Annotated in this window: 38 protein-coding genes and 1 riboswitch; of the genes, 14 read left to right on the top strand and 24 right to left on the bottom strand. The window is 41.8% G+C overall.

Features of this window, described 5'->3' with window-relative positions; translation table 11 throughout:
• The first annotated feature begins 552 nt into the window (after positions 1-552).
• The 7 genes from FBQ94_RS07145 to FBQ94_RS07115 all read left to right on the top strand — a co-directional run bounded on the left by FBQ94_RS07145 (position 553) and on the right by FBQ94_RS07115 (position 8,994).
• Complete coding sequence (locus tag FBQ94_RS07145; protein ID WP_007221080.1) at positions 553-1,281, top strand: Fe-Mn family superoxide dismutase; 729 nt, start codon at positions 553-555, stop codon at positions 1,279-1,281.
• A gap of 336 nt (positions 1,282-1,617) precedes the next feature.
• A complete protein-coding gene (locus FBQ94_RS07140) occupies positions 1,618-3,360 on the top strand; it encodes a hypothetical protein (protein WP_007221079.1) in 1,743 nt (580 codons plus the stop codon).
• A gap of 148 nt (positions 3,361-3,508) precedes the next feature.
• On the top strand, positions 3,509-5,044 hold the full coding sequence (locus tag FBQ94_RS07135; protein WP_007221078.1) for a hypothetical protein: 1,536 nt from the start codon (positions 3,509-3,511) through the stop codon (positions 5,042-5,044).
• 173 nt (positions 5,045-5,217) lie between these two features.
• Complete coding sequence (locus FBQ94_RS07130) at positions 5,218-5,685, top strand: protein tyrosine phosphatase family protein (protein ID WP_007221077.1); 468 nt, start codon at positions 5,218-5,220, stop codon at positions 5,683-5,685.
• A 441-nt stretch (positions 5,686-6,126) separates the two neighbouring features.
• Positions 6,127-7,500 (top strand): MBL fold metallo-hydrolase, encoded by a 1,374-nt coding sequence (locus tag FBQ94_RS07125; protein ID WP_007221076.1) that lies wholly within the window; start codon positions 6,127-6,129, stop codon positions 7,498-7,500.
• Between the two features lie 186 nt (positions 7,501-7,686).
• Positions 7,687-7,854: a hypothetical protein gene (locus FBQ94_RS07120; protein ID WP_007221075.1), complete on the top strand. Its 168-nt coding sequence runs from the start codon at positions 7,687-7,689 to the stop codon at positions 7,852-7,854.
• A 324-nt stretch (positions 7,855-8,178) separates the two neighbouring features.
• The gene (locus tag FBQ94_RS07115; RefSeq protein ID WP_007221074.1) at positions 8,179-8,994 is read left to right on the top strand and encodes a protein kinase domain-containing protein; all 816 of its coding nucleotides are present in this window, start codon (positions 8,179-8,181) and stop codon (positions 8,992-8,994) included.
• Between the two features lie 3 nt (positions 8,995-8,997).
• On the opposite strand, the gene FBQ94_RS07110 is transcribed toward FBQ94_RS07115, so the two are convergent.
• On the bottom strand, positions 8,998-9,186 hold the full coding sequence (locus tag FBQ94_RS07110) for a hypothetical protein (protein ID WP_040543590.1): 189 nt from the start codon (positions 9,184-9,186) through the stop codon (positions 8,998-9,000).
• Positions 9,187-9,718: 532 nt separating this feature from the next.
• On the opposite strand from FBQ94_RS07110, the gene FBQ94_RS07105 reads away from it, so the two are divergent.
• Complete coding sequence (locus tag FBQ94_RS07105; RefSeq protein WP_007221072.1) at positions 9,719-10,939, top strand: ferritin family protein; 1,221 nt, start codon at positions 9,719-9,721, stop codon at positions 10,937-10,939.
• Positions 10,940-11,185: 246 nt separating this feature from the next.
• Positions 11,186-11,515 (top strand): PepSY domain-containing protein, encoded by a 330-nt coding sequence (locus FBQ94_RS07100; RefSeq protein WP_051006161.1) that lies wholly within the window; start codon positions 11,186-11,188, stop codon positions 11,513-11,515.
• Positions 11,516-11,670: 155 nt separating this feature from the next.
• Here FBQ94_RS07100 and malQ read toward each other — a convergent pair whose 3' ends face one another.
• The 5 genes from malQ to FBQ94_RS07075 form a co-directional block, all read right to left on the bottom strand.
• Positions 11,671-13,170 (bottom strand): 4-alpha-glucanotransferase, encoded by a 1,500-nt coding sequence (malQ, locus tag FBQ94_RS07095; RefSeq protein ID WP_007221070.1) that lies wholly within the window; start codon positions 13,168-13,170, stop codon positions 11,671-11,673.
• 142 nt (positions 13,171-13,312) lie between these two features.
• A complete protein-coding gene (locus FBQ94_RS07090) occupies positions 13,313-14,941 on the bottom strand; it encodes a phosphohexomutase domain-containing protein (RefSeq protein ID WP_007221069.1) in 1,629 nt (542 codons plus the stop codon).
• A gap of 484 nt (positions 14,942-15,425) precedes the next feature.
• Positions 15,426-16,769 (bottom strand): DNA recombination protein RmuC, encoded by a 1,344-nt coding sequence (locus FBQ94_RS07085; RefSeq protein WP_007221068.1) that lies wholly within the window; start codon positions 16,767-16,769, stop codon positions 15,426-15,428.
• 378 nt (positions 16,770-17,147) lie between these two features.
• On the bottom strand, positions 17,148-18,335 hold the full coding sequence (locus tag FBQ94_RS07080) for a pyridoxal phosphate-dependent aminotransferase (protein WP_007221067.1): 1,188 nt from the start codon (positions 18,333-18,335) through the stop codon (positions 17,148-17,150).
• A gap of 106 nt (positions 18,336-18,441) precedes the next feature.
• Complete coding sequence (locus tag FBQ94_RS07075) at positions 18,442-19,839, bottom strand: FAD-binding oxidoreductase (protein WP_007221066.1); 1,398 nt, start codon at positions 19,837-19,839, stop codon at positions 18,442-18,444.
• 514 nt (positions 19,840-20,353) lie between these two features.
• Here FBQ94_RS07075 and FBQ94_RS07070 point away from each other — a divergent pair.
• Genes FBQ94_RS07070 through sat form a run of 3 tightly spaced genes read left to right on the top strand, consistent with a single transcriptional unit; the run spans position 20,354 to position 23,532 of the window.
• Positions 20,354-22,030, top strand: coding sequence for an adenylyl-sulfate reductase subunit alpha (locus FBQ94_RS07070; protein WP_007221065.1), 1,677 nt, complete (start codon positions 20,354-20,356; stop codon positions 22,028-22,030).
• Positions 22,027-22,359, top strand: coding sequence for a hypothetical protein (locus tag FBQ94_RS07065; protein ID WP_007221064.1), 333 nt, complete (start codon positions 22,027-22,029; stop codon positions 22,357-22,359). Before FBQ94_RS07070 ends, FBQ94_RS07065 begins: the two co-directional genes overlap by 4 nt.
• Positions 22,360-22,362: 3 nt before the next feature.
• The gene (gene sat / locus FBQ94_RS07060) at positions 22,363-23,532 is read left to right on the top strand and encodes a sulfate adenylyltransferase (RefSeq protein ID WP_007221063.1); all 1,170 of its coding nucleotides are present in this window, start codon (positions 22,363-22,365) and stop codon (positions 23,530-23,532) included.
• Between the two features lie 132 nt (positions 23,533-23,664).
• Here sat and FBQ94_RS07055 read toward each other — a convergent pair whose 3' ends face one another.
• The 3 genes from FBQ94_RS07055 to FBQ94_RS07045 form a co-directional block, all read right to left on the bottom strand.
• The gene (locus tag FBQ94_RS07055; protein WP_007221062.1) at positions 23,665-26,688 is read right to left on the bottom strand and encodes an MXAN_5808 family serine peptidase; all 3,024 of its coding nucleotides are present in this window, start codon (positions 26,686-26,688) and stop codon (positions 23,665-23,667) included.
• Between the two features lie 682 nt (positions 26,689-27,370).
• Entirely contained in the window at positions 27,371-28,672 is a 1,302-nt protein-coding gene (locus FBQ94_RS07050) for an anhydro-N-acetylmuramic acid kinase (RefSeq protein WP_007221061.1), read from the bottom strand.
• Between the two features lie 202 nt (positions 28,673-28,874).
• Positions 28,875-29,810 (bottom strand): tetratricopeptide repeat protein, encoded by a 936-nt coding sequence (locus tag FBQ94_RS07045; RefSeq protein ID WP_007221060.1) that lies wholly within the window; start codon positions 29,808-29,810, stop codon positions 28,875-28,877.
• Between the two features lie 94 nt (positions 29,811-29,904).
• Here FBQ94_RS07045 and FBQ94_RS07040 point away from each other — a divergent pair, with 94 nt between their 5' ends.
• The gene (locus FBQ94_RS07040; protein ID WP_007221059.1) at positions 29,905-31,239 is read left to right on the top strand and encodes an APC family permease; all 1,335 of its coding nucleotides are present in this window, start codon (positions 29,905-29,907) and stop codon (positions 31,237-31,239) included.
• Between the two features lie 741 nt (positions 31,240-31,980).
• Complete coding sequence (locus tag FBQ94_RS07035; RefSeq protein ID WP_285442068.1) at positions 31,981-32,457, top strand: hypothetical protein; 477 nt, start codon at positions 31,981-31,983, stop codon at positions 32,455-32,457.
• A gap of 329 nt (positions 32,458-32,786) precedes the next feature.
• Here the strand turns inward: FBQ94_RS07035 and FBQ94_RS07030 are convergent, their stop codons facing one another.
• The 15 genes from FBQ94_RS07030 to FBQ94_RS06960 all read right to left on the bottom strand — a co-directional run bounded on the left by FBQ94_RS07030 (position 32,787) and on the right by FBQ94_RS06960 (position 56,793).
• The gene (locus tag FBQ94_RS07030) at positions 32,787-35,777 is read right to left on the bottom strand and encodes a DUF7948 domain-containing protein (protein ID WP_007221056.1); all 2,991 of its coding nucleotides are present in this window, start codon (positions 35,775-35,777) and stop codon (positions 32,787-32,789) included.
• A gap of 54 nt (positions 35,778-35,831) precedes the next feature.
• Entirely contained in the window at positions 35,832-36,134 is a 303-nt protein-coding gene (locus tag FBQ94_RS07025) for a hypothetical protein (protein ID WP_285442067.1), read from the bottom strand.
• 583 nt (positions 36,135-36,717) lie between these two features.
• Positions 36,718-36,853, bottom strand: a riboswitch (cyclic di-GMP riboswitch).
• Positions 36,854-37,102: 249 nt separating this feature from the next.
• Complete coding sequence (locus FBQ94_RS07020; RefSeq protein WP_007221053.1) at positions 37,103-37,846, bottom strand: response regulator; 744 nt, start codon at positions 37,844-37,846, stop codon at positions 37,103-37,105.
• 7 nt (positions 37,847-37,853) lie between these two features.
• On the bottom strand, positions 37,854-38,228 hold the full coding sequence (locus tag FBQ94_RS07015; RefSeq protein ID WP_007221052.1) for a response regulator: 375 nt from the start codon (positions 38,226-38,228) through the stop codon (positions 37,854-37,856).
• Positions 38,229-38,254: 26 nt separating this feature from the next.
• The gene (locus FBQ94_RS07010) at positions 38,255-40,681 is read right to left on the bottom strand and encodes a response regulator (protein ID WP_007221051.1); all 2,427 of its coding nucleotides are present in this window, start codon (positions 40,679-40,681) and stop codon (positions 38,255-38,257) included.
• Positions 40,678-43,008 (bottom strand): glycoside hydrolase family 15 protein, encoded by a 2,331-nt coding sequence (locus FBQ94_RS07005; RefSeq protein WP_007221050.1) that lies wholly within the window; start codon positions 43,006-43,008, stop codon positions 40,678-40,680. The genes FBQ94_RS07010 and FBQ94_RS07005 overlap by 4 nt, the downstream gene beginning before the upstream one ends.
• A 265-nt stretch (positions 43,009-43,273) precedes the next feature.
• The gene (locus FBQ94_RS07000) at positions 43,274-44,725 is read right to left on the bottom strand and encodes an RtcB family protein (protein ID WP_007221049.1); all 1,452 of its coding nucleotides are present in this window, start codon (positions 44,723-44,725) and stop codon (positions 43,274-43,276) included.
• Between the two features lie 29 nt (positions 44,726-44,754).
• Positions 44,755-45,171 (bottom strand): archease, encoded by a 417-nt coding sequence (locus tag FBQ94_RS06995; RefSeq protein WP_007221048.1) that lies wholly within the window; start codon positions 45,169-45,171, stop codon positions 44,755-44,757.
• 9 nt (positions 45,172-45,180) lie between these two features.
• Positions 45,181-45,642 carry a universal stress protein gene (locus tag FBQ94_RS06990; RefSeq protein WP_007221047.1) on the bottom strand — a complete coding sequence of 154 codons (462 nt, stop codon included), beginning with the start codon at positions 45,640-45,642 and terminating at the stop codon, positions 45,181-45,183.
• A gap of 18 nt (positions 45,643-45,660) precedes the next feature.
• A complete protein-coding gene (gene lon / locus FBQ94_RS06985) occupies positions 45,661-48,009 on the bottom strand; it encodes an endopeptidase La (RefSeq protein WP_007221046.1) in 2,349 nt (782 codons plus the stop codon).
• Positions 48,010-48,181: 172 nt separating this feature from the next.
• Positions 48,182-49,303 (bottom strand): sensor domain-containing diguanylate cyclase, encoded by a 1,122-nt coding sequence (locus FBQ94_RS06980; RefSeq protein WP_007221045.1) that lies wholly within the window; start codon positions 49,301-49,303, stop codon positions 48,182-48,184.
• The gene (gene ftsH / locus FBQ94_RS06975) at positions 49,293-51,140 is read right to left on the bottom strand and encodes an ATP-dependent zinc metalloprotease FtsH (protein ID WP_007221044.1); all 1,848 of its coding nucleotides are present in this window, start codon (positions 51,138-51,140) and stop codon (positions 49,293-49,295) included. The genes FBQ94_RS06980 and ftsH overlap by 11 nt, the downstream gene beginning before the upstream one ends.
• Before the next feature lie 95 nt (positions 51,141-51,235).
• On the bottom strand, positions 51,236-52,306 hold the full coding sequence (locus FBQ94_RS06970) for a phosphotransacetylase family protein (RefSeq protein ID WP_007221043.1): 1,071 nt from the start codon (positions 52,304-52,306) through the stop codon (positions 51,236-51,238).
• Between the two features lie 60 nt (positions 52,307-52,366).
• The gene (gene acs, locus FBQ94_RS06965; protein ID WP_007221042.1) at positions 52,367-54,457 is read right to left on the bottom strand and encodes an acetate--CoA ligase alpha subunit; all 2,091 of its coding nucleotides are present in this window, start codon (positions 54,455-54,457) and stop codon (positions 52,367-52,369) included.
• 11 nt (positions 54,458-54,468) lie between these two features.
• Positions 54,469-56,793 carry an AsmA family protein gene (locus tag FBQ94_RS06960; protein WP_007221041.1) on the bottom strand — a complete coding sequence of 775 codons (2,325 nt, stop codon included), beginning with the start codon at positions 56,791-56,793 and terminating at the stop codon, positions 54,469-54,471.
• Between the last annotated feature and the right edge of the window lie 450 nt (positions 56,794-57,243).

The raw sequence follows: 57,243 nt of genomic DNA, 5'->3' as shown, positions 1-57,243 counted from the left end.
CATACTGATATACTTATCCTACAAAATAATTTATGGTACTCTTTCCCTTATTCTCTTAGTATATCAGATATTTATCCGGCTTTGTGCAACAAAGCCCAATTTTCCTATTGAATTCAGAAAAAAAATGCATGCAATTCCATAACTTCCGTATGTTTTTTCAAACAGATACAATAAAACCTAGATATTTACCTTATAACTATTTAAAACTACTGCTTACAAATGAGTATGTATGTACATACATAAAGCTAAGATAATGTATTGATAAAAATGAATAAATAATTTTGAATATTTAAATTATAATCATAAACTAATTATTAGTAAAGATTTATGACTTAAGTATATTTTTATGATAAATCTCTTCCTAAGGAACTGTTATGGCAAGCGTATTGCCATAACAGTTACCACATGATTGAGGCATGATCCCTCATTTTTATTATTATTAATAAATATGGTTTACAACACAGATGTCTGTAAAGCATATCTTTGTTTTTCATGCCCATATAAATAAATTATCTGTCTTCTATGATATTTTAGGAATAGAAGGAGGCTCAAATGTTTAATAGACGCGAATTTCTCACAGCATCAGGTGTAGGTGGAGCGGCTTTATTCCTTGGCAATACTTCATATCTCAATGCAAAAACATTGGAGAAGGAAACAAAGAGCATGCCAGAGAATTATAACGCAAAGGACTACTCAAGTTTGATAGGAATAGATGGATTTAGTGAAAATGCTTTAAAAACCCATTTTACTCTTTACCAGGGGTATGTGAAAAATACGAATAAGCTCGTAAACGCTCTATCACAGATATTAGAAGATGGAAACATAAGCAGTCCGGAGTTTGCCGGGCTAAAGAGAAGACTTGGATGGGAATACAATGGGATGAGGCTTCATGAATATTATTTTGAAAATCTGACGAAAAACCGTACTGATATAGGAAAAACCCTTAATAAAAGGCTAAACGATGATTTTGGAAGCTATAGTGCATGGGAAAAAGATTTCAGGGCAGTAGGAGGAATGAGGGGTATAGGTTGGGCCGCTTTATATCAGGATACTACAAATGGAAAACTTGTTAATTTTTGGATAGATGAACATAATACCAACCATCTTGCAGGCGGTAACCTTATTTTAATAATGGATGTGTTTGAGCATGCCTTTATGCCTGATTACGGTATAAAGAAGACTGATTATATTGAGGCTTTCTTTAAGAATATTAATTGGTCTGCTGCGGAATCGAGATTAGCTAACCGTCCCATCCCCGCAGAGGCAAGTATGATAAAATAGGAGTAATAAGAAATCATAAAAGAATGGTGGTGGAGGCCTGAAACAATCAATTGCCAATATACGGCATCCAAAAATTGATTCCCCTCCTTTCCGGCCTCCACCCGATTTTCCATGATAGTTCCATTCATACGTTTCGTAAGTAAGAATGAAATTGAGAATGCTAAAAAATCCTTCGGCTAGTAATTTTGAAATTTATGCTAAGAAATAGAGAAGCAGATAGAAATAAATTTACTAAATAATACCCGACAGAAAATTCATGAGTCGGGTATTGTCTTTGTTGAGAAGTTTGCAGGTATATAATTCAGGGTAAAAATAGTCTTAAGCAAGGAGAAGGATATGAAAAAAATGAAATTTGTAACAGGAAATTTATTAGGAGCGCTCACTATAGGATGCGTTCTCACAGGAGCTACCTTTGCTTATGAATCTGAAAAGGATAAAGAGCCGGGACAGGGAATGATTTTTGATATAGAGATGACTTCCGATGTGGTAGAGACTTTTAAAAAGGAAATGAAAGATATTAAAGAAGGGATAATGGGAAAGGAAACAGCCCCAGGCCAAAAAGAGGAGCCTGGGAAGAAGATAATGGAAGGCCAGGATGTAGAATCTGAGAAGATGATGATGGACGGGAAACAGGTGTCTAAAAAAGAGATTATGTTTGGCAAAAGAGAGATATCCGAAGCAGAAAAGCAGTTGATGACCGGGCTAAAAGAAGGTAATGAAGGAAAGTCCAGGATAACACCTGTGCAGAGGATGGAAATAGAGAAAAGGATGGGTACCAGTTTTCTCCCTATTGCCATAAAAGAACCTTTTGACATGATGATGGAAAAGATGAAAGCTGCAAAACCCGAAGCGGCAAAACTGCATAATGCCTTACTTGAAGAACGCTATGACCTCAGTAACAAACCGGCTCAGGGTATAAAAATGTCCCGGGGTAAACCGGTACAGGAGGGCGTACGGGTAAAACTGGCAGCAGGAGGTATGACATGGGATAAATTAGGAATGATGAGTTCTGAAGATATCGAAAGAAAAGGACTCTTCCCTCAAGGGTTTCTGCCCTTACCTCATCCTAACCATGCAATTGGAGGCATGGTCTTTATTAAATCCGAGATTGATGAGATCAAGAGATTGGAGGATAGAGACTTGAATCGGTTTGATGTGGATTTTGACCTGCCGGATCATTTTTTACCTGAATTCCCACCACCGTTATTTCTTACTACCCGGCCAGATCTCGGTGATGTTACCCAGGGCAAATTGGTAAATATTAAAAATTTTTCTGATATATTCAAGGGTATATTGAATCCTAAGCAACTTGAAGGTTTGAGGTTATTAGTAACTCCTTTTCCCCAGCAGGAATTCAACCAAACGGATGATCGCCGTACTGAACATGCAACGCTTGGAGTTGCCTGCCTGGATTGTCATGTAAACGGACATACCAATGGAAGTACAGAGCTTCTCCAGGATCTGCGTCCTCAACCATTTCGTAAACGTCTCGATACTCCAACCATGCGAGGTGTATATGCACAACAGTTCTTTGGTTTGCAGCGGTCTATTCAAACAATAGAGGATTTCAGCGAGTTTGAGCAACGGACTGCCTATTTCGATGGCGATCATGTAACGGCAGCAAAGAAGGGAGTTTTTCAGCCTGACCGGCTCCAGGTAGAAGCTATGGCTGAATTTCAGAGGATGTTGGATTTTCCTCCTGCTCCTATGCTTGATGCGTATGGCATGCTGGATCCTAAACAGAATCCAAAAGAATCAGAGACGCGTGGCCAGGCATTATTCTTCGGGAAAGCTAAATGTGGCGTTTGCCACCCAGCACCTGCCTACACAGATAACAAAAGGCACGATCTGAAACTCGAACGATTTTACGAGCCATGTTTGACCAATGGTGTAATGGCTGCCCCCGATGGTCCTGTCAAGACATTTCCCTTACGCGGTATAAAGGACTCTCCACCATATTTCCATGATGGAAGATTATTAACCCTGGATGATGCAGTAGAGTTTTTCAATCTGATTTTTGAGCTCAAACTTACCCAGGAAGAGAAGAAGGATCTTGTAGCATTCATGCTACGGCTATAAAAAATACTAGAGTGGTGGAGGTCTGAAATAATCAATCGCCAATATACGGCATCCAAAAATTGATTCCCCTCCTTTCCGGCCTCCACCTGATGTTCTCCCGGTTTTCCGTTCAGGTGATATCAAATAGATAAGATATAAGGAGAAATATATGAGAAAAAAAGCGCAGGGGTTTCGAACAATACAGTTGCTCATACTGCTTACCGCAGGATGTGTTTTATTAAGTACTGCCTGTGCACAAGAACCTGTACGCAAAAAAGATACGAAGCGAGAGCCAGCAAACAATAAGACTATAAAGAAGGAAAGCCATTCCCGATCATTGAAAAGCGCTCAATCGCATGAGGAAAAAGTACCTGGCCCAAAATTACCCGAAAACAGGGGACCGACTTTTTATTTTCCTATTATTATCAAAGAGGACTTTCCAACAGTTATGTCCAGGATGAAGGAAGAAAAACCTAAGGTAATGGAAAATCAGAGGAGTTTACTGAATGATCGCTATGACTTAAACGACCATCCGGCTACGGGCGTGACAATGTCCCGTGGTAAACCTATTCAGGAAGGCGTAAGGGTTAAACTACCTGAGCAAATGACCTGGGAAAAGCTATCCGAAATGTCACCCGAAGAAATTCGGAACAATGATTTATTTCCAAAAGGTTTCTTACCTCTTCCCCATGTGAAACATGCAGTTGGAGGTCAGGTTTTTCCGAAGTTCCATAGTGATGAAATACTGAAGCTGGAAAAGCGATCTCTTGAACGGTTTGATGTCGATTTTGATATTCCAGACCATTTTCTGCCAGAATTTCCACCTCCTATTTTCTTAACAACACGGCCATATTTAGGAGATGTATCGCAAGGAAAGCTCCTTTCCCTCAAAAATTACTACGAGATTATGACCGGCATCCTGACACCTGTTCAAATGGAGGGCCTGAGATTACTCCTCACCCCATTCCCACAACAACAATTCAATCAGACCGAGGATAGACTGGTTGAGGAGGCGAGTTTTGGTGTTTCGTGCCTGGACTGCCATGCTAATGGTCACACGAACGGCGCTTTTCATCTTAATCCCGACACCCGTCCTAATGCTGCTCGTCTTAGACTCGATAGCCCAAGTCTGAGAGGGATGTTTAACCAACAGATCCACGGTTCTAAAAGGTCATTAAGGTCTATTGAGGATTTTACAGAATTCGAGCAACGTACAGCATACTTTGACGGTGATACGGTGACTGCGGCCAAAAAAGGAACCAATCTTCCAGATCGCACCAGTCAGGTATCCTTTATGGCACAGATGCAGAATATACTTGATTTTCCACCAGCGCCAAAATTGGACGAATTCGGTATGCTTGATCCGGAAAAGGCATCAAAAGAAGAGCTTCTCGGTCAAACGGTATTCTTTGGAAAGGGACGCTGCGGAAAATGCCATCCTGCGCCATTTTACCTTGATGATAAGATGCATAACCTGAGGGTTGAGCGTTTTTATAATCCACGTATAATTCATGATCAATGGATTACTGCTGAAGGCCCTATTAAAACCTTCACCCTTCGCGGAATTAAAGATTCGCCACCTTATATGCATGATGGCCGGCTTCTGACACTCGAGGATACTGTAGAATTCTTCAATCTTATTCTGAATTTAAAGCTTACTCAGGAAGAAAAGAATGGCCTGGTAGCATTTATGCGCCAGCTATAAAAAATAGCGCGGTGGAGGTCTGAAATAATCAATTACCATCAGGGTCATGCCCACCGGAAAATTGATTCCCCTCCTTTCCGGCCTCCACCCGGTTTTCTTAGTATAATTAAAATTTACTGATGCGTATTTTTGTGAATTAAGAACGCATCGATAACAAAAAAGGAGATTTTTTTATGAAAGATCAGATGAAAATCAGCGAGGATATCACATCCTCAAGTCAGCCATCACAAGAGGAGATTAAAAAATTACCTCAGCAGGGATTTAAATCGGTAGTTAACCTCCGTACCTCAGGAGGAGAAGAAGATATGTCTTTTTCACCTCAGGAAGAGGGGGAACTTGTTCGGGAATCAGGTATGGAATATCTGAATATTCCCGTATCTTCAATAGAAGGGCCTAAGTCAGAACAAGTTGATCAATTTCGCACTGAAATTGAACATATGCCGAAACCGATATTTATTCACTGTCACACAGGAAAACGTTCCGGAGCGCTGGCCATGATATATTTAGCTTTAAAAGAGGGACTGACAGGTGAGGAGGCGCTTCAGAAAGCCGAATCAATGGGTTTTGAGTGCAATGTGCCTGGTTTAAAGGAATTTTTTATAAACTACATCAACCAAAATACCATGGCAGGCAAGAGGTAATGGGATAATTTTATACAAGATACAATTGCTTTTTTCATACAACAGCCAACAATTCCTGAAAAAACAGAGCCAACCTAAGGCAGGGCTTTAACTTCATATGCATCAAGCTAAGGATTTTTGTATCCAGGGAGCCTTCATCCTTAGCCTATAGACCTTCCAGCCCTTCGAGCCTATAATGGTTCTTATGGCTTGTAGTAGCTTGTTCCCAAACTCTGTTTGGGAACACAATTGCCTGGAAACTCTGTTTCGAGATTCCATAGTTCTGAGAGATCATACGATCAGCACCTTCTTGATTCGAGAAACAGAGTTTCTCGGACATGCATGTTCCCAAACAGAGTTTGGGAACAAGTCGGGTAGCGTTTAGCTTGATGCGTATGGGCTTTAACCTTGCCCTACAGATTCCCCAAGAGGTTTATTTTTCAATAAGGAAAGGACATAACAATGTTCCTTGAAACAATTCGTTCTGAAGGACTTGCACACCTATCGTATATTATCGGTGATAAAGGTAAGGCAGCGGTAATTGACCCCCGCCGTGATTGTGATATCTACAGAGATATTGCTTATCAGCACGATACGCAAATTACCCACATTTTCGAAACACATCGTAATGAAGATTACCTTATCGGCTCAAAAGAATTAGCGCACCAGACCGGGGCGGAGATTTATCATAGTAAACATCTTCCTTTTCAATACGGAAACCCTGTATCTGAGGGCGACTGTTTTCTATTGGGAAATTGCATCCTTCGAATACTTGAAACGCCGGGTCATACCTACGATAGTATCTCAATCATTTTAGCTGACAAAAAATTCAGCACGAGAGACCCGATAGCGGTATTTACCGGAGACGCTCTTTTTATCGGTGATGTTGGGCGCACTGATTTTTTCCCGGACAAACCTGAAGAGGTTGCAGATCTCCTGTACAATAGCATTTTTAAAAAGCTCCTTCCGATGGGCGACCAGGTAATTATTCATCCGGCACACGGCGCCGGATCTGTATGTGGCGCCGGTATTGCATCGAGAGATTTTTCAACCCTCGGTTATGAACGCAAGTACAATCCCATCCTTCAGAAGAATCGTGATGAGTTTATCAGGCATAAAGTTAACGAACATCATTATAAACCGCCCTATTTTAAGAGAATGCATAGACTAAACCAGGAAGGCGCACCTTTACTGAAAAACTTACCAAAGCCTGCACCCGGTAACGTTGAAGAATTTGATAAGACGGCTATGAACGAAGAAATGATCATACTTGATGTGCGCAGTCCAGAGGCATTTGCAGGGGCGTATATTCCCGGTAGTATTGCAATTCCTTTAGAAATGGTTCCTTCTTTTGCCGGTTGGTTTCTGCCGTACGATAAGCCAATTGGATTAATTGTTGACGGGTACGATCAGGTAGAGACTGCTGTCCGGTATTTAATACGAATCGGATATGATACTATTTTTGGTTATCTTGAAAAGGGAGTGCATAAATGGGAAATCAGCGGCCGTAAGTATGAAAGCATTCCTACTGTTTATGCAGGAGAAATTATACGGCGTATAAATACTAAAGAAGATTTCACTCTTCTGGATGTCCGGAGTAAAGAAGAATTTGAAAGAGGCCACTTGCCGAATGCTGTCAATGTTTATGTAGGTGAACTGCCTGACAATTTAGATAAAATTCCCGGAGACCATCACCCATTAACCGTATTTTGCAGCACCGGAAAAAGAGCTACCATTGCTGCTTCGCTCTTAAAAAAGAATGGATTCGAAGAAGTAGAAAATTGGCTGGGCTCAATGACTGCGTGCTCTGCGATCGGTTGCCCTATCGTAACCTAGAGATAACTGAAAGAAAAACACCCCTGATCATGGTTCTCTCATTCGGTATTTATATAAATCATACAGGAGGCTATCTTTGATAGGAGAGAGATGGAGGGCGAGACTTTAGCCTTGCCCTACAGAACGGAATAGAAAAAATTTTTTTGACAGAATTTATAGAATTTCAAGAGAAAGGTGGTGATACCTATGTGTATGAGTTGTGGTTGTGGTGAGGCAAATGCTGATCATGGGAACAAGGATCATATTACCATGGAGGACATTGAAAAAGCAGCAAAAGCAGCCGGAACGACGCCAGAGGAAGTTGTGCAAAACATACAACATACCGTACAAGAGCAAAAGAAAAGTAAACAATAACCCGTTTGATTCATTCTGACGGCGGGACACCTCATGCTGAATGGGATAAGGTATCGAATACTCCATGAGATGGTATTCATTGTGCGGTAATAAAAACACACTGTTGGCCAACCCAGGCCATGAAGCGCCCAATAACCCTAGCGCTTCACTCCACGGCCGGGCGAAGATATACCGCCCGGCCTCTCCTTATGTAAGATTTGCAATGAAATAATTCACTTAAAATCTCTCAACAATTTCTCGTTTACTTTACACGAAGTTACCGGTATACTAGCAATGAAACATCTGAATTAACCCCTGAAATTTAATTCAAGTATAGGGTTAAACGTGTATTCTATCAGCCAGTATCACTTTCATGAATTTAAGATCACACCAGGACATCGGGCAAATTATGCCACCCTCTGTAATTCTGAATTTAAAACAAACCAATGGGGCATGAAATACTCTCCTGCCAACAACTATTCGAGAGAGTATAAGATCCTCTCACTCTTCTCACATCCTCAAATCCCCGGGAGATACAAGGAGGGAAATGATATCATGTATAAGGATGGTAAATCGGTGATAGCCCAAAACTATCTTATTATGACGCACTTCGGGGGGGAAGACATTGTTGAATATTACCGGAAAAAGGATTTGCCGGACCAACGTGAAATCGGACACGTGATTCAATATTTTTCTCACGCTACGTTACCCTTACAGCACATCCATTCCAAAGGATATATTCATTCGGATATCAAACCGGGCCATCTCATTCTGAATCCTTGTACTGGTACGGTAGCGCTGATAGATCTTGAATGTACTATAAAAACAGGGGAAATTATTTGTGGTATGAGCAAGGAATATGCCTCACCGGAACAAAAACAGATGATCCGATTATTACGGAATCTCACTGATGGCGAAAACGAAAAATCTGTGCTGCAAAAAGTCCAACTGAATCCAACTTCTGACCTTTATTCTATCGGCCTGATTCTTTATCAGGTTTTAACACAAAAATTATGGCAAGAGGCAAATATCCCCCCAAAAGAAATCAACAAAACCGTTCCGGATAAATTAGACAGAATTATTTTAGGACTATTGGAGGAAGACCCTAATAATCGCATCTATTCCGCAGAAACATTAAAAGCCGAATTAGAAGCAGTATAGCTTTTATAAAGCAAGTATCTTTTTGGCGAATTCATTCCGTTTCATCTTTTCAGACAATCTTTTAGGTTTATTTCCTTCATGAAGAATAACGTATTTTTCCTGTATCATGTCACAGTGTGGTATGTCACATTCCTGTGTCATGCCACACGGATTCATTAGTATTTTACCAGCATCATTTTTATTAAATTTCATATCGTACGATAAAGCTTATAATCTTTTTTTTATTCTAAATTATTATAGCAGTACGTAAATACCATAGATTTCTCAGCCTTTGTAGCTCACTATGTTATTCTATTATTGACTTATTACGTAATAAAATTCAGTGATTCTATTAATTTGAGAAAGAAGGTTTTTAGGAATTTTCCTGACAAGATGCAATATTTTATAATTTTTTTATAGTTTGGTATGCCATTTTCTCCATATTCCCTGATCAAAAAATAGTATTTGTCCGTTAATTTATGAGATCTTTATAATTTTTGTTTGTTGGATGTTGTTTGTAAACTTTTATAATCACCTCTCATTCTTCTCCCTCACCTTATTGGAACTATCCAAAAAATCTGAATAAGAAATACTAGTCTGAGTGGTAGTAAAAAATTTAAGATTTACGCATTCACTAACAAATACCATAGTAACAGCACACCGAATAAGAGAAATTTTCTCATACCATGAGATTTATTTTCTGAATTATTTAATTCCTTAACATTTTACACAAAGGAGACATCGTATGGCTTTTAATCCCTTAAAAGAAAAAGGAATGCCTATTGAAAAACAGTTTAAAAACTGGAATGAATTGAATACCAAACCGTATGATAAGAATACCATTCATCCTTATGCAAGGACAGCCGGAATATTAATGAACGGGGTTGAGGTAGAAGGCGCCTTGTTTTCCCATCAGTTTGCCAGACATACCGATGATATGGAACTCAAGAAGAAGTTAGCATTGGTAAGAAGAATAGAGCAGTGCCAACAGAAAGAGATAAACTGGATGATACCCGCAAATGAGTCAAATCTAGAGGTAACCATAGGTTACGAGCAGGTTGCCGTTGACCTGACTGCATACCTGGCTGAAAATGAAAAAGACCCCTATGTGAAACAGGCATTTGATTTTGGACTCCTGGAGGATTTTGATCATCTCTACCGCTATGCAAATCTTATGAAACTTACCATGGGAAAGGAAGCATCATCGGTTACGAAACAATATACAGAAATAACCGTAGGGAGACCAACGGCGCTGGAACACCGTTATCCTTTTGACGACGTAAGAAGATATGCCGACAAGAATACGGCAGACCCGATGACCATCCTCCATATTCTAACGCTTCTTTCGGGTGAACAGCAGACAATGAACTTTTATATGAATATAGGCAATAGGATAGAGGATCGCACAGGAAGAGGTCTTTACCTTGAAATTGCCCAAATTGAGGAACAACACGTAACCCACTATGAGTCTTTGCTTGATCCAAAAATGAGCTGGTTTGAGCAGGCGTTTTTTCATGAATTAACCGAATGCTGGCTGTACTACTCATTGATGCAAAATGATTATGACGACAGATCGAAGAGGGTTTGGGAAAAGAATCTTGCCATGGAAATTGAACATCTCAAGCTGGCTGCGGATATGATAAAAAAATACGAAAACCGTGATCCGCAAGAGCTTATCCCTTTCGGATTCTCTCATCTCTTGTTATTTAAGTCTAATATAGCCTACGTAGGACATATACTGAGAACTCAGTATAATTACAATGCCATGGATACGGAATTTGTCCCCGGAGAACGTGTTCCCAAAGATCACAGATACTATAAGCACCAGGAAATACTGAATGCAGGAGGCGTTCCAAGCCAGGAGGTTATTGAAAGGATCATCGATAAGGAAGGACACGATTACAGGCAAGAACTGGCAGGACCGCATCCTGTTGAAGAGTACAGAGAGAAAATGGCCGTAACATAAATTTATATCCGGCTCGTTCAGGATGTAATATCCTATTGGCCGTAGCAATGTTGTTTATAGGGGCGAAGCATTTGCAAGATACAGGGCACATGAAGATGTGCCTGTTCCACAACCAGCAAATGCTTCGCCCTTATGTATTATATATATAAGCAATGAGGGTCTTCTCTGGCGTGAAAACAACCAAAAATATTTTGTCTCCCCTCTTTCACTGCCAAAACGTCGCTTAGGGAAATAAAGGAAATAATTATGAAAACAGGAATTGGGAATCATCACGAGTGCCGGTTTCGACGATTCGTTGTGGGAGATCAAGGTTTGCAAAAGTTCCGATTGCCTCGAACTTTACATAGCCCAAAGTCCGGTAAGGAGAAGCGTCGAAAGACAGATGATTCCGATGATGAATTGCCACCGGCAAACACCAAACCGCTCTCAGCGATCGTACAGTCGCTTGAAGACCGCAATCAGGGCGTCATCACGAATGTCGAATTTGATGAGGGGCTTTGGGAAGTCGAACTTCGCGAAGACGGCAGGAAGATCAAGTTATATATCGATCCCAAGACTGGAGAGACAAGACGTTGAGTAGAGAGAACAGACAAAGCTATTTAGCACCCCAGGGAAATCGCATAAAATTATCACAATAGCATCTTAAGACCTTAAGACTGTGCTTATACCCATTTAATTCTTCTTTAATAAAAAAATATTTAGCAACCGATGAAATGAGAATTTCCTCTACCCTATGCTCTTCCGTAAATTTCAGTCATCCTGAGGAGTTTTTGTGTTATGTGCGGGTCCAATTGTGTAGGTAAAAGTCTCCATAGCCAATTCTTTTGCGTGGTAGCAGGGTAATTCATGCGAGTTTCCTCGCCAAGGCCAAGAATATCCTGCATAGGAAAGATTACTAAATTTGCAACAGACGCCATTGCAAGTCTGATAAATTCCCAATGGACATCTTGCACAGATACTTCCCGTCCAATGTATCGAAACAACCTTTCTTTATCCTCCTGCGTAGCCTCTTTCTCAAACCATCCTTTTACTGTGTTGTTGTCGTGAGTTCCGGTATACACCAGACAATTCTTTATATGATTGTGTGGCGCATAGGGATTTGTAGGGAGATCCCAGCCAAAGGCAAAGAGAAGCACCCGCATGCCGGGAAAGTCAAAATGGCGAATAATTTCTCTTACGTCAGGAGTAATGGTACCAAGGTCTTCGGCAATAATGGGAAGATAAGGGAAATGTTTCAGGAGCGTGGTAAACAGATTTTCCGCCGGCGCCTCAACCCAACGCCCGTGAATAGCTGTTTTTTCTGTTGAGGGGACTTCCCAATATGCAATAAAGCCACGGAAATGATCTATTCGTATCATGTCAAAGAGATGTAAATTCTGCTGTATTCTTTGAGTCCACCAGGTATACCCTGTCTCTTTTAATCTATCCCATCGATATACAGGATTACCCCAGAGCTGCCCTGTCTTGCTAAAGTAATCGGGAGGTACACCCGCAACACAGTATGGTTGTTTTTTTTCATTAAGTTTAAATAAATCAGGATTAGCCCAAACATCTGCGCTATCATGGCACACGTAAATAGGCATGTCGCCGAATATCTGGATGCCGCGATTATTACAATAGCTTTTGAGTGAAGACCATTGTTGAAAGAACAAAAACTGAAGAAACTTTTCCATGGTAATTCTATCGTGATGCTGTTCTTTAAACATTTGTAAAGATTCTGGTTGTCTATCCCGTATTTCCCACGGCCATTCACTCCAAGCCTGTCCGTGAAAATAATCTTTCAGTGCGATAAAAAGCACAAAATCTTCAAGCCAGTATGCGTTTTCAAAACAAAATTTTTCATATTCATAGGTATTACTGCTATCTTCCTTGAAACGTTCATACGCCTGGTAAAAGAGCTTTTTTTTATATACCATGGCCTTATGGTAGTCAGCCTGATTATCCGGGAAATCCGGAGTATCTTCAACATCGCTTTTTTCGAGGAGACCGTTCCGGATCATAAGATCCGGGCTGATAAGCAAAGTATTACTTGCAAAAGCAGATACGCTATTATAAGGAGAATTACCATGGATTAAATCGGTAGGATTTAACGGAAGTATCTGCCAAAAACTTTGTTTGGTTTCTGCAAGGAAATCTGCAAACTTATAGGCCCATGTACCAAGATCACCAATTCCATACCGTGATGGGAGTGAAGTAATGTGAAGCAGAATACCGCTACCCCTTCTTTTCATATTTCTCCTCGTTTATAAATCTTACAAAATCCGGTTATATCCGTTTAAATGTATAGGAAATTCAACCTCTTCGCTTTTCGTGAAAAAGATTTTTATCTGGCAGATTCATTGCCTGTTTCATGGATCTGAGAAATGAAAATTATCACGCAATGGCCTCTTTTGTCAGCCTCTCGGCTGTTTTAATTATATCCTCAAGATCCTCCGGAGATCTTGTTTCTACATAAAATCTAACCTTTGGCTCAGTACCGGATGGTCTTATTAAGAGCCATGAACCATCCTCGAATACAATCTTTAATCCATCAGTAGTTATCACATCCTTAATCTTTTTGTTATTTTTTCCAACAGCTATTTTGTTTCCCGGGAAAAGTTTATTATTAAGACTTAACAGTTTTTCAAGAAGCGCTGTGCCTGTCAGATGACGCTCAACCATTATCGATGCCTTTTCAGGATAATAAGCTCCAAATTTCTCTTCAAGTTCGCTCAGATACTCGCTGACATTTTTCCGGATGACTGCCATCATCTCGATTGCCAGTAAAAGACCAAACATAGCATCTTTTTCGAGCGTATGGTTATAACCCGATATCCCATCGCTCTCTTCGTATGAGACAATAGCGCGCTCTTTTGCATTCGGGCGCATGTATGGCCTGAAGTTTTTGAAACCAACGACTGTCTCCCTTACCGGAATACCGAGCTTATCGGCAATAGCATTTCCAAAGTTGCTGGTAGCTACAGACTTTACCAGAACACCGGAAATATTCTTGTACGTATGCAAAAAATGCAGAGCCATAGCTCCAAAGTGGTTCATAGAAATATCCGCTTTCCCATCGGTAAATCTTATCCGGTCGCCGTCAGGATCCATTATTACACCTAATTTAAACCTGCTTTCACTCTTTTCCAGGGAATTGAGCACCAATCGCATATTCCTTGGCGAGGGTTCCGGGGGTATACCTCCGAACAGGTAGTCATCTTCAGTCCTTAAATATTTTATCTTGGGACTTTCTCCCAGCAGCATGTTTGGTCTTCCCCTTGTAGCGCCGTGAACATGGTCAATACAGATAAAACAATCTTCCTCTTTTATAAAACGCCTTATCTTCTCAATGTCCAAAGTGCCACGTTCCCTGAGAAAATCCTCATAAAGCTGTATCGTATTTATTTCCTGGAAACCTTCGGGCTTTACCTCTTCTATCATTGCATTCTCTGTCATCAGTATATTTGCATTTTTCTCTATAATGTCTGTTATTTCGGCGCCCGCAGGACCACCATCAGACGGGTTAAATTTAAACCCCGAATAATTAGCCGGATTGTGTGAAGGAGTAAGGTTTATGGAGCATGCTGTATTCAACATCGTGATGGCAGCAGAAAATTCAGGCGTAGTAGCTTCGTCTGCATAATAGACTTTTATCCCTTCTCTTGTAAGTAACCCCATTACTGACGAGGCAAATTCAGGCCCTAAGAACCTGTTATCATGACCTACAATCACCCCGCGTTCCCTCATATCATCAAAACCCTTTACCCCCAATGCCTCCATCAATCTCGCTCCACCGGTCTTGAACATCTCAATAATTGCACTCGTTACCACACGCACATTGTGAAAGGTGAAATCCGTACCTATCTCACCCCTCCAGCCTGAAGTTCCGAAAACGATCTTTGCTGGTGCAGTATTTTCTCCTGCAAACCTTTCTATCTCTTTCAAAAGATCTGCGTTCTCTTTTACATTCGAAAGGATAACCTTCCAGCATCCCGCTGCATCATGAAAATCGTTTCTTTTCATATTACTCCTCCCTGGTAGTATCATGCATTGATTTGATATAAATCAATACGATAAAAAGCTTTTTCTCTTAATTCTCTTATATCTTTTCTTAACATCTTTTTACCCAATATTCCATCTTATTTTGTCTATTTTACGGTAAAGTAATGTGATTGTGTTGAATTTGATTTGATAGGAAGTCAGGACAGAGAAAATTAGCTTTAGCTTATTTTAGGGTGTTTTGGTGAATTGTGTTCACAATTAGTTCACAGTTTCTGCGCAAAACCTTTATCCTGGGAATTTCAGGTTGCCTGGCAAGGCTAAAGCCTCGCCCTACATCGACTCCGTGAGTGTTTCCCTGGTAAATGTTGATCACGATACCGGAGAGCATGTGGTTTACAAAACTTCGTCTCTGCTATATGCTATCTGGTTTCAATCGTCGATCACTATAGATAGCTATACTTATTATTAACAAACGATATCAGTACCAAAATCCTTTATTAAGAGGCTAGTCACCCTTTATATCTGTAGGGATTCTGGTATTTTTATCGAGCTGTGAAATTTCTTCTATCTCCTTTTTACTTCCAGCCCCCAGAGTCTTAAACTTTCGCGCAGAAGGGAGTATGCGTCCCTCAAAAGAAGCTATGGCTGCATTATATGCTTCTACAGCCTTTCCAAGAGATCCGCCAAGTTTCGACAGATGCTCAACCATAGTTGCAATACGCTCATGAAGCTCCTGGCCAAGCTCACTGATCCTCTGGGCATTTTCTGCTACCTGCTCTTGCCGCCAGCCATAATGTACAGCCCGTAATAACGCAATCAGTGTTGTTGGCGTTGCCAGGATAACCCGCTGTTTGACCCCTTCTTCGATCAGGGCCGGGTCATGTTCCAGCGCCGCGCTGAAAAACGTTTCTCCCGGAAGAAAGAGGATTACGAATTCAGGTGTAGGCTGAAACTGGTCCCAGTAAGATTTTGCGCTTAATTTTACTATGTGAGACCGGAGCTGTTGTGCATGGTCTTTCAGTTTCGATAAACGATGGTCGTCACTTACGCCTTCCAGCGCATCAAGGTAAGCTTGAAGAGGGGCCTTGGCATCAACAATAATATTTTTACCCCCAGGCAATCGCACGAGAATATCCGGCCGCAATCTTCCTTCTTCCGTTGTCACCGATTGTTGTTGGTAAAAGTCACAATACTGGAGCATACCAGCTATTTCAACTACCCGCTTCAGTTGAATTTCTCCCCAGTGACCTCGTACTGTTGGTGTTCTGAGCGCCTTAACGAGATTACCGGTCTCAGATTGCAATTTCTCCTGGGTATATATCAGCGATTTGACCTGCTCCGTCAGGCTTCCATATGCTTGCTGACGGGAGTTCTCCAGATCACGGATTTGGATATCTACCTTTTCCAGCGACTGTTTAATGGGTGTAACGAGATTTTCTACAGCCTTTTGTCTCTGTTCGAGATCGCTTTTAGCTTCGGTTTGATACTTCTCCAGAGTAATCTTTGCCAACTCCAGGAATGATTGGTTGTTGCTCTTCAGCGCTTCAGCCGAAAGCGCTTTAAAGGCGTCACTCAGCTTTTTCGTGGCGTCATTCAGGATTGCTACTTTTTCATCGGCTGCTTTCCGTTCGTGTTCAAGCGTGGTTTCCAACCGTGTTACTGTTTGATTAAGCTCAAATACCGTTTCGTTCTTTTGGTCAAGATCGGTACAGGCGCTTAGCAGATCCTGTTGGACTAGAGCAAGCCGTTCGTGTAGCATTGCCTTATGTGATCTGCCAATCAACCAAACAATCACGCCGCCTGTCAAAATTCCAGCAATTGGAGCGGCAATCAGCCAGAGAATTTCCATAATTCTATACCTAAGAATTTTCTCTATGAAGGTGTACTCAGGTCATTGCGAGGGGTTTTTCCGAAGCAATCTCTCCTGAAACATGCAAAGGATTGCTTCGGACAATACCCTCGCAATGACCGGTGGGATAGCCTTTCCTCTATTGAGGATATGTTCGATTTCATCCTTGAAATACTATAGCTAGAAATACTACAGTAGTTATTCTTTTGCTGCTTATGTTAATTTGATAGTTAAGCTGAGGCATACCGTACTTCTAGTAAATTTATCTATATATACCTTCAGATTATATACCAAAAAGAGTCTCATTACTAAAAATTATCTGATAATCTGGAAAAAATCGAGTGTAAAATATTGTTATAGATTTGGTTTTTATGAACGCTAGCTTTTCAAAAACTTCTCAAACCGGTCTATCCCCTTCTCGATACATTCCATAGAGGTCGCATAAGAAATCCTTATGTAGTCATCTAATCCGAAAGGAGCGCCAGGGACAAAAGCAACATGTGCTTTTTCAAGTAATACGTTAACTAAATCGAATGAATTTGTTACGAATTGTCCACCAATTTTCTTATGGTACAGTTCAGATACCTTCGGAAATACATAAAATGCGCCCTGAGGAAGTAAACAAGATACTCCTGGTATACTGTTAAGACGCGATACAATATATTTTCTGCGTTTATCAAATTCACGCACCATAGTATCTACAGAATCCTGATTACCCCTGAGCGCTTCCAATCCTGCCATTTGAGTAATGGAATTAGCGCCAGATGTAGTATGGTCCTGAATATTTATTGCCGCTTTGATGACCTCTTCCGGCCCAGCGGCGTAACCTAAACGCCAGCCGGTCATAGAATATACCTTCGAAAAACCGTTTATCGTAACAACCCTTTTATAGCATTCATCACTAAAGGTTGCCGGGCTAACATGGAGCGCCCCGTCATACAGAATTTTTTCATAAATTTCATCTGAAATGACGTAAAGTCCTTTTTCTACAGCAAAACCAACAATTTCCCGAAATTCTTTTTCTGTATAGACCATGCCGGTGGGATTGCTGGGGCTGTTCATGAAGAGTAATTTAGACTTGGGTGTAATAACCTTTGCCAGAGATTCCCGGGTAATTTTGAAATGTTCTTTATCTGTAGTTTTCAGAAATACGGGGGTAGCGCCTGCCATGGTTACCATTTCCGGGTAGCTTACCCAATAGGGTGAGGGAATAATAGCCTCATCCCCCGTATCACATACTACGAGAACGATATTGAGAATGGATTGTTTTGCCCCTGCAGATACGATAACTTGTGAAGGATTGTATTTCAGACGGTTATCTTTGAGAAGCTTCTCGCAGATAGCTTCCTTTAATGCGGGCGCTCCTGCAGTCGGTGTGTATTTGGTATAACCATCTTTAATAGCCTTAATGGCTGCATTCTTAACATTTTCCGGGGTATCGAAGTCTGGTTCTCCCGCGCCAAAATTAGTTACATCGATACCTTTTGCCACCAGTTGTTTTGCCTTGGCTGTAATGGCAAGTGTTGCGGACGTATGTACTTCCCTGGCAATTCTTGATAACGCCATATATAAATATCTCCCTTTCTCATGATAAGTTTATTTCTGTAGCTTGATTTGAATACCATCTTATGCCCGTATGAATCTTTCTGTATCTTATTGGTTTACCTGTTTTTTATAATGGAAACATCTTACCCGGATTTAATATACCGTTGGGGTCCAATAACTGTTTAATATCTTTCATAATACGTAACTCATGAGGGGGTATCTCAAGAGGCATAAAATCCGATTTTACATTTCCAATGCCATGCTCCCCGGAAATTGTTCCGCCGAGTTCGATCGTATTGAGGAGTATCTCCTCAATCATCCTTTTTGCTGTTACTTGTTGATCTTTTTCCTTATAGAGAACGTTAACATGAATGTTACCATCCCCAATATGCCCGAAGTTCGCAACTTTTAGCGAAGGATATCGTTTATGGATTTCATCTATCCGTTGCAATATTTCTAATATCTGGCTACGCGGCACGCATATGTCCTCATTAATCTTAAAGGCAGCAATAGTATAGAGTGCGGGAGAGATAGCACGCCTTACTTCCCAGAGAATATCGCGTTCTTTGGCATTCTTTGCAGAAACAACCTTGAGTGCCTGATTTTCAGTGATAATTCTTTCTATAAGGGATGTCTCTATGTTAACGCTTGTCTCTTTCCCGTCGATATCGATAAGCAGAATCGCATGTACATCTTTTGGTATTTGAAATTCCTGTTTATATCCCTGAATACAGTCGATGCTTGATTTATCGATAAACTCAAGCGCCCTGGGGAGTAGATTATTCAAGATAATTTGATTTGCAGTTCTCACTGCCTGCTCGGGGGTTGTAAAAAAGGCTAAGAGCGTTTCAATCTTTTCCGGAAGAGGGAGTAATTTTACGGTAATCTGGGTGAAAACTCCCAGGGTACCTTCGGAGCCGACAAACAAACGGGTAAGATCATAGCCGGTGACACTTTTTAAGGTCTTACGGCCCGTGTGGATAATGCTTCCGTCAGCAAGGACTACCTCCAGCGATAAAATATAATCTCTGGTAACACCATATTTTAAACCGGTAATTCCACCGGAGCATTCTGCTACATTGCCGCCCAGGGTAGAAAATGCAGCACTGGCAGGATCGGGTGGGTAAAAGAGCTTATGTTTTGCTACCTCGCTTTGTAAGGTATGGGTAACAACTCCGGGTTCAACCGTGGCAGTAAGGTTCTCTGGAATAATTTCCAGTATTTGGTTCATACGGCTGAAATCCAATACCATTCCACTTTGAATAGGAACTGATCCACCGGTTAGTCCGGAACCTGCGCCGCGAGGATAAACCGGTATTTTATACTCATTTGCGAGGCACAAAATGCCGGATACCTGTTGAGTGTCTTGCGGCCGTAGAACAACATCTGGAATGCATTTTTGTTTGGAACCATCATATGCATAACATATCCGTTCCTCAAGGGAATAAAGGACATTCTCTTTTCCTATAAGCCGATTCAGCTCATCGGTAAGCCTGTGAAGCTTTGTTTGCGTGGCGTTTGACACTAAAAACTCCGTAGTATGACCTCATAAAAAACCATGTTAGCAAGCATTACACCATTTACTTTATTCTTGTATCCAAATGAAGATATCCATGGGAAATTACGTAAGGCTTGCAGTGCTTAGTGAAATTATTAAGGCGGCATGAAATTTTATTTTTCAATAATTAAATTAGTATTTCTCTGTAACATATCTTTTCTGTAACATATCTTTATAGAGAAATGGTGGATTCCATATCAATAAATGTATTAATTTAGTAAATTTAGGAAAATAAGTCAAATCCTTTTCCAGTTGAAAATAATGCATCGAATTGCTATAACCCTTTTTTACAAGAAAAGGTTTTCAGTAAGACCTGTTAAATAGAGTTGTTTTAGAATTGACACGATAATAAAATATAAGTATTATTTAATGATTTAAAAATTCAAAAATACGATACTATTAAGGGGAAATATTATGGATTCCCTACTTAACTAGAAGAATACTGAATACATGAGAGATTCGTGATACTTTACGAGAAAATATGGGCATTATACCTGTAGATACAGATATACTTATTATTGGTGGAGGGGCAGCAGGCTGTTTTGCTGCCGTGGAGATATATAAACGATCTCCAAATTGCCGGGTGGTAATTATGGAAAAGGCGCATATTGAGCGCAGCGGTTGCCTGGCTATGGGATTGAATGCTATTAATGCGTATTTAAACCCCGGTCAAACACCAGAATCATATGTCTCATTTGTAGAACGACAGTTTGAGGGAGTTATAAGAAAGGATCTTGTGTATAGTATTGCACAAGGATTAAATGAGGTCGTTAAGGATGTAGAAGAGATGGGCCTTCCTATTGAGAAGAATGAAGATGGTACGTACCGGAGAAAAGGAAAGCGCAGTATCCGTATTTTTGGCGAGCGGTTAAAACCCATCCTTGCAGAGGCCGTTAAAAAGACCCCTGCTCAGGTGCTCAATCGTGTTGTTGCAACAAATTTCATATATAACGGCAAACGTGTTTGCGGGGCATTTGGATACGGGGTGAGGGATAGTATGCTTTATGTAATTCGGGCAAATGCCGTTATTGTAGCTACCGGAGGGGCGTCTGGTATATACCGGCCCAATAATACCGGCGAAGCACGCAACCTGATGTGGTACTGTCCCTGGAATGCAGGAACGGGATATGCCATGGGGATACGTATCGGGGCAGAAATGACCAGCTTTGAGAATCGGTTTATTGCCTTACGGGTAAAAGACGTACATGCGCCAACAGGTACGATTGCCGTCGGAGCGGGTTCGCGGCAAATCAATGCGCGCGGAGAGGATTATCTGGAGCTCTATTACAAGCATTTGGGCGGGAATAAATGTCTCACCCAGCACAGGCTCCTTGCTACGGTGGAAGAAACAAAAGCGGGTCGGGGACCGTGCTTTTTAGATACGACAACTTTAAGTGAAGCAGAGGAGAGGAGATTAAAAGAGGATTTTTTAAGTATGAATCCTCAAATTATTCTTTTATGGGCAAGCGAAGGTATGAATCCAAAAAAAAGACCTGTAGAAGTACAGGGGACAGAGCCCTTTATTGTTGGTGGTCACTGCCAATCGGGATATTGGATAGATAAAGAAAGAAGGACAACCATACCAGGCCTTTATGCAGTCGGAGAGGTAGCAGGCGGGGCGCCAAAGAAATACGTAAGTGGAAGTTGGGTTGAAGCACGTATTGCCGCAGCAACTGCTTTAGATGATATACAGGGAAGAAATCTGGAAGATGTAGACGATGAAATAATCCAAAAAGAGAAAGCCAGAGTCCTTGCCCCTCTCATGAAAAAGTCTGGTATATCACCGCAGCAGGTAAGGGAACGCCTTCAAAAGATTATGGATGAGTTTGCAGGTGGTGTCTCTATGAGTTACGCGCTCCATGAAGAGCGGTTGATCGAGGCAAGGCGATTACTAAAACCTTTAAAAGAACACAGAAAAGATATCGTAGCAGTAAATAATTATCATCTGATTGAGGCTTTGGAATGTATTGATAGGATTGATGTCGCAAGGGTATTGGTAGAGCATCTGATCTACCGCAAGGAGACGCGATGGGCATGCTATCAGACACGGTTAGATTATCCCGGAAAAGACGATAACCGATGGCTTGTTTTTGTTAATTCAGTATATAATCCGGATACAGATGAGATAAAAATGATAGAAAGGCCGTTGTGCTCATGAGTATCTTTATCGATGAAAATATTTGTAATGGATGTAAAGGATTGCCTGAGGCGCGATGCGAACGCATTTGCCCGGGAGATCTATGCTACCGTAAGGAAAATATGAAAGCGGCAATTCGTGATCAGTCGGCTTGCTGGACATGCGCCTGTTGTGTGAAGGAGTGTCCTGTTCAGGCAATTGAGCTAAAATTGCCTTTCCAGGTCTGTAGTAGCGGCGCTTCCCTGAAAGCACGGTTGAAGCGTGATAAAACGATTTGGACGATCCGTGATGCCGATGGGCATCAAGAGGAATTTATTATTCAGGCAAAGTGTTTGAAAGGAGATACATAAAAGATGGTTAAGAACATTGCTCCGCATGGGGGGAAACTCATTAATAGGATTGTATCCATGGAGGAGCGTGAGATACTGTTGGATAAGGCTATGCATTATGATATGAAAAAAATCCAGCTTAGCTCTCGTGAGATGTCAGATCTTGATATGATTGCCGTTGGAGCAATGAGCCCCCTGCAAGGATTTATGGGCAAAGCGGATTATGATAACGTGGTAGATAATATGCGTTTATCGAATGGTCTGCCGTGGTCAATTCCGATTACTCTCTCAGCAACGAAGGATGAGGTTGAAGGCCTTAAGCCAGGCAAGGATATTGCCCTTGTTGACCAGGCCAATGAGGTTATTGCCGTTCTCCATCTGGAAGAAATTTTTCATCATGATAAGCCAAAAGAATCTTTAGAGGTCTACGGTGTGGATGACAGAAAGCACCCCGGTGTAGATTGCGTGTACAAAATGGGTGATTATCTTTTGGGCGGCAAGGTTAGTGTCGTTACCAGGGCAAAGCCTGGTGATTTTTCAGCTTACAGGTTAGATCCGGCAGAGACAAGAGCCCTTTTTGTAAAAAGAGGCTGGAAACGGGTTGTTGGATTCCAGACACGGAATCCGGTGCATCGCGCCCATGAATATATCCAAAAATGCGCCCTCGAAGTTGTAGACGCTATTCTTTTGCATCCTTTGGTAGGGGAAACAAAAAGCGATGATGTTCCTGCGGATGTAAGGATTAAGAGTTACGAGGTTCTTTTAGAAAAATATTATCCCAAAGACAGGGCAATGTTAGCCGTTTTTCCTGCTGCAATGCGGTATGCAGGACCGCGGGAAGCAATCTTCCATGCGCTCGTAAGGAAAAATTACGGTTGTACACATTTTATTGTAGGTAGGGATCACGCTGGTGTGGGTAATTATTATGGGACGTTTGATGCCCATTATATCTTTGATGAATTTGATATTCATGAGATAGGAATTACACCATTATTTTTTGACCACACGTTTTACTGTAAGTCTTGTAATGGTATGGCTTCTTACAAAACATGCCCTCACGATTCAGCCAATCACGTTATTTTAAGCGGAACAGAAGTTCGCAGGATGTTAAGCTCCGGAGAGGCTCCTCCTCCCACCTTTACCAGAGCAGAGGTAGCAAAAGTATTGAGCGAATATTATCAAAAGTTAAAATAGAGAGAAAAGCTTATTACCGCAGAAAAAGCTAAGGTCGCAAAGATTACAAAAGAGTAAAAACCAAGGTTTTTACTCTTTTGTTTTCTCCGCATTCTCTCTGCGATTTACGATCGAACCTTCCCTGCAAATATGCTATAACCCTTTTGCAACGGTTATACTTCTTGTTGCGACAAAAGATTTGGTGGTAATCAGGTCTTGATTATCACGTGCAACTATTGTTATTACATTAGGACCTTCCTTTAGCGGGACATCCTTAGCAATCTCAAGCCGGATTTGTTCTTTTGGGGTGGCATTTCTATTAGATTTGAAAAAGACCTTATCATTATTGACTAAGATGTAGGCATGCTTCACCTGTATATCATCTTCTATGGCCACGGATATTGGCAATTGATCGTTCCCGAATAATAAATTTGATAAGGATTTATTTAAGGTGATTATTGGGGGCGTCCGCTGTATGAAGGGATCTAAATTACCTGGTTTATTTTCTTTGCCATTTAATTCGGCGGCATCTTTTACCGAGAGCCATCCGTATCGGCCGTCGGGTAATTTTATACGGAGCCATTCATTATTTTTCGCATCAGATACCAGAACGGTACCCTCTTTTATTACAGATAAGACCGGAGAATCAAACGACATGCCTCCATACAAAGGCGTATGATTTTTCTTTATTTTCAGGTTCGTAGTAACCGGTGTTATCTTCGATTTGCTTCCAATAATAGGAAGATTAAGCTTATTGGATAGAAACGTTCCAAAAATCATATCAGAAATAATTAAATCCACACTGAAATTACCCGAAGGTATTGTCTCTTTAACAAAGAGCGATAATTTTACCTCTTTTTTTTCTCCCGGGTTTAATGCCCCGATTTCCACTCGTCCATTTTTTATTAAGACTTCTTTGTTGCTTAAATCTCTTAAAGTAACCACATTTTTCTCAGACGGGCCTTCCCCTATATTTTTTACCCACACGAACAAATCAATATCCTCCCCTGTCTGAATTAACCCGTCTCCATTATTTACAGATGCATCCTTTTCATGATCCAGGATCTGATAGGAATAGGCAAACAGAGGTCTGGGCAATGCTTCCGTAACAATATTTAACTTAATATCCTGAGGGTTGTGTTGGTTTAATTCTTCAAACTTAATAACGATCTCATCTTTCCGGTCCAGCGAATTTTTGGGAACATCTATTGTTGTTGTATACGATTTCGTTATTCCTTTATCTATTTTCCCAAAAATAAACTCAAGCTTATCGAAAAGCCCGTTCTTACTCGATGAAATACCATGCAGTTGATAGAGTGGCGCCTCACCGGTATTGGTCACATTTACGGTGAGAGTTATCTTATCACCGGCTTTAACCTGTCCATTTGATGGTGCGGTAGAAAAAGTAACGTTCGATTTAGCTACTCCTGAACTTGTGCCTTTTGACCAGTCAATATCTAACTTTTGAAGCGCCTGTGCTATTTTCTCTTCTTCCAGTCTGGCTGTTTCTTCCACAATAGGCAGAGAGTTTTTTAAGAACGTTTCCCGTTCCCATTCAGAGGCTCTCGCGAGTAATTTCCTGGCAAAGAGAACATGAAAGTCTTTATTAAAATCAGGGAGTTTATAAGGATCATCAAGCTCTTCTGGCTCTTCTGGTTCTATCTCGTGGATTTTCTTCTTCTCAGTAGTTTCCAGGAAATATTTGAGTGTAGCATACGAGGTTTCACCTTTGGGGTGTTCTTCAAGATGTTGTTTAAGATCTTCTTCGCGAAGGACGGTAAGGCCCCGGAATAAATTAACATTATCTTTTGAAACAGTTGCCGGAATAAGTTGGATATCCGGTGTAATACCAACGGATTGAATATCGGTGAGTAAAGGAGTAAGGTATTTGGCAATGGTCAATTTTAATGCCGAACCATCCATAAGCTCAATAAGTTGCTGAACGGAGCCTTTGCCAAAGCTTCTATCTCCTACAATCACAGCACGATTATTCTCCTTGAGCGCTCCTGCAACGATCTCTGCGCCGGAAGCGCTTCCTGCGTCGACAAGCACTACAATAGGATAGAAGGCCTCATCTGTCTCGGTTTTTCTTGCATCTTGCGCCTCTCGTGGATGACCGCTGGGACCAACCGTTACGACGATAGCGCCACTGTCGAGAAATTTATCCGCCACCTCTATTGCCTGATCTAAAAGTCCGCCTGAATTGTTCCGCAAATCGATGATTAATCCCTTCATCTTGTTGTTATGCGATGTTTTTAAGCGTTTCAGATGCTCACTGAGAGATTGGGAGGTATCATCCTGAAAATTTCTTATTTTTATATAACCGATTTCATTATCTACAGGCGCAGACTCAACGGTAGGAATAGCGATGATTTCACGCTCTAGTGTATACAGCTTTGGTTGCGCTGCCTTTTCAGTTAAAACGGAAAGTGTTACCTCAGTTTCGGGATCTCCCCGTAATTTTCCGACAGACTCCGTAAGGTTCATGTTAATGGTGGATTCTCCGTCAATTTCAATAATCTTGTCGCCAGCCTTAATACCCGACCTTGCGGCGGGAGTACCTTCGATGGGAGATATAACGGTTAGTTGGCCTTCCCGTAAGCCAACCACCATTCCGAGTCCGCCAAATTTTCCCGTAGTGCCAATTTTAAACTCATTAAATTCTTTCGGCGGAAGGATAACAGAGTGCGGATCTAATTGGGTAAGCATCCCATTGATCGCTGTGTACTCAATATCGCTGGCGGTTAGGTTCCCATCGGTTTGACGGTATTTGTTGATAAAACTCAGGGCATCCCGCAGGATTTCTACCATATCCTTAGAGCGACGAATTTTGGACAAATCATATGTTTTTGAGATATCATCTACCGTAATCGTTTCGGTGACAGTGTTTTCTTCAAAATTGGTTAAGACTTCAGGAATTACTTTCTCTTCCCATGCGAGGGCCTCTTTTAGCATTTCTAAAGACTTGATGCGTTCGGGATCTACATAGAGCCTGTTAATATAGGACATAACAATCCCTGAAAGGCGGAACTTGTAGTTTGAATCTTCTTTCTCTTTCTGTTTTTCAAAATAGGGTTCTAAACCAAATGTTTTACTAAAGGTGAAGAAAAAACACGTTATTGAGAATAAGAAGAGGAGTGTTGCCAGTAAATATTTAGATGAAAATTTTAATCTCATGCGGTGTCCTTTTGTTCAAAAATACTATTTCAAATTAACCACAATTGTTCATGTTGTGATAAAGGTATCAGACGCTGTGAAAGTTTTACTCCTTAGATAAAACTCATATTATAATAAAACATATAAGTCATAAAAATTTTTATTTATTTCAGTAAAAACACAGGGGATTTTTTATTTCAATAACCGGTGTGGTTTATTTTTCTAACGTATTAAGTATAAGGGGATATGGGATATTTATCAAGGAAATACTAAGGAGCGGAATTACGTAACAACCACGCATAAATCTTAATAGACAAAAAGACGGAAGCCGATAAAAGAAGGTGATATTATATCCGCACAGTAGAGCGTGTTTTCCGCCATTCCCCTGTTTCACATTTGTCATTCCTGATAAACTTGTCCTCGTAAAAACAGGGAAGCTTTCGGGAATGACAGGCGGAACCACCGTAGATCATGCAAATCCAAAACGGATGTGTTTTTCCATAACCAGAAAGGCTACAAGGCATACGCATCAAGTTAAAGACGGCAACACGGACAAATGATCCCTGCTTAAGACATACAGGGACAGGGTTTGTCCGTGCTGCCCTGAAAACTGCTTACATACAATGAAAATTCCTATACAATTAAATTAATAAAAAAAATCCGTTACCTTATTTTACCTAATCGCGAGAGATGGATTGTCACCCTATCTTTTTCTTCCCGGTATGATCTTTCCCATAATAACCGCCTCCTTTGCACCGGTAGCACTGGGAATATTGTTAGCATTCCCGGAGATCGTCTCATTGGCCAGAATGGCAAAAGCGAGGGCCTCCCTGGCGCTGGGTGCAATACCGAACTTGTCGATGGTATGTATCTCAATCGATGGGCCAAGATAATGGGCCAGAATTTCTATCAAAGTAGCATTATAGCTTCCACCTCCCGAAAGGATTACTTCAGATAGATTATGGCGGGTTACAATCCATCGTTTGTAGCTATCCGCAATGGTACGCGCGGTAAAGGCTGTGACTGTTGTCAGGATGTCGCTCTCTTTTACACCAGAACAGAGGGCGTTTTTATAGAGTTCGTCTGCAAACTGTTTTCCAAACTCCTCCCGGCCTGTAGTTTTTGGCGGCGGTTTCAGGAAATAAGGATGAGCAAGGAGTGTAGTCAGAAGTGTATCATGAGTCCTGCCCTTTGCTGCAAGTATACCTCCTTCATCAAAATGAGATGTATTGTTCGTGATAAGCTCCACGATGCGATCCATAATCATATTGCCCGGACCCGTGTCAAAGGCAATAATATCCTCCGGAGTGCAATTGCGGGGGAGAAAGGTAACGTTGGCAATTCCTCCAATATTTTGCAAGGCACGTCCCCGTGTTTTATCCCCGAAGAGGACGAAATCTGCGTATGGCACGAGAGGCGCTCCTTGCCCATCAGCGGCCATATCTCTTGGGCGGAAGTCGGCTACGGTAGTAACACCTGTCTCCTGCGCGATAACAGAAGGCTCTCCGATTTGAAGTGTTGAACGAAGATATTGGGTAGTATACGGTATGGTATTGCACCCTGAAAACAGCTTTGTTGAAAAGTATTCACACCCCGCTCCATCGTTTCGCTTTCCCGGAGATATGGGCAAGTCTTGCTGTGTAACGGGATTTGGCAGGTGATAGATAGTTTGACCATGGGAACCGATGAGATCGACATCTGTGATAGAGATTTGCGCTTTGTTTGCAACAGATATTGCTGCTTCTGAGAAGAGTTTACCCAGGTAAAAATTGAGCTGGCAGATTTTATCAACCGTGCCGGTTTTAGGGTTGCAAACATCGAAGATGGCGGCACGCGTAGACTCGTGGTAAGGATAGGTCCCGAAGGCCAGGATATGTGTTTTTGTCTGTATGCCGTTTCCTGAGATTTCAACCAGACAGGCATCTATGCCATCTACTGATGTTCCGGACATAAGCCCAATAACCCTTTTAGGGTTTTTGTCTTTTAGCTGTAAAAGTTCCTGCATTGTTTGAACGTAGGTTGGGCTTCGTTTTTAACGAGACTCAGTACCTTAGTCTCAGGGGAAATGAATACATAGCACAAAGGATAGGCAGAATGAATAAGATATGATGGAGTGTGTATCCTGTTTTCACCCTGTCTATCCTGTCAAAAATAAAAATCTCTCTAAAATTTATACAGGCCTATGGTATAGAGTTTCATACCCCGGTTTAGTGATGCGGACTAGACTGACTTTTGTAGAGTTCCGCTTCACGGTCTGCATCTCCCAGCATTCCTTTTGAACGATATAATTCTTCAAGGACTTTATGTACCTCTACAAAGTTAGGCTCTACTTCGAGTGTCTTTTTGAGAGATGCCTCTGCTTTCTCAAAGTCACCCTTTTCTTTATATACCAGTCCTATCGTATAGTGGAGATTTGCCATATCAGGGCGTATTGTCAAAGCCTTTTGCCACACAGAGATCGCCTCATCCATTTTCCCCAATTTTGTATAGCCGACGCCAAGATTGTAATAGACCTCTATTTTTTGCGGATTAATCTCGATGGCTTTTGTCCATTCTGCAATAGCCTCATTGAATTGTGCCTTTTTTGCATAAAGAATACCCAGGTTATACCGCGCGTTTACAAGACCAGGATTTATGTCGATAGCCCTGAGAAAAGCCTTAACTGCATCTTCAGCTTGTCCTTTATGAACATACACAAGCCCTAACCCCTCGTATGCTTCTGCGTGATGCGGGCTCATGTCGACGGCCTTTTTAAAGACTGAAATGGCCTCATCGGATTTCCCTTTTTTATTCAAAATATTGCCCTGGCCGATAAGAGCCTCTATCATCGAAGGATTTGTTTCTAACGCCTTCTTGTATGAAGCAAGAGATTCATCGAGCATACCATTTTCCTCATACAGTAGACCCAGATTATAATGGCCCGTTGCGTCATTTGGATTGATTTCCAGCAGCTTTTTGTTTTTTTCAATCTCTTCATCCAGCCTCGCTTTTTTATGAACAGAAGGCGCTTCCCCTTCGAACTTGCCTGATGAAGCCTGTTCTGTGCCGGATTCTTGCTTACTGCAACCGAAATTACCGCAGGAGAGAAATAAAAACAGGAGGGCGGAAACTAAGAAAAAAACATTTCTTGTAACGTGTGCCATAAAAATCCTTTTCTTTAATAAAGATAATGTATAAGGTATACTAAACAGTAAAGATTTATTATATAGACAATTCGATATTCGTCAATCCGAAACTATGAATTATCAGACAAAACAATCTCAGATGCACAATCCTCATTTGATAAGGACTATGGGTTTTTTTGATGTAATTTGTCTTGGCATTAACGGTGTAGTAGGGGCTGGTATTTTTTTATTACCGGGACAACTCTTCAGCCTGGCAGGGACCGGCGCTCTATGGGTATTCCCCTTATGCGGGGCGCTTTGCTTCGTTATTGCCCTTTGTTTTGCAGAAATGGGAGGGATGTATACTGCAACCGGCGGGGCGTACCTTTATGCGAAGGATGCCTTTGGCCCATTTGTGGGGTTTTTGGTCGGCTCGGTAATGTGGTTCTCATCGATTATCGGATGGGCATCAGTTGCCAGCGGGTTTGGGCTTTATCTGAAATATTTTCTACCATCAGAGGTCAGGTGGTTGAGTAATGCAATTGTCATCATATTCCTGGCGGGATTGAGTATTATTAACTATTTTGGAGTGAAACCGGGGGCAAGGACAATTAATTTTTTCACCCTGGGGAAACTTCTCTCTTTATGTATCTTTATCAGCGTGGGTTTGTTTTTTATCAATGGACAAAATTTAGCTCCGCCTCATAATAGTGGACAATTTAGTGTAGCAGCCATTCTAGCCCTGTATGCCTATACTGGGTTTGAATTTGTAGTTGTGCCCGCTGGCGAGATGCAGCATCCGCAGAAACACATCCCCCGCGTTTTATTTCTTGTACTGACGATAGTCACTGTTTTATATGTTGTTATTCAGATCGTGGCCGCCGGCGCATTCCCCAGCCTTGCCACGTCTGACAAGCCATTGGCAGATGCTGCAAGATATTTTATGGGGGCAACAGGCGGGGTAATTATCGGGGCAGGAGCATTACTCTCTATTGGAGGCGTCAATGCCGGCATTGCCCTGACCAGCCCCCGCAGCCTTTATGCACTTTCAGCCGATGGATTTTTTCCGGAAATGTTTTCCAAAATACATCCCAGGTATCACACCCCTTATGTGGCTATTATTGTTACTACTGTTTTAACGCTAGTATTAACTCTGACAGGCAGTTTCAGATATCTCATTTCAGCAAGTGTTATGGTAAGTATTCTTCAATATATCCCAACCTGTTTGGCAGTCATTATCTTGAGAAAATACCGGCCTGAACGGGAAAGGAGCTACAGGATACCAGGCGGATATTGTGTTCCTGTTTTTGCATTAATGGTGTGCGGATGGTTAATATGCCACGTGGAACTGAAGGTAATAGCGGCTACCGCGCTAGCTATGGTCATATTATTGCCTTTTTATTTTAAGAAGTGGCTGTGGAGGGCTGTTTTAGCTTTTGTTCATAACGATAATGAGCGGAAAAAGTAAAGAGAAATTTGGGAAGATTGTAGAAACGCAAGATTTGGAGACGCAAGATTTTGTGTTTGTTGGTTGTAAAGACGCAAAATCTTGCGCCTCTCCTTTCATTTTCCTGCCCAATCCCGTAGGGATGTCATGATTATAGAAAAAAGCAAAAAAAGCCATTCAACCCCAAAGGGGTGACATAGGAAACCTGCGTTGAGATGTCATACATTTGGGATTTGATTGTACGGCGGCAGTGTTTTCTCCATCATCATTTCACCCCTTCGGGGTTGTTCATCATGGTTGTTCGCGGTCTATAATCATATCAGCCCTTCGGGCTTATATTATTGTGATTAACCAACGGAAGCGCAAGCGATTGGCGGTGTTAACCTACCCCTTAGTCCAGGACAATCGCGTCAAATGTAACCGGTAGGGCATTGCCTTATCTGCATTAAGCTAAAATTTGAAGTCTTGCAATACTATCCGGAAAGGGTGGCGCGGACAAACCCTGTCCCTGTATGTCTTGAACAGGAATGGGGTTCGTCCGCATATGCATCAAGCTAAAATGTGGAAACGGCGAAGAATAACAAACCACCCGTAATCCCCCTTGATTCCCCTTTTCTAAACTTATCCTTCTTCTCCCCTTTAAAAACTTGTCCTTACCCACATCTTTAAATACCACAAAGAACATGAAGCACATGAAGAATAGGAGAATTCCAAATCTCAATACAAACAAGGATTTCCTGATGTGGGGAGAGTCAAAGAATTTTGTTGATCCCAAAACACATCTCTTGGTCCCTCTCATTATTGAGACAGGATAAACAAGATAAAAATAATAATTTTGTTCATCCTGTCTCAATAAATTCTTTTTATGATCGATTCCTTCTCGAGAGGAAACAGCATACCCCTACCCCAATTGTAGAGACGCAAGATGTTGCGCCTCTCCAGGAGAATGAACCCACCCCTAACCCCTCCCAAGAGGGGAGTATAAAAGTCCCCTCTTGGGAGGGGATTGAGGGGTGGGTTGATACCATCACATACTTCGCTTCTCTTGTAATGCCTGCATTGCCAGATGATTCTTTCTGGAAATTCAATGTTACGGTTTTAGGTATTCTTCTCTCTCTGCTTTTTATCCATGCAATATCAGGAGAGATGCGGCATCTTGCGTCTCTACGTCCTTCTTTCTTCGTGTACTTCGTGGTTTACCTTGCTTCTGCCTTCGATCCCTACCCAACTTGTGGATAAGGATAAGCTTTTTTAAATGGTGATTAGAGGGGAACAGGGATACACGTTGTTCTTTTTCCAAGGAAATACCTCCTTTCTTATGGAACACTATTCTTAGCTTGATGCCTTTGGGGTTTGTCCTTCCCTGTCTGAATGCACACAGGGATAGGAAAAAGAAAAGCGCTGACAAACGAAGTTTGTCAGCGCCACCCAAAACGGGCTGAACAATTCCTATTCTGATACAATTGCCCTGAGGTTTTCTCTTATTCTCGATTTTGTGCCTTACTCTAAGCAGTTACCAGGGATGCCTCCCGGATTAATAAAATTTTTTCCTATGAAAATGTCTTATGCTAGTTATTCGTATACAATTCCTGTACCTCCTGGTCACTCAGGGCTCGCCGATAAAGGCGGACTTCATCGATAAGGCCGTTGAAATATCCTGTTTTATATCGTGAATAGCCCACTCTTATATCATCATAATAGGTCAATGGCACAATCGTATTTCCAGCCGGATGGGTATCGGTATCAACCAACTGCCCGTTTACATACAGATGCTGCTTCCCGGTAGCCATGTTGTAGGTACAGACAACATGATACCAGGTATTCACTGAGTTGACTAAATTCTCCTTCACGGTTTTCGTTGTTTTATTTCCACTCCCATCCATGGTTACCAGTGCATATCTCAAGGTATCAGGACTACCAGGACTGAACCTCACATCAAACCCTTCCCGGAGCTGCGGGTCAGAACTCCATCTTAGCGCGCTGAATATGGCATCGGCACGGCTTGTATCATTGGCGTTTTTCCTGAACCATGCACTCAGGGAAATCTCATCATGATTCATGCGGGGCGCTGATACAGAATCATTAACCCCATCGAAGCTTAACCCGTTACCGCTTTTTCCTGCTGTCCATACAGCACCCTGTATTTCACCATGATTGTCGTTGCCCGAAGCATCATGGGCAATCGTTCCTGTCCCTTCATCAAGGGTATAGTGCATTTGCATGCCTGAGGTAACGGCATGGTATATGCCTTGTACTTCCTTGTCACTCAAGGCTCGCCGGTAAAGACGGACGTCATCGATGATACCGTTAAAATATCCTGTCCCGTATTTTGAATATCCTATATTCATCTCGGAATAAGATAACGGTACGGCTGTGTTCCCTGCCGGATGTATTTTCGTATCAACGAGTTGACTATTGATATATAATTTCTGTTCACCTGTCGTTTTATTATAGGCGCCTGCAACATGGTGCCAGCTACCAACTGAATTGAGCGCTTTTGCCTGGGCTTCCTTTGTTGTTCTCACTCCGCTTGTATCCTGTGTTGTGAGGACAAATCTCAAGGTATCAGGAGCGCTGGGGATAAAGCGCACATCAAACCCCTCCCGAAGTTGCGGATCAGCATTCCATCTTGCCCCGCCGAATATGGCATCGGTATTCGTTGTATCATTGACATTTTTATAAAACCATGCGCAGACGGATAGCTCTTCATTATTTATCAGAGGGATAGATACAGAGTCATCAATCCCGTTAAAACTGAGCCCGCCTTCCTCTCTCCCTGTTGTCCATGTGGCGCCTTCGATTATGCCATTATTACCATTGCCCGAGGAGTCTGTAACCATCGTTCCACCGCCCTCATTGCAGGTATAGCGAACCTGCAGATCGGAGGGTATTTTTGTTACAAAGAGTATCTTTGTTATAAAGGCTTCCGATCCAATGAGATCTGCATCAACAGCATTGACTATGGGAAAGTCATACAAACTTGTCCCTCCAGTAATATAAATATTCCCAACGGTATCAACTGCTATCCCAGAAACTATTTCACCACTGTCGGGATAATAACCCTTACTGCCGCCAAAATACGTAGAAAAGATAAGGCTCGTGCCGTCTGCGTTCATCTTTGTTACAAAGATACTAGCAAATCCAGTGAGGCTGTCATCAAAGGCATTAACTGTTGGAAAGTCACCCGAGCGTACTTCCCCGGTAATATAAACATTCCCACTGGCATCAATCGTCATTCCACCACCAAATTCATCACCACTACCGCCCAGATAGGTGGAATAGATAAGGCTCGTACCGGATGCATTTATCTTTGCAACAAAGACATCTTCGCCTCCATTGTAACTTTCATCAAAGGCATTGAATGTTGGAAAGTAAGACGAATAGGTATCCCCCATAACATAAACATTCCTGGAGGCATCAACCGCTATGTTAGAACCTCCATCCCAACCATCACTACCACCCAGATAGGTAGAAAAGATAAGGCTCGTGCCGTCTGCGTTCATCTTTGTTATAAAGACATCGCCTTCTTTATTGCCCTTCTTATCAAGGGCATTGGCTGTTGGAAAGTCAAACGAATCTGTACGTCCGGTAACATAAACATTACCGGCGGTATCAACTGCTATTCCACGACCGAGATCGCGACCACTACCACCCAGATAGGTGGAATATTCGAGGACAGGGTCAATAACAAGGGGATATCGTTTGTCATACGATGCAACCTGGAAAGCGTATATAAAGTGTTTTGAGTTTCGGGCTTCGTGTTTCAGGCCTCGAACGTTAGACCCTGACCGTGAAACCTTAAACGCCCCTTTTCTCTCCACCCTCTTTCCCTCTATCTCCTGATACACGTAAGGTCTCTTCTGAATGAGCTTACCGTCTTTCAGTGCTATCTCCAGATCGCCTTCCTCTGTTACTTTCAAGTCCTCTATGCCCTGATAAGAAAGCTGTACCCGTGATGGATTTGCACCCGGTTTGACGATGATGTCGTATTCCAGTTGACGGTTATTCCCGTAAAATCTCATATCGATATCCTGGTAAATATCTTTATAGAGGATTGCCTGATAGGTGGAAATATTTGTTTTCCAGTCTTCTGAGTTTTTACCAATAAAATAATTGACCTTTGCCTCTTGTAGCCCTTCGGGGATGATTAGAGGGTCTTTATTGGCGCCCAGGGGAATGAGTTTGATAGTTTCTGGTTGGGTGGCATGGACAAACTGGTTTGTCCGTGTTTCTCTTTGGGGGTTGTGAGGACTATTATCTTTCGTAATCCCCCTGTGTCCCCCTTTAGAAAAGGGGAATTTGGTGAATGGATGAGAAGGGAGAGATTCGGTAGACGGAGGAGAATTGGTGAATTTATAAAAAAGGGAAAATTGAGTGGATTCATGAGAAAGGGGAGATTGGGATGCCGGAGTGAGGGAAAGATGTACCCCTTCTGATGTAAAGGATGTTGTATGTCCGATGCTTCTTTCATAGAACCGTACCTTTTCATCTGCCTGACCATCATTTTGGATGAAATACAGGGGTAGTTTACCATAGTTCTCCTCTACCTTTGCCTTCACGGCTTCATCCACTCCTTGTGAAGTTGCAGTATCATTATATCTTCCTGATTGATCCTATACCGGCTTTTCTGACTGCACCGGTTGACCATATGCAGTCATAGAGTTGTTTAGTACACCGGATAAAAGAAACAACATGGACATCAACCAGCAACTATATATCCTCACCTGCCTGTTCATTTCCAACCCCTCCTCTTTAAAGCCATAGCACAAGAGATGTGGAACTCCTGTTCCAAACTCCTGATACCCCCTGAGGCTAATTTTTTCCTGATTATTCAAAATACGGTGCAAGACAGAGGTAGGGACGAACCTCATATGCATCAAGCTAACATGTGGAAACGGTGGAGAATAACAAACCACCCGTAATCCCCCTTTAAAAAAGAGGGAAATCCCTCATCCCTCCATTTTCTAGCTTATCCTTACCCACATCTTTAGAATACCATGAAGAGGTGTCTTGCCGGGGGCGTTTCTCTGGAAATTTTTATTCTCTGTAAGCTTATTCCTGGGTGGCACAGACAAACTCTGTTTGTCAGTGTGGTATATTCCCTATCCACGGGTGTATTCGAACAACACGGACAAACCGTGTCCCCGTTCAAGGCGTACGGGGACACGGTTTGTCTGTGCCACCCTCTTTAGTCTTATCGCAATACTTAAATTAGTAGCTTGTTCCCAAACTTTGTATGGGTACACAATTGCCCGGAAACTCTGTTTCGAGAGTCCTCGGATAGCCTTTAGCTTGATGCATATGGAGGCGAACCTTGTGTTCGCCTACCCTTTGTGCAAATTCAAAACCTGTGTATTTTCCCATGACCAGGGAGAGCACAAGATTTGCCTTCTGCAAGGCTGAAGCCTTGCCCTACACTGACTCCGTTTTTTCATTATGATTCATATAACTTCTGGAAACAAAAAAAGCCTTACTGCCCAAATATTCAAGAAGAATATCTTCGGTAGTAAGGCCATCTTGTTTCTATCGTGTCAATTATAAATGTAAGCGTCTGTTACTTATACTGACACTGTTCACTATTACAAGACCCTTTCCTTTGCGCCCCCTCATCGCTGAAGGTTTACCTTTATCGCAATGCCTATAATATAGCAACAAAAACGATACTTTGTGAAACGTATAATGTTTTAACACTATACTCAGAAGGGAATTGTTTTTCAAGGAGAATACATAGAGGCTGTCTGAGAATAGATATTTTAGCAAATTTTCGTGTCATAAGTCCTTGAATGTTAATACCCGATTTTTTGCATTGTGCATTTTTGGACAACCTGTTTAGGTTTGCTTTCCGCAAGGCTAAAGCCTTGCCCTACGCCGGCGCCGTCTTTTCTCAGATAGTATGATTATTTTCTTTCCTTAAGACTAAGGTGATACTGATGACATTTGCATGTTCATCAAATATCTTTGTCATTCTAACGTTTACATGCGAAGCGTTTTGAATGCCCGGAGGCAATATTTGAAAATCAGTTATTTTTTCTCCTGCACCCATGACCGTATCAAGAGGTATCGACAAGTTCTTATTGGATAAATATGCTGCTAGGTCCTTGTCTTTCATATCCGCCTCATGGATATTCAAAAGCTCTTGAGCCTTCGGATTGATATTCTTAATTTTCCACTGTTTGTCTGCAACGATTACCCCTTCTGTCAGATCGGATAGAATGGAGTCCAATACCGGCATTTCATCACGTGGGGGAGTTATATGTCTCATCCGTAACAGTGACTTTACTCTGGCAAGTAATTCTGCTTTGTTGAACGGTTTGCTGATAAAATCATCAGCTCCTGCCTCAATCCCTTGTATCCTGTCATCCGTTTCATGCAGGGCTGTAATCATTATGATTGGTATATTTTTTGTCTTCCTGTCTTCGCGCAATTTATGGCATACTTCATACCCTGTAAGCTTTGGCATCATAACATCCAGCAGTATTAAGTCCGGATTTTCTGTTTTTGCTTTTTCCAATGCCTCCTCGCCGTCGTATGCCTCGATCACATCATATTCGAATGCGGTCAAAATCACCCGTAATAACTTCACATTTTGTTTAATGTCATCTGCTACTAATATCTTAGGCTTATTCATGTCTTTCTCAGCTCTTTTTTATATATTTTTCAACCGTGAGCGGCAATTCTTGTGTATTGATGGGTTTACTAATATAAGCATCGCAGCCACAGCTTAAGATTTTTTTCTCATCTCCCTTCATAGCATAAGCAGTTACGGCAACAATCGGGATATCTTTTGTGGTTATATCTGCTTTGATTTGTTTCACAAGGGTAATACCATCGATTCCCGGAAGTTGGATATCCATGAGAATGATATCCGGCTTTTGATTTTTTAATATACTCAATGCTTCTTCACCTGTAGTTGCTTCGATCACATTATATCCTTTTGCTTTGAGTATTACCCGCATCAGTTTTCTGTTTTTTTCGTTATCTTCAACAACCATTACATTTTTATCGGACATATGCTTTTCCTTATAATGAAAGAGAATCAAGGATCATTCTTTTTGGCATGTGATTGTTCTATCTTCTTAACTGCCGAAAGAAGGTCTTCCTTGGTATGGTTTCCCTTTTGCACAATGGCTAAAATATTGCCATTTAATATATTTTTATCTTCCGGAGTGACATCTTTTGCAGAACAAATAATAATAGGAATTCCCCTGGCCGTTGGATGAGTCCTTAATTTCTCAACTACATCAAAACCGCTGATATCAGGCATTATTAAGTCGAGGATAATAAGATCCGGGTTGCTATTTATTGCGAGATTGATTCCTGCATTACCGCTATATGCCTTAATTACATCGAAGCCTGCGTCTTCGAGAAGGGCACTCAGGTATTTAACCGCCTTTTCATCATCATCTACAACTAATATTTTCATGGGTCTGTCCTTGTCCTTTTCAGCCGACAGGCAGGCACGTACCGTATGAAGGAGCCTCTTCCTATCGATAGGTTTTATTAAATATTCAGCAGCGCCGAGGCTATATCCCAGTTCTTTGTTATCTACAATCGACACAATAATTACCGGAATATGCGCCGTATCCTGAGAATTCTTTAACTGGGAAAGGACATCCCATCCATCTATTTTTGGCAACATAACATCGAGGGTAATTAAAAACGGACGGCACTCTTTCACCTTTTTGATAGCATCTTCACCGTCGATAGCAACAATTACCCGATAGCCTGCATTCTCCAAATGCATGGTAAGAAGGTCTGCGGCCATACGGTCATCTTCAACGACTAAAATCGTCTTTGCCGATTTTTCTTTGCGTTGCTCTCCATGTCGCGGTTTTACCTCAGTCTCTTTTGGTTTGGGTAGTTTGTGTTGCGCTTTCAGGGGTAATGAGAAAGAAAACGTACTTCCCTTTCCGTATTCGCTCTCAAACCAGATAGTTCCCCCATGCATGCCTACAATCCTTTTGGTTAAGGCTAACCCCAATCCGGTTCCTTCGTATTTTCGCGAAAAAGAGCTGTCGGCCTGCCAGAATTCTTTAAATACTTTTTCCTTCTCTTCAGGCCTCATTCCAATTCCTGTGTCTGTCACTGAAACCTGCAACTCGTTGTCTACTATGCGAACATCTGTCGTTACACAGCCGTTTTGCGGTGTAAACTTTATAGCATTCGATAAGAGATTATACAAGATTTGTTTAAATTTTACCCGGTCGGCTTCTATAGCATTTACCTCCGGCTGTATGATAGTCTTCATCTGAAGTTTCTTTTTACCCGCAAGCCCTTTTAAGACCGTATCTACATCGCTGATTGCTTCAGGTATCAGAAAAACCTCGTATTGAAGCACCATTTTACCTGCCTCGATCTTGGATAGATCCAGTATGTCATTAATCATTTGCAAGAGATGTTGGCCGCTGCTATGGATATCTTTGATGAATTCCGTCTGTTCTTCATTGAGTTCTCCGACTATCTTATCCCGCAATACCTCTGCAAAACCGATTATGGCATTCAGGGGGGTGCGGAGTTCATGAGACATATTAGCCAGAAACTCTGATTTTAATTTATTAGCCCGTTCCAATTCTATATTGGCTTTTTGTAAATGGGCTGTCTTTTCGGCAATCCTTTGTTCCAGCATTGCATAGGAAGATTGCAGCCTGGTAGACATGTCATTAAATGCCATGGCGAGTTGTCCGACTTCGTCTTTGGATGATATAGCTACCTGCGCTGAGGGATTGCCTGTTTTTGTAATAAAGGTAACCGTTGATGTCAACCTCTCAATCGGTTCCATGAATTTTTTCGTCGTCAGAAAGATAATAGCAACGATCAATAAGACACTGGTAGACGCAATAGTAATAAAAAAGATAAGCTCGGCCGCAAAACGTTGCTCGGCAATTTCCTTGGGGACAATAACACTAATTGCTCCCCTTGTTTCTCCGACTTTATAATCATACCCTGTATCATAATTTTCTTGTATAAACTCCGGCGCTTGTTCTTTTGGTCCATGGCAAAGCAAACATTCCTCTTTTACCGGCAAGGCATACACGTAACGTTCAACACTTTTCCCATCCATGACATCATCTGCCCAGTATTCTAAAAGCCTGGGGTTATCCTCCATTTCCCGGAGGATTTTCTCCTCAAAGGTGTCTGGCCTATTCTCTTTCTTCCGGAACCTCAGGCTTGTTTGCTTGATGAGATAACCTGTTCTTTCGGCAAATTTCTTACTAATAGCATTAGTCGCAACAGCAGGAATGAAATGTTTTGTTTGTTCATTGATTTCGACTTCCGACATCTTCAAAGCGGAAGCAAGATAATTCCTGGTAACTTCCAGTTCAACAGCAAGCATCTTAGCCCTTTCCCTGAATTCATTAATAAATTCACGATGCGTCCGTTTATAAATGAGAAAAGCAATTGCACCGTTCAACATAACGAGCAATACGGCCAGGAGGATAACAAGTTTGTGTCTGATCTTCATGATTCTTTTTTTACGGTAATTGCTCCTAAAGGGCAACATTTTTCAAAATCTGGTTTAACATCCCATGTCGTTGCTTTTTCAGCAATAATCTTTGCCTTATCATCAATGATATCCATAGCGCCCTGAGAGTTCAGAACACAAATTCCACATCCTACGCATTGCCTTTGGTCCACACTCACAGCAAGGGATTCATTCTCTTTTTTTATATTTGCCTGATCAAGGTAGTGGATATCTTTTTGATCAGGAACGATAGCGGAGTGCGTCCGGGAATATTTCTTTATCTGCTGCCGGCCTGTTCTGTCACGGCGGAATATTGATCGCCCGCATTGTTCGCAGGTATGCAGTTCCTGTAATTTTTCCAGATAGTCCATCACGGTTTGAACCACCGTGGCATGACTCCACGTCAGAGGAGAAACCGAGACGGGTGCGCCGGTAAATGGATTTATTTGCTCTGCCAGCACACCGGAAGGCAAAGCGCGAGATACTGCCCAGCGTAAGTAGTTTGTTACCTTTTCAAGCTCTTCTATAGATTTTGCTGCAGCTATATAGTACTGTGCCATCCACATGGTGCAGATTATCCACGGGTTTCCCGGAATTCCACTGTCGCTAGCAACACGCTGATAGGAATCTTGTTCATATCGGGCAATTCCTCCTATTTTCGTCTTCACCCATAAGGTCTCTTCGATTGCTTTCATGGTATTTTGTACCTTGCTATCATCCGGATCATAGACTCCAAAGGCGAACATCCCATACAAACTGGCGTCAATGGTTGCATCGATTTCATATCCACCTTCTTTTTTAGGATAAATCATTCGTAAAAATCTTTTATGTTGCTCGCTATAGAGATGTTGATCTATTGCTGTTTTAATTTGTGCCGCTGTCTGGCGGTATATTGTAGACTTTCCGGTATGATAAAATATATCAGAAAGGTTGGCTGCAGCCATCAAGCCACCATATACCGTAGCAGCAGTAAATGATAATATACCGCGTCTCTCTTCCCATAAATCATAGGAAGGAAGAGGCAATCCTGTTTGTTCATCCCGGTAACTTACCAGAAAATCTGCCGCCTTTTCGATCAATGAGTGATATAGAGGGCGGATTACGTCAATCTTCCGGTACATATCATAATATTGCCAGATTACCCAGAGAACCAATGCTGTTTCATCTTCCTGGATTGGGACGTGAATTTCTTCCCCTTTTACCCATGGATGCCAGGAACTGCCAAAGGAACCGTCGGGATTGTATTTATGCAATAAAAATCCATTTTCAATCAAAACACTTGCACAGAAATTGTAAGGGGTAATTACGTGAGCGCAAAAATCAAAAAACTTCCGGCACAGCGTCGTATATCCTGCCTTCAGCATTGCATAGGTTACCAATGCGCCATCACGGGGCCACATGTAACTATAGGTATCTTTTGCGTACTGTCTGATATCAGAGTCATTTGCAGCAATAATAGCGCCCCCGTTATCGATCTGCGTTGCCACAACAAGCAAACTTCTCTTGAAGAGGTCTACAATATCCTGTGGTAAGTTTCCAAAATTAAATTCCTCTTTATTCACCCAGTGATGCCAGTAGCTTGCTGTTCTATCGATGATTTTTTGGGGTTTTTCACTCAAAAGAATATCATTCAGGCCATCCACCTCATGATACGTATTGCCAACAGCAATCCAATAGTACGCAACAGACTCCTTGTGAGGAGGAATTTCCAGAGAAACGCCGATAGTCGAGTCTACAGAGCCTTGTGCGATAGGATTTCCACCCAGGATTCCATCTTCTGCGTCTCTCCATGTCCCTTCTGCCCCATGATGTCTCTTAATTCCAATGGCATGTTCGCGAACGCCCCAAACATCTCCTGCAGAACAGTTTATTAAGAAGTATCGGGAACCCTTATAATGGATGAGACAATTGAGTTTCGCATCATAAAATACGGTGTCACCGACCTCGTTCTCCATGACGCTCAGGTCTTGATGAAAAAACAGACGGACCTCTCTTCTCTCATCTCTCAGATTTCTCACCGTTACCTTACGCATATAGATATTCTTTTCAAAATCCACAACATCATTACAAACTAATTGAAGACCTAACTTTTCCTGAAAAGCCCGCACAGAAGTTACCAGGGTTTCTTTTACATATCCCAATGCGAGTCTCCAGTCACGTGCATTTACCCATGAAAATCCTTCCCGGGTCCATACACCAAATCGGCTTGGGTTTCCCATGGCGTGATTCTCCTTTCCTACATGCGGGTAATAGAGATCGCGAATGGTGTAATCTGCATCAAAGGTAACCAGCAATGAACCATTACCGACAGGGATATCTCGGGGCACTTCTGTTTTTCCTTCATAAAGAAAGTTTTTTAATGTATAGGAGTTTCAAAGTTTTTCATGATGCTGTTAACCCACCCCTAACCCCTCCCAGGAGGGGAATAAATTTGTCCTCGACGCAGATCGGGGAAAGTCCCCTCTCGGGAGAGGATTGAGGAGTGGGTGAAAAGCCGTTGGGTTTTGTCTTTTAAAATCCAACCTAATGTAATAACGTCCGGGTTTCATCCTTTAAATACTATAAATACCTGTAATACGAAACTATGGCTGGTTATCCCTTGATGACACATAACGGCTTTAGCTGAGCAACTTTTCTGCTAATGCCGGCATGTTCTACAACATTCACGACTTCGGCAACATCCTTGTAAGCCTCTGATAATTCTTCGTCCAGAGTCGCACGGCTGTCGGCGCGCACAAGAATTCCTTTTTCTTTCAATTCCTGTGCGATACTTCTGCCTTTTGCTGTCTTTATTGCCTGATTTCTGCTCATTACCCTTCCTGCGCCATGACAGGTGCTGCCAAAGGTGTCTGTATAAGCATTCTCAGTGCCCACCAATACATAGGAATAACGACCCATATCTCCCGGTATCAAAACGGGCTGGCCGGTTATCGCATATGCATCCGGAATATCAGGATGATACGGGGGAAATGAGCGGGTTGCCCCTTTCCGGTGCACACATACCCGTTTCTTTTGGCCGTCTACCATGTGTTCTTCAAACTTGGCAATATTGTGGCACACATCGTAAAGCAAAGATAATTGAGCATCTTTAGGACTTATGTTTAATGTTCTTTCAAAGGATTCCCTCACCCAGTGGGTAATCATCTGCCGGTTGGCAAAGGCGTAATTGGCAGCACAGGCCATTGCTGAGAGATACTCTTGCCCTTGCGGTGATTTAATGGGAGCGCAGCAAAGCTGGCGGTCAGGCAATTCTATATGGTATTCCCTCGACGCATCAATCATGACCCGTATAAAATCATCGCATATCTGATAACCCAATCCTCTCGAGCCCGTGTGTACCACGATGGTAACCCTGTCTTTTTCAAGTCCTAATACATGGGCAATCTTCTCGTTATATATTTCTGATACATAGCCAACTTCAACGAAATGATTCCCTGAGCCAAGGGTGCCTAGCTGTGCCCGGCCGCGTTCCAGGGCGCGATTTGAAACAAACTCTGGGTTTGCTCCTGCAATACATCCATTTTCCTCAATATAAGCTAAGTCTTCTTTTGCGCCGTAACCCTGGGAAACCGCCCATCGGGCGCCATTTTTGAGCACATTTTTTTCTTCCTGCAGAGAAAGTCTTATATCCTTGCGATGCGACCCCACACCCGATGGAATATTGATAAATAAGGCATTCACCAGTGATTCCAGTTTATTGATAATCTCTACCCGATACAGCCCTGTCTTCAGTAACCGTACACCGCAGTTAATATCATATCCTACACCACCGGGAGAGACAACACCCGTATCTATATCGAATGCGGCCACGCCGCCAATGGGAAATCCATATCCCCAATGAATATCCGGCATTCCCAGTGAATGCAGCAGTATTCCGGGAAGATGGGAAACATTTATTACTTGCTGCAAACTCTCATCTTTCCGGATTTCCTCCAGCATGTTTTCGTCAGCATATACAACTCCATCTACCTGCATCTTGCCTTCTTTTGGTATACGCCACCGGTAAGAATCTATCTTCTCAATCTTATATTTCATATCTTCCATAAAAACACGTTATCCTTGAAAAGAGCATATTATAAGTCAAAAATAACCCGCGCTTTCCATTGATGATCTTCCCGGGTTATTGACAGACCATGATAGGTAACGGCCTTGATTTCCGTATTAATTACATGTTTATTCCCGATGAACGCCTCTCCGTGTATCGTTGCCTGCAGTTGATTATCTCTCATATCCGTGATACAAAAATTTTTAAACAACAGGGTTTTTACATCATGCAGGTATAGCAATTCAGTGAGCCAATTGACAAGTAATTGTTCTTTGTCTATTCCGGAGACTTCCAGGTTATATTCAATGGTATTGTCTACCCTGGATAAGTCTGTGATAATATCAAACATCGCAAATGCTGCATTCGTGAATAGTTCCGGTAACGTAGATCCAAAGACATCAATTCCAAGGTCTGCAGTGTGGTCTATCAAAATATATTTAAGCATTTTTTTAGCTTACGGCATAACAAAATCATGTTCAGGATGTCTGATAGTAAGCACCGGACATGGGGCTTTGCGTACCACTTTTTCTGCCACGCTACCCATAATTGCATGAGACAAGCCTGTCCTGCCATGCGTACCAAGCACGATCAGGTCAATCATATATTCCCTTGATGCTTTAATAATCTCCATAAACGGGACTCCCTGTACAACAATAGCCTCAATTGCTATCTTACCCTTTGTATCCTCTTTTACGCACTTGAGCAATTGCTCCTTTAGCTTATCAAAGGTAGCTTTATCGAAAACATCAACGCTATATAATTCCGGTTCATTCATATCATAGACACGGATATCGAACACATGTATCAGGTAAAGCTTTGCCCCGTATTTTTCTGCAAATTCAATAGCATAACTGAGCGCTTTTTCTGAATAGATTGAGTAATCTATCGGACAAAGGATATTTTTTATCTGTATCATTCATCTCCCTCCTTATTCTTACTTCGGAATCAGTACAGTGCCTATGGCATCATCAACCTTTTGAATGTAAACACATCGTATTTTATCGCGTATTTCCTTATCGATTTCTTCAAAATCTTCCTTATTCTTTAAGGGGAGCATAATCACCGTAACCCCTGCCCTTATTGCTGCGAGTACCTTTTCCTTTACTCCGCCCACCGGTAAAACAGTCCCTGTCAGGGTAATTTCTCCTGAGAGTGCTACTTCTCTCCTTGCATATCTGCCGGTAAGAAGTGAGATAAGCGCCATGCATATGGTGATACCGGCAGAAGGGCCATCTTTCGGTATGGCGCCAGCGGGGATATGGATGTGGATTTCAGAATTATCGTAGAAATTCTCATCAATACCAATTCGTTTTGCATTACTCCGCACATAACTGAGTGCAGCGATAGCTGACTCCTGCATGACATCACCCAATTGTCCGGTAAGGGTCAATTCTTTTTCCCCCTTCATTCGGGATGCCTCTACGAAAATAATATCCCCGCCTGTTTCCGTCCAGGCCAGGCCAGTAACTACCCCGATCCTGTCTTCTTCATCCGTTACCTGATAGAAAAACTTCCTTGGTCCGAGGAATTTTTCTGCGCTTTCCGGAGTTACCTCCTTTGTGATCTGTTCTCCGGCAGCGATCTCTTTGGCAACTTTCCGGCAGATTGAGGCAATTTCCCGTTCAAGGTTTCTCAGTCCTGCTTCCCTCGTATACTCACGGATAATCTTACAAATGGCCTGGTCTTTGAATACGATGGGATGATTTTCTAATCCGTTTTCTTTCACTTGCTTTGGAATAAGGAATTGTTGCGCTATTTTTAACTTCTCTTCTTCGCTGTATCCGGGCAGATAGATAACTTCCATCCTGTCTCTTAATGCAGTATGAACCGTGTCAAGAATATTGGCCGTCGTGATAAACAATACACGGGAGAGATCAAAAGAAACATCCAGGTAGTGATCTACAAAATTAGAGTTTTGTTCAGGATCCAATACTTCCAATAAAGCGGAGGCAGGATCTCCCCTGAAATCTGCGCCAACTTTATCAATCTCATCAAGCATAAATACGGGATTGCTGTATCCCGCACGGCAGATTTCCTGCATGATCCTTCCGGGGAGCGCGCCCACATAGGTACGCCTGTGCCCCCGGATCTCAGCTTCATCACGGATACCTCCCAAAGATATTCTGACAAACTTCCGGCCAAGGGCGCGCGCAATCGATTTCCCGAGCGATGTCTTTCCTGTTCCCGGAGGGCCACAAAAACAGAGGATGGGACCTTTGAGCTTTTCCTTTAATTTATGTACCGCCAGGAATTCCAGAATGCGTTCTTTTACCTTTTCAAGGCCATAATGGTCTTCATTGAGAATTTTTGCTGCCTGAAGGATGTCCAGATTATCAGTGGTCTTTTTGTTCCAGGGAATAGTAATGAGATAATCCAGATATGTTCGGGAAACCGGATACTCAGCCGATGCAGGATTAATATCCCTTAATCTTTCCAATTCCTTAATGGCCACTTCTTCTACCTCCCCGGGCATCTTTGCCTCTTTAATCTTTTCCTCAAATTTATTGATTTCTTCCCTGCGGGGGTCTTCCTGCCCTAGCTCCTTTTGGATAGCCTTGAGCTGCTCCCTTAAGAAGTATTCCCGCTCTATCTTTGACATTTCTTTGGCAACTTCTTCATCAATCTTTCCCCGAACTCCTTTGAGATGTATTTCCTTGTTCAGGTAATGGAATACGATCCTCAGCCGTTTCTGGGGATCGGTTATCTCCAGCAGTTTTTGCTTTTCGTCAACGGGCAATTCCAGGTAGATGGCTACCAGGTCTGCCAATACAGAGGGATTATAAATATCATCGATTTTGGAAATAATATCTTTCGGTAAGGTTTTTCCCAGCATGGTGCTCAATTTGAAAAGCGTTTTTATACTCTGCATGAGTACATCGACCGTTTCAGACCTCTCAGTAAATTCACGAATCTCTTCCACACGCGCCCTGTAATACGGTTCTGTTTGTATATACTCGATAACCTTAATCCGTACTATGCCTTCTATAAGGGTAGTAACGCTATCCGGACCAGACTCTAATACCCGAACAACCTTTGCAGCTGTTCCCATATCATAAAGGTCATTGGGTTTTGGCGCATTACCATGGTACCTCAGTGTTATAAAACCAATAAGCTCATTTTTAGAAAGGGATTCGTTTACGATCTTTACCAATTCTTCTCCGGTTAAGGACAGGGGAAGAACCAAATGCGGGAAGAGTACGTCGCCTTTCAGAGGGATGATAGTAAGAGTTTCCGGAAGCGTGATATCCCCCCGTTTATAAAAAGAAAATGTTGCTTTTTCCATAGAGTAATCGCAGGCACTCAAAATACTGTTGGATCATAGGAGGGACGAACCCTGGGTGCGTCCACCCTTTGTGCAAATCCTAAAACCTCTCCGCTTTTCCCTAACCCGGCAGAACACAAGATTCTCCCCTACCCCGATTTGTGCCTCCTTTTGAGTAATTACGAGTAATCTTTTAAGCGCTTTTTTTCGTTCTTTTCGCAGTATAGAGTGCATTGCTTGCCTGCTCAATTAAATCGGTAATGCTTTTTGTCTTCGGGGTAATAGTGCTCATTCCTACGGTTACGGTAAAAGAAATAGTGATATTTTTTTCTTCATCTTTTATAGGGCATTTCTCAATCTCTTTCACGAGTGAAACAGACATGCTATCTAATTCCTCCTTAGTAACCTCCGGCAAAAGAATCAAAAACTCATCGTCTCCAAACCGGGAAACTACATCAGATGAACTAAGATTTTTCTGGAGACATTTGGCGATATCAGTAAGGATACGATTTCCAAGAAAATATCCGTATCTGGTATTAATATATTCAAGATGATCGATATCCATGAGAAGGCATGATAAGGGTTTATTTTGTGCTCGCGCGCGATTAAACTCATTTTGTAAGATTACGAGTGAATATCGTTTGTTATAAACGTTCGTTAAGCTATCCCGTACGGCATGGTGATTAACCATATCGTTTAATTGATGTATTCTGGTATTTAACATTTGTAAATTCTTATCATGTGTTTTTCTTTCATCAATATTAATCAAAATGCCATGATAATGAGTTATATTGCCCCATTCATTTTTCATCGTGTTCAGGTAATCGGAAACCCAAACGTAGGTTCCATCTTTTTTTAATAAGCGATACTCTACGGTTGCCTCACTTCCTTTCTGTAACAGGTGTATCTGCTTTGATACTTTTTCTTTATCATCGGGATGTACCTGATGGAACAGGAAGTTTCGTGTTCTATAAATTTCATCCGGCTTATATCCTATAAATTTTTCTATCCCATTACTGATATATTTTACAGAACCATTGAACATGGAGACGTATACTACTTCTGGAACAACATTCATAATCTCATGCAATAAGCTTTCAGAAACGATATCCGGTTTTTCCTCGATTGGTGGGTTCTGTTCCTCATTTTTCGTGAGAAACTGTAACGTGCAGAAAAAAGCAAGGACCACCAGGCCGAAGGTAATTCCCTCCAATCTAAAAATACTTACTATAGCACAATTCAGAGCAACGATAACACCAAGAGCACAATACTTATATTTATTGATATATGCCTTAACTATCGTTCTATTTCCCATTGGATTTGTGTAGCTCCTCTAAGAGTTTTTTCAACTCCTCCCCTTCAATAACCTCTTGTTCCATAAGTTTTTTTGCCATACCCTGCAATATTTCCTTTTTTCCTGTCAAGAGGTCCTTTACACGATGAAACGAATCATCAATAATTTTCTTAATTTCCAGATCTATTTCCCGTGCTGTTTCTTCGCTATATTCTTTACTAGAAGTAAATCCTCCATTCAGAAAGAGCGGCCTATTGCCCTGCTCAAACGTTATTAAACCCATCTTATCACTCATTCCGTACTCCTTAACCATTAATTTGGCAATATCGGTAGCTTTAACCAAATCATTTTGAGCGCCGGTTGATATTTCATGGAAGATAATTTCTTCTGCAACCCTTCCGCCAAGCAAGATAGCTATGCGGTCAAGGAGTTCTGCCCTTGTCATCAAATACCGGTCTTCTGTAGGTTTTTGTATAGTATATCCGAGAGCGCCAATACCGCGGGGAATCATCGATATCTTCCGAACGGGGTCTGCATGCGGTACAGAGCAGGCAACCAATGCATGTCCTGATTCGTGGTGAGCAACAATCTCTTTCTCTTTTGTGTTCATCAGCCGCTTCTTTTTTTCAAGACCTGTCATGATACGGTCAATTGCCTCCTCAAATTCTGGCATACCAACAGCCTTCTTATTTCTTCTTGCTGCAAGCAAGGCTGCCTCGTTAACGAGGTTGGCAAGGTCTGCGCCAACGAATCCCGGCGTCATGGCTGCAACGGAATGCAGATTAATATCTTTTTCGAGTTTTACCTCTTTCGCATGCACCTTTAGTATTGCTTCCCGACCGTGCAGGTCAGGACGGTCAACAACCACCTGGCGATCAAACCTGCCAGGTCTCAGGAGGGCACTATCCAGCATTTCCGGACGATTGGTGGAACCCATAATAATCACGCCTTTGTTTGAATCAAATCCGTCCATTTCCACCAGTAATTGATTTAACGTCTGTTCCCGTTCATCGTGTCCGCCCATAGGGTTTGTTCCCCGTGATTTGCCCAGGGCATCAAGTTCGTCAATGAAGATAATGCAAGGGGCTTTCTGATCTGCCTGGCTAAATAAATCCCGCACCCGGGCAGCGCCAACACCGACAAACATTTCCACAAACTCTGAACCACTCATATTAAAAAACGGCACACCGGCTTCGCCCGCTACAGCTTTTGCAAGCAGGGTCTTTCCTGTTCCCGGAGCGCCGACTAACAAAACTCCTTTGGGAATCTTTCCGCCTAACGCACGAAATTTATCCGGGGTCTTCAGGAATTCTATAATCTCTTGCAGCTCTTCTTTGGCCTCATCGATTCCTGCCACATCATCAAAGGTTACATTCAGATCTTCCTGCACATAGAGACGGCCCTTGCTCTTTCCGAAAGTCATGATGCTGCCGGCAGGTCCGTAGCGTTTAAAGATAAAACGCCAGATCACAAATAAGATTAATAAGGGCAGTACCCAGGAGAAGAAGAATGTTTTAAACCAGGGACTCTCATAATGCCCGGCGTATTTAACACCCATAAGTTCAAGGTCTCTGACGAGATCCGGATCTTCCACGCGGGCGGTAATAAAGACCGCATTTTTCGTTGTGCCACGCTCTGCCTCCCGCAATTTACCGCGGATCATAGTATGGTTGATGTAACATTCCAGGACATTGCCCTCTTTTACCAGTTTTTTAAAATCACTATAGGTAATATTCCTTACCCCGGGGTTCATCAAGTACATTTGCAGTAAAATGAAAAATCCAAAGGCAATGATAATATGCCATATGGAAAATTTCTTAGGCATTTCAAATTTTATCTTTTTGAAATCTTTGAACATATATGCTCCTTAGATTGAGACTACACCGCTTAAATATTTAGAGATACCTCCAACGTAACCAATTTTTTGGATACTATGCAATATCGACATGCCTGCTATTTCGATAAACTCAACTGTTTGTAAATAGTGTTAAAATCAATTTCATGCTCTACCACCTCGGCAGCACGTTGTATCTTAGACTTAAAGTGTAAACTAATATATCCCGACAGGTTTTCGCACGTTTCAACGGCAGTTGCCGTATCTGATTGAACTACAATGACAGGAATACCGGCTTCCTGGGCGCGACCTAAAATAGAAGCGTGTGGATAAAGCCCTCCGGTGAGGATTAAACACTTCGTAGGCGTCTCGATTGCCGCCAAATGTATGTCACTACGGTCACCCCCGGTAATGACAGCCTTATTCGAAAACCTTCTGAAATAACTTAAGGCGCTTTCGACATTCATTGCTCCTATCATGAAATGTTCAATTAATTCTTCCATTTTATCCTCACAGCAAAGAATTTTTCCGTTAAGGGCATGAACCACTTCCCTGATTGGTACCGCACCGAGGACCGGATCTTTTTGAATACACCCTAGTGTTGTAACACCGTTAGCTTTCAGAAATGGAACAAGGATTTCCCGGATAAAAGCTAATTTTGCAGAAGGAATAAGATTAAACACGACTCCGAGCAATTGATCTCCCAGTACTTTGGACGCATAAAGAAATCCATCGAGCATATCGATATGAGCCTGATATTTATCTACAAAGATTACCTTTGCGCCAGATTCTTTGATAAAATCCAATTCTGAAAAACGCAGGCATGTGCCACCGGAGAGCCTGCCCAAGCCTCTGGTAATCATGATATCCTTTCCAAGAGAAGACCGCCGAAAGGCTTCCATTGTCTTTTGACGAATGGGTAATTCTTCACCCTTCATCAGTCGTCGTATGAGATCATCTGTTACCACAACAGGACAAATTGACTGGAGCGGTTCGTTTACATCCAGCGCTTTTGACAAAAAGACAGCATCCTCATCAGTAAGCACGTCCTCAACGATAACCGGTGAAAACCCAACGGGTTTAAAATATCCAACCTGGTATCCATCTTTTTTAAATTTTAGGCCTAAACCAAGGCAGATAAGATTCTTCCCGGAAAAAGCTGAAAGAGAAGCAATAAATATGGGTATCATGATAACCCCCTTAGGAATAAATATACAGATATTATCAACATGTACACGAGACCAATCTCCTTATGATATCGAGATGCGCGCATCTATGGCTATTGCTCCATTACCCTCAGGGAATACAACCAGGGGATTTATATCCATCTCCACGATCTCAGGAAAATCTGTTACCATGTGCGAAAGTCTTATGATACTATCCACAATGGCAGGTATATCAGCGGGTTTTTCGCCCCGTACACCCTTTAAAAGAGGAAAAGACCGGATCTCCTGAATCATCTCTTTTGCTTCATCTGATCCAATCGGCGCTACCCGGAAGGTAACATCCTTGAGCACCTCTATATAAATACCACCAAGACCAAACATGAGGAGTGGGCCAAATTGCGGGTCACGCGACATCCCAATGATAACTTCTTTGCCGCCTGTGACCATCTGTTGCACCAGGACGCCTTTTATCTCAGCATCCGGCATAAGACGGCGCGCCTTTTGAGTAATATCGCGAAAATATTTTCTCACTTCTGACGGATCCTGCACTCCTATTACTACTCCTCCAAAATCTGATTTATGCAGGATGTCGGGAGAAGAAATTTTGATAACAACGGGGTATCCGATTTCCTCCGCAGCTTTCACAGCCTCTATTTCTGAAGTGGCGAGAATACTCTTTGGAATCCTGAAACCGTAAGTCGAGATTACCTCTTTTACTTCTTCTTCGTTTAACTGTGGATGCCCTGCTTGTCTGAGTTTCTTTATAAGAGATGACACATTCTCCTTTTGTATCTGAATTTCCTCAATTTTTGGCAATGGTTTTTTTTGCCACAAGGTATAGTGGTACATAGCTTCGATAGCTGATACTGCACGTTCAGGAAATACATAATTTGGTATCTTTTTTTGAGCCAGGATCTTAAAAGCGCTTTCGGTTCTTTTACCACCCATAAAGGAAGTTACTATCGTTTTATCGGTACGGTGCGAGATTTCGCCAATCACCTCCGCAGTTTTTTCTATTTCCGTCATGGTTTGAGGTGTAAGAATAACCAGGATCACATCTACATTCGTGTCTTTTACCACTTCCTCAATAACAAATTTGTATCGGTCTGCCTTTGCATCTCCCAGCACATCTATTGGATTATATACATTTGCCATCTCCGGCAAGAAAGAACGAAGGGTTTCAATGGTATTCCTGGAAAATGCTGCCATTTTTATTTTTGAACGCTCCACCGCATCGGCAGTGATAATTCCGGGACCGCCTGCATTGGTGATTAATGCTATGCGCGGCCCTTTTGGCAGATGTTGATAACTAAATATTCTGGCATAATCAAAAAGTTCTTCAATGGTATTTGCCCGTAAGATGCCAGATTGTTTAAATGCCGCATCAAAGGCTCTTTCAGAGCCAGCTAATGTCCCTGTATGCGATGAAGCAGCCTTTGCGCCTGCCGTGGTACCCCCTGATTTTATGATAATCATGGGTTTCTTTTTGGTTGCTTTTTGGGCAGAGGCGATAAATACGGTTCCGTTTTTTACCCCTTCCAGATAACCGAGAATAACTCTCGTATAGGTATCTTCTTCCAGAGCTTTTATAAGGTCGACTTCGTCAATATCGGTCTTATTTCCGATACTGATGAATTTAGAGAACCCAATATACTCGATTATGGACCAATCTAAAATAGAAGTACAAAGCGCTCCTGATTGCGAAAAAAATCCAATATTCCCTTCTGCAGGCATGTCGGCTGCAAAAGAAGCATTCAGGGATGATTGTGTGTTGATTAATCCAAGGCAGTTTGGCCCCAGCATACGTATCGAATGCTGTTTGATCTTTTGGTACAGTTCCCGCTCCTTTGCGGCGCCATCAATGCCGCTTTCTTTAAAGCCGGAACTGATAACGATGATTGAATCGATCCCTTTCTCAATACATTCATCTACCCCGTGTTTTACAAAGGCGGCAGGAATAACAATTACGGCAAGATCAATCGTATCGCGAATGTCCTTAAGGCTGGCATATACCTTAATTCCCAGGATAGTATCCGCTTTAGGATTTATAGGATAGATCGTACCGGTATATCCGTAACTAACCAGATTTTTGAGTAAATCGTGCCCTACTTTACCCTCCTCGCGGGAGGCGCCAATAACGGCTATTGTTTTTGGTGAAAAGAAATGTTCTAGCATAGATGAAAAAGTTATTTTTTATGTTTTTCTCCAGTACCGGTAGTTATATCATGTTCATCTTTCGGTAATAAATCAAATACATTCTTAATAGAACGGGTAATCGGTTTAAAAGGCACAGAATGGATTTCTGGCTTGAAAAAGTTACCCTTGATTTCGACCATAGTCAGTTGCCTCCGTACACCGCCAACTACAAAATCAAACAACTTTCCTACGAGAGGAATTTCCGAAAAAAAGTTTTTATCGAATCCCGCAACAACATTTAAACGGAGATCTCCATTGAAGTTGATATCCCCTCGTCCGTTAAGTTCAACGCTCTCACTGGAGACTTTGCTGCTATCAACATGAATCAAGCTGTTTTTTATCATAAATGTTGCTTGTGCGCTATGGAAAGTTTCTTTTTTGGGTAAACTCAAGCTGAGAAAGTTAAAAACATTAAGGATGATGGGAACGTCTGAGAGAGAACCATCCGTCACGTTTATTTGTCCATGGGCAGAGAAATCTTTGATATCAGTGCTTCTTCCCTTATAGGCAATCCTGCCATAAAGAAGTCCTGACCACAGCTTTTCTGTCTGAATAATATGATGAGCTACTTCTTCTATATTGATTCGTGAAAGAGTCAACTCCCCCTCATAGGAAGGGTTGGTATCCCGGTTAACGAATAGCTGTCCTTCCAGATTTCCACCGTAACATCTGGCGCTTATACGTTCACTTACGAGTCTTTTTTTATTAAGATCCAGCCTTCCTTCTATCCCCCAAACAGGAATTTTATATTTACTGACAGTTATATCACAGTCTTTCAGATTAATCTCTATTGAATAGTCATTGTCCTTTTCATCCTTAAAGCCCTGAAAATGAGCGATGACATCTGCTTTACCCCTCGGGTTGAGAGTTGTCAATAGCTTTTCACCGATTTCTTTATTTGGCAGATTTTTTAAGAAAGTCTTTGTAATAAATACATTCGGCACATGAAGGTTAAATATCTTTCGTTCACTTTTCATGTCATAAACGCCGTTCATTTCAGTAAAAATAGATTGATCGCCACATTGAATAAAACCACTGGTATTCTTGAATAAAATGATATTGTTACATATCTTGAATTGCCCATTCAAATACAATATAGGTAAGGGGAAATCAGCAGGGTTAATTTCCAAACCCTTACAATCAACGACCAGAAAGTTATACCTGTTCTGATGTTCTCCTTCATTATATTGCAAGGTCAGGTCTACTAAACCGTTTGGGCGTATTTTTGACCATATCTGCTTACCGATACCGGAACCAGGGATATTTTCTAAAAATTCCTGATTCACAAACAGATTAGGAATAGTCATCACAAAGGTCTTTTGGGAACCGTGAAGACTAAATTCACCTCTGAACTCAGCTTGAGATGAGTGATCTCCGCTCCTGATATAGCCTACAATTCCCTTGAGATATAACTTTGCAGGATTGATCTCTATATCACCGTGTAAATCATAGATGAGAAAAGGCCAATCTTCATACATAGCCCTGATACCGTTGAGGCCAACATTGATATCGTAATCCATTTTTTTCTGATTATCCTGATTATTAAAACGAGCAATACAGGATACATTGATTTTCCCTACCGGTTTATAGTTATCCCATAGCATTTTACCGATATAGGGGAACCGTGCTAAAACTGTTTCATCCAGTGCAAGATTTTTCGCATGTGCTTCGACATCAAGACTTGGAACTCCGGGATGAAGCCTCATCGTAAACAGATAATTTCCTAATAATTCATCATCGATACTCCCGTTAATATGAATATCTTTAAAAGAGCCTGCATAAGGTGAAAAGGTGATATTGATACCGGACAACTTGATTTCCGGACTGTTTGTCTGTGTATCTTCGTTAATATGGATTTTCAAATCCCTTATCTCGATACCGTGGCGCAATGCGTCTGTGTAAACCGGCATTTCTGCCTTACTAAAGTTTGCTTTAATGACATTCAGAAGAGACCATATATCTGAAGGTTTCTCGATGGTTAGTTCTGGCGCAATAATAATAGCATTGCTAATATTGATCCGGCCTTTCATAAGGCTTTGAGGGTCGTGCTTTAAAACGATTTTAGGAATTCTGACAGATTTGCCTTGTACATCTGCGGATGTACCGGTGAAAGAAAAATTATCAATGATAATTCCTTCCAGGAAATCCATGTGAGCATGATCAATCTTTGCCTCGCCAAAATCCCTTACCATTCTTAGCAACCGATTCTTTATTGCCTCATCTGACGTTGTCCTTTTGATACCTATATATCCTAGTGCGATTCCTCCTGTGATAAAACCAATAATGATTAAGATAATAATTAAATTTCTTTTCATTAAATTCCATTTTCAGCTATTTTAGGTAGTATAAGATAATTAAGGTTACTGATATTCATGATTTATTTCAAGTTTAAATTTTTAAAAGAGTTAAAATACGTATGATATAAAAAATCCTTGCCCTGTACGGAAAGTTGCCCTATAATCATCGGGTATTTATTTCGGTAAATCCCGTAAGTTTTTAGCGTAGGAGATCGGAAGCGTTTTTGCAATACACCTGTTAGCAAGATCAAAGTCTTGGATTATAGTTCTGGTTCTATTTTCGAGGATAAAAGATTGAACAGAAAAACACTAGAAAAAGAGTATCCAAACTATAAGAAGCACATTAAAAACACCTTTGAGGCAAAGCAGCAGCACGTCTTCACATGGTGGGATGAAATATCATCCGGGGAAAAAGAACTTCTCCTGGCACAGGTCGCCTCAATAGATTTTCAGCTCATAGAGAAACTC

Source organism: Candidatus Jettenia sp. AMX1, assembly GCF_030263775.1.
Classification (GTDB): Bacteria; Planctomycetota; Brocadiia; order Brocadiales; family Brocadiaceae; genus Jettenia; species Jettenia caeni.
Note: the sequence above shows the minus strand (reverse complement) of the source record. Positions and strands in the feature narration are given on the sequence as shown.

What these genes read in the sequence shown, in the direction of transcription:
- FBQ94_RS07065 (WP_007221064.1), top strand. Translation starts at nt 22,027, where the DNA reads ATGAGTATCTTTATCGATGAAAATATTTGTAATGGATGTAAAGGATTG.
- FBQ94_RS06970 (WP_007221043.1), bottom strand. Translation starts at nt 52,306, where the DNA reads ATGATACCCATATTTATTGCTTCTCTTTCAGCTTTTTCCGGGAAGAAT.
- FBQ94_RS07055 (WP_007221062.1), bottom strand. Translation starts at nt 26,688, where the DNA reads ATGAGATTAAAATTTTCATCTAAATATTTACTGGCAACACTCCTCTTC.
- FBQ94_RS07145 (WP_007221080.1), top strand. Translation starts at nt 553, where the DNA reads ATGTTTAATAGACGCGAATTTCTCACAGCATCAGGTGTAGGTGGAGCG.
- FBQ94_RS06990 (WP_007221047.1), bottom strand. Translation starts at nt 45,642, where the DNA reads ATGATACAGATAAAAAATATCCTTTGTCCGATAGATTACTCAATCTAT.
- FBQ94_RS07110 (WP_040543590.1), bottom strand. Translation starts at nt 9,186, where the DNA reads ATGAAATTTAATAAAAATGATGCTGGTAAAATACTAATGAATCCGTGT.
- lon (WP_007221046.1), bottom strand. Translation starts at nt 48,009, where the DNA reads ATGGAAAAAGCAACATTTTCTTTTTATAAACGGGGGGATATCACGCTT.
- FBQ94_RS06995 (WP_007221048.1), bottom strand. Translation starts at nt 45,171, where the DNA reads ATGCTTAAATATATTTTGATAGACCACACTGCAGACCTTGGAATTGAT.
- FBQ94_RS07045 (WP_007221060.1), bottom strand. Translation starts at nt 29,810, where the DNA reads ATGGCACACGTTACAAGAAATGTTTTTTTCTTAGTTTCCGCCCTCCTG.
- FBQ94_RS07100 (WP_051006161.1), top strand. Translation starts at nt 11,186, where the DNA reads ATGAAAACAGGAATTGGGAATCATCACGAGTGCCGGTTTCGACGATTC.
- FBQ94_RS07085 (WP_007221068.1), bottom strand. Translation starts at nt 16,769, where the DNA reads ATGGAAATTCTCTGGCTGATTGCCGCTCCAATTGCTGGAATTTTGACA.
- acs (WP_007221042.1), bottom strand. Translation starts at nt 54,457, where the DNA reads ATGCTAGAACATTTCTTTTCACCAAAAACAATAGCCGTTATTGGCGCC.
- FBQ94_RS07015 (WP_007221052.1), bottom strand. Translation starts at nt 38,228, where the DNA reads ATGTCCGATAAAAATGTAATGGTTGTTGAAGATAACGAAAAAAACAGA.
- FBQ94_RS07050 (WP_007221061.1), bottom strand. Translation starts at nt 28,672, where the DNA reads ATGCAGGAACTTTTACAGCTAAAAGACAAAAACCCTAAAAGGGTTATT.
- FBQ94_RS07070 (WP_007221065.1), top strand. Translation starts at nt 20,354, where the DNA reads ATGGGCATTATACCTGTAGATACAGATATACTTATTATTGGTGGAGGG.
- FBQ94_RS07140 (WP_007221079.1), top strand. Translation starts at nt 1,618, where the DNA reads ATGAAAAAAATGAAATTTGTAACAGGAAATTTATTAGGAGCGCTCACT.
- FBQ94_RS06960 (WP_007221041.1), bottom strand. Translation starts at nt 56,793, where the DNA reads ATGAAAAGAAATTTAATTATTATCTTAATCATTATTGGTTTTATCACA.
- ftsH (WP_007221044.1), bottom strand. Translation starts at nt 51,140, where the DNA reads ATGTTCAAAGATTTCAAAAAGATAAAATTTGAAATGCCTAAGAAATTT.
- FBQ94_RS07090 (WP_007221069.1), bottom strand. Translation starts at nt 14,941, where the DNA reads ATGAAAAGAAACGATTTTCATGATGCAGCGGGATGCTGGAAGGTTATC.
- FBQ94_RS07040 (WP_007221059.1), top strand. Translation starts at nt 29,905, where the DNA reads ATGAATTATCAGACAAAACAATCTCAGATGCACAATCCTCATTTGATA.
- malQ (WP_007221070.1), bottom strand. Translation starts at nt 13,170, where the DNA reads ATGAAAAGAAGGGGTAGCGGTATTCTGCTTCACATTACTTCACTCCCA.
- FBQ94_RS07020 (WP_007221053.1), bottom strand. Translation starts at nt 37,846, where the DNA reads ATGAATAAGCCTAAGATATTAGTAGCAGATGACATTAAACAAAATGTG.
- FBQ94_RS07105 (WP_007221072.1), top strand. Translation starts at nt 9,719, where the DNA reads ATGGCTTTTAATCCCTTAAAAGAAAAAGGAATGCCTATTGAAAAACAG.
- FBQ94_RS06980 (WP_007221045.1), bottom strand. Translation starts at nt 49,303, where the DNA reads ATGGGAAATAGAACGATAGTTAAGGCATATATCAATAAATATAAGTAT.
- FBQ94_RS07010 (WP_007221051.1), bottom strand. Translation starts at nt 40,681, where the DNA reads ATGAAGATCAGACACAAACTTGTTATCCTCCTGGCCGTATTGCTCGTT.
- FBQ94_RS07080 (WP_007221067.1), bottom strand. Translation starts at nt 18,335, where the DNA reads ATGGCGTTATCAAGAATTGCCAGGGAAGTACATACGTCCGCAACACTT.
- FBQ94_RS07130 (WP_007221077.1), top strand. Translation starts at nt 5,218, where the DNA reads ATGAAAGATCAGATGAAAATCAGCGAGGATATCACATCCTCAAGTCAG.
- FBQ94_RS07000 (WP_007221049.1), bottom strand. Translation starts at nt 44,725, where the DNA reads ATGGAAGATATGAAATATAAGATTGAGAAGATAGATTCTTACCGGTGG.
- sat (WP_007221063.1), top strand. Translation starts at nt 22,363, where the DNA reads ATGGTTAAGAACATTGCTCCGCATGGGGGGAAACTCATTAATAGGATT.
- FBQ94_RS07135 (WP_007221078.1), top strand. Translation starts at nt 3,509, where the DNA reads ATGAGAAAAAAAGCGCAGGGGTTTCGAACAATACAGTTGCTCATACTG.
- FBQ94_RS07125 (WP_007221076.1), top strand. Translation starts at nt 6,127, where the DNA reads ATGTTCCTTGAAACAATTCGTTCTGAAGGACTTGCACACCTATCGTAT.
- FBQ94_RS07120 (WP_007221075.1), top strand. Translation starts at nt 7,687, where the DNA reads ATGTGTATGAGTTGTGGTTGTGGTGAGGCAAATGCTGATCATGGGAAC.